Genomic DNA, 55,984 nt, shown 5'->3' with positions numbered 1-55,984 from the left:
CCTGGATTGCTATTCCGCTGGCGTGCCTGCTGTTGGTCCATCGCTGGTTCCAAACGCCCGAGCGTCGTCTCGACGCCTTGCTGCCGCTGTTGGTCGTGTTCCTGTTTGCGTTGTTGCTGATCCCTTACTCGATGGGGCGCGTCGATCCAGGCGGTATGTCTCGTCCGGGGCTGGCGGCAAGCTTTGGCTGGGCGATCCTGCTGCCTATCGCGTGTTGGGGCATGCTCAGTGCGCGCAATAAAGTGGTGATGGTTGTTCTGGCCGCGAGCATGAGCGCATCCTTGGGGTTCACGCAGGTGTCGATCAATAACCTGGTCAAATTCACCACGGCCGTTATCAGCACGCAAGGGTTGGGAATCAGTGATGGCGTGGCGGCAGGCCTGCCGAATATCGGCCGGTCCTTTGTACAGCCTCCTCACTGGGACAGGCTGACCCGACTGTCGCGAGTATTGGCAGACAATGTTCCGGCCGGCGAAACCTATCTGGACCTGACCTCCCGCAACGCCCAGTACTTCTACCTGGGCTATCGACCACTGCTGCCGGTCACGGCGGCGTACAACATGGTGTCGCCAGCCCAGCAATTGCGTGCTATCGAGACCCTCAAACAAGACCTGCCGACCATCGCCTTGCTGGAAGGAATGAACATCATCCACGACGGCGGCGGGCTGGCGTTGCGTAACCCATACCTGTACCGGTTCATTGTCGATCATTACGAGCCGTTCTATGTGGATGGCTTCATTCTCGGGCGCAAAAAGGGCAGCGCCTCAGCGCCAGTCACCAGCATCGAGATCCCTTTGATGGACTTCACCGATGCGAACTGGAGCCACGGCATCAATCGCGCTGTCGCAGCGCTCTATGTGTCCGATCCGGGTATGTTGGCGGCGTTGAAGGTGGGTGATCATATTCAGGTCAACCAGAGCGAAATTCGCCGGATTCGCGAGATACGTGTCGCGGGTCAAAGCGTATGGCTGGAGGGCTCGGCGTTGCAGGTTTCGGATGCCGACCCGATAAGCCACCCACGCCTGATCGAGCCTCGCCCCGAAGCGATCGCCGAATACCAGGCAGCCTTGCTGCAGCGCGCTTTTGCATCACCGGACCTGAAGAAAATTCCGGTTGCCTGGGGCCGTTCCCAAGTCTCCCTGAGCAACAAGATGGTCCTGATCAACAATCTGGATAACGTAAAGCCAAGCCTCAATCAGTTGGTGGCACAAGAAAACAGCTACCGAGTGGATGGCGGTGATCCGTCGATGAGTTTCGATTTGTCTGCGTTGAATCTGTCTGGCCACGACGCTGGCCTGCTCAAGTTCGAGTTCCGCTGCTCAGGCCGCGCCGCCGAGCCGCGTATGCAGGTGTTCTGGTGGGGTGATGGGCAGCAGGGGCCGCTCGAAGCCTCCAGTGTTCGTTTCAATGCAGAGGACGGGACGTTGATCGTGCCATTGGATGCGTCACCGCGCTGGTTGACGTTGCAGCACGTGAAGGGCATCCGGATTGATCTGGACAATGCTGGCGCCTGCAGCAGTTTCAAGGTCGATAACCTGGGGCTGTATCAGCGACAGCACTGATGTAAGTTGCGCTAAATCCACAAGACCCGATGTCCGTGGCGGACATCGGGTCTTGTCGTTTCAGTACTGTGGGGTACTGCTCAGGTCCACCAATACCGCACCAAATGAAAGAAAATCGGCGCCGCAAAACACACCGAATCCAACCGATCCAGCATCCCGCCGTGTCCTTCGATCATATGCCCCCAGTCCTTCACCCCTCGGTCGCGCTTGATCGCCGACATCACAATCCCGCCGGCAAAGCCCAGCAGGTTGATCAGCAGGGCAATCAGGAATGACTGCCAAGGGTTGAACGGGGTGGTCCACCACAGTGCGGCGCCGATCAGGGAGGACAGCAGGATCCCGCCGACAAAGCCTTCCACGGTCTTCGACGGTGACAGGTTGGGCGCGATTTTGTGTTTGCCGAACAGTTTGCCGCACACGTACTGCAACACGTCCGAGAGCTGCACCACGATCACCAGGTAGGCGATCAGCAGCAGGTTGCGGCCCTCGTAGCCGACGATGTCGAGGGTCAGCAGGGCGGGTACGAAGGAGACGCAGAACACCGCGATCATCAGCCCCCACTGTACTTTCGATGCGCGCTCCAGGAAGTGCGTGCTGTCGCCGCCCAGCGAGGCAAGGATGGGCAGCAGGAGGAACACGTAGACCGGAATAAAGATCGAGAACAGGCCGTACCAGTCAAAGTAGATCAGCAGGTATTGCAGGGGCAGCGCCAGGTAGAACGCGGCGACCAGTGCGGGGTAGTCGCTGCGGCGGGTGGGCGTAAGGGTGAGGAATTCGCGCAGGGCGTAGAACGACACGGCGTAGAACAGCAGGATTACCGCGCCGGTGCCGAGCCAGAAGGCGACGCCGATCACCACCACCATCACCCACCAGGCATTGATGCGGGCGTTGAGGTTGTCGATCACCGCATTGGGTGTGCCACGGGTGCGCAGCTTGAGGATCAGGCCGATCAGCGAGGCGAGCACCAGGATCATGCCGATGCCGCCGAACAACATCAGGGTTTGGCTATCCATGTCAGGAATGCTCCGGGGCGAGGGCGAGCAGGGCGTCGCGGCTGCGGGCAAGAAACAGGGCCTTGTCTTCACCGTCTGCAAGCTGCAGCGGTGCGCCAAAGCTGGTGGTGCACAACAGCGGCAGTGGCAGCACACGGCCCTTGGGCATCACGCGGTTGAGGTTGGCGATCCACACGGGGATCAGTTGCGCCTGTGGGTAACTTTTTGCCAGGTGATACAGGCCGCTCTTGAAGGGCAGCAGGCCATCCTCCAGGTTGCGCGTGCCTTCGGGGAAAATGATCAGCGAATCGCCGTGTTCCAGGGCTTCGAGCATCGGTTGCAACGGGTTATCCACAGGGTCTTTGCGTTCGCGGTCGATCAGCACGCCGTTGAATACCCGGTTGATGATGTAGCGGCGCAGTGCGCTCTTGTTCCAGTAGTCGGTGCCGGCCACCGGGCGCGTGGCCTTGCGCAGGTTCTGCGGCAACGACGCCCACAGCAGCACGAAGTCGCCGTGGCTGCTGTGGTTGGCAAAGTAGATGCGCTGCACGGGTTCTGGGGCGCAGCCCAGCCACAGGCTGCGGGCGCCGGTCACTGTGCGGGCCATGGAGGTAATCAGGGTCGCGACCAGGGGTTCGAACATAAGGATTCCTTATCCGGCGAAGGGCAGCCACGGGCTGGCCAGGATGACGGCCAATGTCAGTAACACTTGCGCACCCAGCAGGTAGGCCTGTTTGCGCAGCAATTTGAGGGCGCCACGCCGGCGTTCGGTCCAGGGCCGGCTTGCGCGGTCGGCGGGTTGCAGGCCCAGGGTTTGCAGAGTCTGGTCCAGCTCGCTGGTGCGTTCTATGTCCTTGGCCATCAGCGCAAACAGGTCGGCGTCGAAGGCCACCCGTAGCGCCCAGTACTTTTGCAGCAGCCCGAGGACAATCATCCACAGGCTGAGCAACAGGCAGATCGGCGTGATACTGACCATCAACAATTGCGCCAGGCCAAACAGTACCCCGAGCAGGGTCAGGCCTGTGGATAACTGATCCAGCGAACGGCCGCGGCGCAGCAGGCTGGCGACTACCTGGAGTTGCATATCAGCGGGCATAGGGCAGTGCTCCCAAGGCTTGGCGGTGATCGGCATGCAGGACCACATCCGATCGTGCTGTACGAATAATAGCCAGTGCCTCGTCCACCGTGGCCGCCCGTCCGCTGTGCAGCAGCCAGGCCGCCACGGCGCTGGCGCTGCGGGAATAGCCGAGGGCACAGCACACCAGCAACGGGCCGTGCTCGCGCAAGCGCTCGATGGCTTGGGCCGCCTCCAGGCACTGTGCCGGTGTGGGTGCGGTCAGGTCGAGGACGGGCAGGGCATGGTAAGCGCGGCCCTGTGGATAAACAGGCAGTTCGGCACACAGATCGACCACCGCATTGAAAGAACTCAGCTGCGCTGGCGTCGGAATTCGCCCCAACCATACGTTATCCACAACCCGGTCAGGCTGCGGATGCTTGCGCGTCCACAGCCGCGAATTGAGCCACGCCGCCGCGAGATAAGGCGCATACAGCCAGCGTGCTGCCGGGCTGAGGCGGCCATCGGCGCGTTTCTGAAAGCCTGCGGCGCCCAGCAGCCAGTAGTTGAGCGCCACCAGCAACACCGCGACGGCAGGCCACAGCAGCCATAGCCAGGCACTGCCCCCGGTAAAGGCCACTATCGTCAGCACCAGGGCGCCCATGGCGTAGCGCAACCCCAGGCGCCAACGTTTCGGGTCTTTGGCCGGCCGCGCATGCAACAGCGGGCTGGGTTGATCCACCGGCCATAGCCACACACACAGCCAGCCGGCCAGGGCGCCTGTGGGTAAGTCGATAAAGTGGTGTTGGTAAGTGGTCAGCACCGAAATGCCAATCAGCGCGAACCAGCCATGCACCAGCCAGCGCCACAGGCCTTGGCTATGCCGCTGGTACATCACCCACAGGATCACCAGCAAAGCGATATGCAGCGAGGGTGCCTGGTTGAACGGTTTGTCGAACCCGGCCAGTACCGCAAACAGCCAGCCGAACACGCCGTCCATTTCCGGGCGCTCAAAGGTGAAGCGCAGCGGCCATAGCAGGAAGCAGCTCACGGCAATCACCTGCGCACTGAGCAGACGCAGGGCATGTTGTTTGAGCTCATGGCGGCTGTTAGGCAGCAGCAGGGAGAAGCCGTAGAGCAGGTCGATCGACCAGTAGGGCACGATGGTCCAGGCCCAGAACGGCATATGGGTTTCCCAGCCGAATACCAGGGTGCCCACGTCGCTGCGCTGGCTGGTGACCCAGGTGGCAAAGCCGTAGGTGCTGAAAAACAGCGGCGCCAACAGCAGCAGCCAGAGCAGGGCTGGTTTGAAGAGACCTGGTTCGCGCATGGTCAGATCTTCTGCGCCAGCGACACGCTGAAGATGCCCCACTCATCCACACGCTGGGTGATCTTGCGAAAGCCCGCGGCTTCCACCAGTTGATCCATTTCCGCCTGGCTGCGACGGCGCATCACCCAGGCCTGGCCCTGGCGATGGCTGGTCAGGGCGCGGGCGATCAGTTCCAGTTGCGGGTGCCACGGTTGGCCGGTGTACACCAGGTATCCGCCGGGCTCCACGGCTTCGGCCAGCCCTGCCAGGGAACCACCGACCATGGCGTTATCGGCAAACAGTTCGTACAGCCCGGACACCACTGCCAGTGTCGGCGTGGGCGCCAGTGCGGCGAGGTCGGCCCGGTCAAAGGCATCGCCTTTGACGAACTGCGCAATCTCCCCCAGGCCTTTCTCGCGGATCAGCGCGCCACCGTCGCGCACGTTGATATCGCTGTAGTCGCGCAACAGGATTGACTCAGGCAGCGGCGAAACGCCCTGCAAGGCTTCCAGAATGTACCGACCATGCCCTGCGGCAATGTCGACGATGCGCACTTCGCGCCCGTCGTCGCGCAGCTTGGCCATGGCCAGGCGCAACAACTCTTCAACATGCAGTTTGCGCTGGCGAATCCCGCGCCAGCCGATGGAGTTCAGGTAGTTGGTATCAATCATCCGCCCCAGCGCGCCCTTGCCGGTGGGGGTATTGCGGTACACGTAGTCCAGGGTACTGCCCGAGTCGAAGCCGGTGTCGAAGCCCAGCTTCACGCCCTCGGACAGCTTGCGGCCCAGGCCCATGCTGGCGCGGGTCATGCGCCAGTACAGGTCGCGCAGGGAGTTGTGCGGCAGCGGCGCGGCGAGGGATTCGGATTCGGCGCAGGTCGCGCCGATTTTGTCGGCGTCCAGCAGGCTGGCACGGTCCAGCGGATGGGCGAAGTTTTGCAGGATAAAACGCCTGGCGCTGGCCAGTGCCACGGCGCGGTCACGTTCGCCGAGGGTGTCGTGGAAAAAGCCGGGCAGGATGTGCAGTTCCTTTTTCAGGCTGCCAAGCCGCTCGAAGAACTGTTGCTGGGGTTTGCGGTGCACCACAAAGTCCGAGCCGGAGATCAGCAGTTGGGTCGGCACCTGGATCGCCTGGGCATCGGCGACCACGCGGTCGGCCGCTTCGTACAGGCCCAACAGCACATTTACCGAGATCGCCTTGGTGATCAGTGGGTCAGTGTCATAGGACGCGACGCGCTCGGGGTCATGGCTGAGGAACTTGGCCTTGACGTAGCTGTTGACGAAAAAATTGCCGCGAAAGCGCCGCATCAGCGCCAGGCCCGGGCGAGCGAAGGGCACGTAGAGCTTGACCTTGAACGCCGGGGAGGCGAGCACCAGGGCCCTGATATTCGGGGCGTAGTCGTGGACCCAGGTGGCGGCAATCACTGCGCCTACGCTCTGGGCGATCACTGCGAGGTTTTCTGGCGCGATGCCATAGGTGGCGCCGATATGGTCGCAGAAGGTCTGCACGTCCCGCGCGCTGGTGGCGAAGCTCGGGCTGTCGCCACGCTCGCCGGGGGACTGGCCATGGCCACGGGCGTCCCAGGCGAAGAAATCGAACTGTGGCAGGTCCAACTCGTCCACCAGGTGCGCAATGCGCCCGGAATGCTCGTGGCCACGATGGAACAGCAGGATCGCCTGGCGTGGCTCAGGCCCGGTGGCACTGGTCGCGGGCCAATGCCGATAGAAAAGCTCTACGCCGTCATGGGTACTGAAGGTGTGCTGTTGCTGTTCGCGCATCGCAAGATCCTTATGCCGTCGGAGAGATGTCGGATTGTTCTTTGAGGCCCTGGCGCACACGGTTGACTAGGGTGTAGGCGAGCAATGCCGCCACCAGCCACATCACCCCGTCGACCCAGCCGGTGCCGAGCCAGCCCAGGGCCACGCCGGTGGCGAGTACGCCAAGGACAAACGCCCGATCACTCTTGCCCATGGGCCCATCGTAGCGGCGCGAGGCACCGACCATCGGCCCGAGTACGCCGGCGTATTCGCTGAACACCGCCAGCAGCGTCACCAGCAACACCGGCGCCAGGCTGACCCCGGGGAGCAGGGCAAATGGCAGGATCAGCGCGCTGTCGGCGATCACGTCGCACAGTTCATTGAGGTAGGCGCCCAGGCGTGATTGCTGGCCGAATTCCCGGGCGAGCATGCCGTCGATGGCATTGAGGGCCATGCGCAGGATCATCCACAGCGGGATCAGTACGAACACCCAGGCGTGCTGGGCGAACCCCGCGATCAGCAGGCCGACGAGCAACGACACGATCCCGGCCAGCACGGTGATCTGGTTGGCGGTGGTGCCGTTGTCATACAGGCGCTGTACCAGAGGCCGCAGCAGGTTTTGAAAACGCGGTTTGAGCTGATAGATCGAAATCATGAGGGTGACGCTTCCTTGTCCGTGATCCCACGAAAAATCTGCTGTGAGTGTGACGATAAATCGCGGTGCGCACTAGTGATGGCTCCTACAAGGATTCAGGAAACCAGGAAAATTTTCACGGCGCTGTAACGCCCCTGCGGCACCTCACTCTAGTGCTGTGTCGGGACTGGACAAACCGTTCAGCCGACCCCCTACAGACCCATGAGGAATACCACAATGAACTTCAAGAACGCTGTTTCCGGTGCTGCCCTGGCCATTGCTGCCGCCACGATGTTTGCCGGTGTCGCGACCCAGGCGCAGGCCGCCGATGAGGCGAACGTGCATTGCTACGGCGTGACCTCCTGCAAAGGCATGAACGACTGCAAGACCGCTGAAAACGCCTGTAAAGGCCAGGCTGTCTGCAAGGGCCATGGCTTCAAGGCAATGACCAAGGCCGCTTGCGATGCGGCTGGCGGCAAAGTCGGCGAGTAACCGCGAATACGTGATCCCGCAGCGGTGTGCACGTCGCTGCGGACACTTTCCAGGAGTTCGTCATGTCGGTATCGGTTCCTTGCCTGGGCTACGGCCTGGGGCTACGCAGTCATTACTATCAACACATCATCGAGCAGTCGCCGGAGGTGGACTGGTTCGAAATCGTCTCCGAGAATTATCTGGTCCAGGGCGGCAAGGCCCTGTACTACCTGGACGCCATCGCCGAGCGTTATCCGCTGGTGATGCATGGGGTGTCCCTGTCCATTGGCGGCCCCCATCCCCTCGATAGGGACTACCTCAAGCAACTCAAGCAATTGGCCGACCGGGTCAAGCCGGCATGGGTCTCCGATCACCTGTGCTGGAGCCGGGGCAACGCCCATCAACTGCATGACTTGTTGCCGCTGCCCTACACCGAAGAAAGTCTCTACCACGTCGCCACCCGTGTGCGGCAGGTACAGGCGGTGCTGGAGCGGCCGCTGGTATTGGAAAATGTCTCCAGCTATGTGCGATCCAAGGCCGATGAATTCACCGAGTGGGAATTTCTCAGCGCCTTGAGCCACCTCAGCGGTTGCGAGCTGCTGTTGGACGTCAACAACGTGTATGTCAGCTCGCGCAACCATGGCTTCGACGCCTGGACCTTTATCCGCAACCTGCCGCCGCAGAGCATCCGCCAACTGCATTTGGCCGGGCATATGGATTACGGCGACTACGTGGTTGATACCCATGACCATCCGGTGTGTGATCCGGTGTGGCAGCTGTTTCAACAGACACTGGAACACCTGGGACCAGTGGCGACGTTGCTGGAGCGCGATGACCATTTCCCGCCGTTTGCCGAGCTGCTCGACGAGTTGGGCAAGGCCCGTGAGTTGGGGGCGGATGCCTTGGCCCGGAGGTCGCTATGCGCCTGACCGACTGGCAACTGGCGTTTGAACGGCATTTATTGGCAGACGCCGACGACACTGGCTTTGCCGGCACCTTGATCGGTGGCCCGACACTGGATGTCGACACCGGCCTGGCGATCTACCACAACGCCTATCGGGCCCGTTTGCTGGAAGTGATGCAGGGGGATTTTCCGGCGGTGTGGCATTGGCTGGGGGACGACGAGTTTGCCGGGCTGGTGGTGGCCTATGTGCAGTGCTATCCATCCACGCATTTCAGCCTGCGCTGGCTGGGGCAACGGTTTGCAGACTTTATCGACGAGCATCTGGTCGCCGAACAAGCCGCCCCCCTGGTGGAGCTGGCGCGCCTGGAATGGGCCTTTACCCTGGCGTTTGATGCGCCTGCGGGCCAACCCCTGACTCTTGAAGACATGGCCCTGCTGGCGCCCGAGGCCTGGCCGTTATTGCAGGTTGAGTGGACGCCGGCGGTGCAGCAAGTGCTGTGTCGCTTCAACAGCCTGCAGATCTGGCGTGCGGTCAAGGCGCAGGCTGGGTTTCCCGGTAGCCAGGCGTTGCCGCTGGCCGAGGTGTGCCTGATCTGGCGTAACCAACAGGTGTGCCGTTACCGGAGCTTGGAGCCTGCCGAGGCGTACGCCCTGGCCGGGATGGCCGACAGCGGGTGGAGTTTTTCAGAACTGTGCGCGGAATTGGCAGTCACTTATCAAGAGGGCGCGCCGCTGCAAGCTGTCACGTGGTTGAAACAGTGGGTTGAGGACGGTTTGCTGCAACGTCGGGCACCATAAAAGGGCGTTATCGAACCGATAGCCTGCTACTTTTTGTGGATGGTCTACCCTCATTTCGGACGTCTGAAACAAGGGGGGACTATTCATGCTCGCGCAACTTCCACCGGCCTTACAGAATCTTCAGCTACCGCTGCGTCTGCGACTCTGGGATGGCCATGAATTCAACCTGGGCCCGGAGCCCAGCGTTACCATCGTGGTCAAGGATCCGGTGATGGTGACGCAACTGACCCACCCCACGCTCGATTCCCTGGGCGCTGCTTTCGTTGAAGGCAAACTGGAGCTGGAAGGCTCGATCAGCGATGTAATCCGGGTGTGTGACGAATTGAGCCACGCACTGCTCGAGGAGGACGAGCACGCCGGCCCGGTGCGTTCGATTCACGACAAGGCTACGGATGCGGCCGCGATTTCCTACCACTATGACCTGTCGAACGAGTTCTACCAGCTCTGGCTGGACCGCGACATGGCCTATTCCTGCGGTTACTTCGAGACCGGCAGCGAATCCCTCGACCAAGCCCAACAAGACAAATTCCGCCACCTGTGCCGCAAGCTACGCCTGCAGCCTGGGGAGTACCTGCTGGATGTCGGTTGTGGCTGGGGCGGGTTGGCGCGTTATGCGGCCCGCGAGTTCGGGGTCAAGGTGTTCGGCATCACCCTGAGCAAGGAGCAATTGGCACTGGCCAAGGAGCGGGTAATCGCTGAGGGCCTGGAAGACCTGGTTGAGTTGAAATTGCTCGACTACCGCGACCTGCCCCAGGACGGGCGGTTCGACAAAGTCGTCAGCGTCGGCATGTTCGAGCACGTTGGCCACGCCAACCTGGCGCAGTACTGCCAGACCCTGTTCGGCGCCGTGCGTGAAGGGGGGCTGGTGCTCAACCACGGCATCACCGCCAAACATACTGATGGCCGCCCGGTGGGGCGCGGTGCCGGCGAGTTTATCGAGCGTTACGTGTTCCCCAATGGTGAGCTGCCGCACCTGGTGATGATCAGCGCCGAAATCAGCGAAGTCGGCCTGGAAGTGGTCGACGTGGAAAGCCTGCGCCTGCATTACGCACGCACCCTCGACCACTGGAGCGAACGCCTGGAAGACAACCTGGAGGCGGCGGCAAAAATGGTCCCGGCCCAGGTACTGCGCATCTGGCGCCTGTACCTGGCGGGTTGCGCCTATGCGTTTGCGCGTGGGTGGATCAACCTGCACCAGATCCTGGCGGTCAAGCCCCATGCCGATGGCAGCCATGAGTTGCCGTGGACGCGGGAAGATCTCTACCGCTGAGCCAACCGATGGCTGAGTGTGGGAGCTGGCAAGCCAGCTCCCACCTTCTGTCCGGCGCAATTTATAAGATAGGGGAAATCAGCCGCGCCACGCGCATGCCCAGTTGCTGCAGGCGGCGGGTCTGCTGGCTTTCTTCCTGGCTGGTTTCGTGGGCCTGGGCGAAGTCATCCAACAGCATGTGTTCCACCTCGCTGGCGAAGGCTTCGTCGACTGTCAGCAACATCACTTCGAAGTTGAGGCGGAACGAACGGTTATCCAGGTTCGCACTGCCGATGGCGCTGATTTCCCGATCTACCAGCACCACTTTCTGATGCAAAAAACCCGGTTTGTAGCGGAACACCCGGACCCCGGCGCGAACCGCTTCAATCGCGTACAGGCTGGAGGCGGCGTACACAATGCGATGGTCGGGGCGTGACGGCAGTAGTAAGCGCACGTCCACGCCACGCAACACCGCCAGGCGCAGCGCGGCGAATACCGCTTCATCGGGGATGAAATACGGGCTGGTGATCCACACCCGCTCAGTCGCCGCATGAATGGCTTCGACGAAAAACAGCGAACAGGTTTCATACGGGTCCGCCGGACCGCTGGCCAGTAATTGGCAGAGCACGCCGTCATCGGCATAGGTATCGGGCAGGATCAGCGGCGGCAGTTCGCGCGCGGCCCAGAACCAGTCTTCGGCAAACGATTCTTGCAGGCACGCCACCACGGGGCCGCTGACTTGCACATGGGTGTCGCGCCAGGGGGCGAGCGGCGACTTCTTGCCCATGTATTCGTCGCCGACGTTATGCCCGCCGACAAAACCGGTCAGGCCATCGACCACGACAATCTTGCGGTGGTTACGGAAATTCACCTGAAAGCGATTGAGCCAGCCGCTGCGGGTGGCAAACGCCTTGATCTGCACCCCGGCATCGCGCAGCGATTGCACATAGCGGTGGGGCAGGGAGTGGCTGCCGATGCGGTCATACAGCACGTAGATGGCTACACCTTCGGCGGCTTTGGCCTTGAGCAGTGCATGCAGTTGGCGCCCCAGTTCATCGTCATGAATGATGAAGAACTGCACCAACACGGCAGTCTTGGCGGCGCGGATGGCGTCGAAGATGGCGCTGAAGGTGGCGTCGCCATTGACCAGCAAACGCACCTGGTTGTTCGCCAGGCACGGCATGCGTCCCAGCTTGGGCATGGCGCGCAGGGAGGCGTAGGCCTGGGAGTTACGCGCAGCCAGGGCTTCTTCGACCCAAGGGCGCCAGTTCAACTCAGTGATTGCCTTGTGCATTTCCTGGTTGGCCTGGCGCCGCGCCTGGATATAGGCGTCGAAGCTGCTGCGGCCAAAGATCAGGTAGGGGATCAGCGTCAGGTACGGCATGAACATCAGCGACAGTGCCCAGGCGATTGAGCCTTGGGCGGTACGCACGGTGAGCACCGCGTGCAGGGCAGCCAGCGAGCCGAGAAAATGCAGGGTTGCGATGAAGTAGCCAAGCAAGTGCGGGCCGAAGAAATCCATGGGCAACGGTACTCCTGACAATCCAATGCGTAACAGACCATGTTCGGCGGCGATTGTCGCTATTTTATTGAGCATGCAACGCCGACCACTTTACGACGTCTAACGCCGACAATTACCCAGGAGTTACCCGATGAATGCTCGTCTGCTTGGTTTGGCCATGGTTGTTGGTTTGACGCTGCCGGTGGCAGCGCAGGCGCAGATGTTGGCGCCGGGCTTGTGGGAATTGACCACCAGCAATATGAAAGTCGATAACCAGAATCTGCCGGACTTGTCGTTGATCCTCGGTCAACTGAAGCAACAGATGACCCCGGAACAACGCGCAATGCTGGAAAAACAAGGCATCACCATGGCTGGCAAGGGCGTGCAGGTCTGCCTGACCCCGGCCCAGGTGGCCTCTGATTCCATCCCGCTGACCGACCCGCAGTCGGGTTGCAAGCAAGAGGTCACAGACAAGACCGGCAACCAGTGGAAATTCCGCTTCAGTTGCCCGAAAGCCCAGGGCACTGGCGTGGCCACGTTCCAGAGCCAGAAGGCGTTCACCACCACGGTCAACGGTACTTTCAATGCCACCGGCGTGCAGCAGAACGGCAGCCTCGACACCCATGCGCAGTGGCTGGGCAACGACTGTGGCACGGTCAAACCCCGGGCCTGAACGGCTCCTGGGTTTTAGCGCAGAAAATGCAGGGGCAGCCCCTGGCAACTGTCGATCACCTGCCCCTGGTGCCAGGCCACATGGCCTGACACCAGAGTAGTGCTGACGCTATGGCGAAAGCTGCGCTCGGCAAAGGGTGTCCAGCCGCAGCGGGCGAGGATCGGTTGGCTGCTCACCGGTTTGCCTTCGGGCTCGGGTTTGATCAGCACCAGGTCGGCCCAGTAGCCCTCGCGCAGGTACCCCCGGTCGGGAATGGCGAACAGGTCGGCAACGCGATGACTGGTTTTCGCCACCAATGTGGTCAGGGGCAACAGGCCGTCCGCCACCAACTCCATCAATGCCGGTAGCGCATGTTGCACCAGGGGTAACCCCGCTGGTGCCTCGCGGTACGGCCGCTGTTTTTGCTCCCATGTATGAGGCGCGTGGTCGGTGCCGATCACATCCAGGCGATTGCTCAGCAGTGCCAGGCGTAGGGCATTGCGGTCGGCCCGGGTTTTGATCGCCGGGTTGCATTTGATCTGGTGGCCGAGGCGGGCGTAGTCGCGGTCGTCGAACAGTAAGTGGTGCACGCACACTTCTGCCGTGATGCGTTTTTCTGCCAGCGGTTTATCTTCAAATAACGACAGTTCCCGGGCGCTGGTCAGGTGCAGCACATGCAAGCGCGTGCCGTGGCGGCGCGCCAGCTCCACGGCCAGGGACGAGGAGCGATAGCAGGCTTCGGCATCGCGGATCAGCGGGTGGGCGACGGCGGGGATCGCCTCGCCAAACCGGTTTCGCAAGCGTTGTTCATTGGCCTGGATGCTCGGCGTGTGCTCGCAATGGGCGAGGAGAATGGTCGGCACCTCAGCAAATAAACGCTCCAGGACGCGTGGATCATCCACCAGCATATTGCCGGTGGAGGCGCCCATAAACACTTTGACTCCGGCGACCTGCCGCGGATCAAGGGCAGCCACGGTGTCGAGGTTGTCGTTGCTGACACCAAAGTGAAACCCGTAATTGGCTACCGAGTGCAGTGCGGCGCGGCGTTTTTTGTCGGCCAGAGCTTCCAGGGTCAAGGTCGCGGGCTGGGTGTTGGGCATATCCATGAAACTGGTAATGCCCCCGGCCACTGCGGCGCGGGACTCGCTGTAAAAACTGCCTTTGTCCGGCGCGCCAGGTTCGCGGAAATGCACCTGGTCGTCGATCATGCCCGGCAGCAGCCATTGGCCTTGGGCATCAATCTCAATCTCGGCCGTTTGCCCCTGGATGCAGCTGGCGATTTTTTCGATACGGCCATTGGCGACCAGCACGTCGGCATCGAATTCCTGGCCCTCATTCACCAGGCGGGCGTTGCGGATCAGCAAGCGGCTCATGTTTAGAACTCGTTTTGCAGGGCTTTGTAGCCGCGCACCAGGTCGACATTGGTACGCGCCACGTCTTCGGAAAACTCCGATGCGCTGATGCTCACGGGCGGGAACTGCGACAGATCGGTGTTGGGGCCGATGCGCGTGGTGGACGGCACATAGAACGCGGCGGGCAAGTCGCGGCCATCGACCACCGAGTTATGCCGCACCACGCAGCCATCACCGACCACACAGTTGAACAGCACACTGTTGAAGCCGATAAACACCCGGTCGCCGACAGTGCAGGGGCCGTGGACAATCGAGCGATGGGCGATCGAGCTGAACTCGCCGATAGTCACCGCCGCACCGGATTTGGAGTGGATCACCACGCCGTCCTGGATATTGGAATTGGCGCCGATGGTGATCGGGTCCATGTCGCCGGTGGCATCGACTTCGTCGGCGCGGATCACCGCATAGGGGCCGACAAATACATTCTCGCCGATGATCACCTTGCCGCAGATGATCGCGGTTTTATCGACGTAGGCCGACTCGGCAATGACCGGCAGATCGCCGGAAGGGTTCTTGCGGATCATGCTGTAGGTTCCTTGAGAGGCGCGGTGATGATGTGCACTTGATCGTTTTCGATAGCGTTGTAAAAACAGGTGGGTCGGCCGGTATGACAGGCAGGGCCTTGTTGGTCGACGATCAGCAACACGGCATCGCCGTCGCAATCCAGGCGTGCTTCGATCAACTGCTGCTGGTGGCCAGAGCTTTCGCCTTTGCGCCACAACTGCTGGCGCGAGCGTGACCAGTAGCAGACCTGGCCGCTGGCGAGGGTCTCGTCGAGGGCCTGGCGGTTCATCCAGGCCAGCATCAACACTGCACCGCTGCCGTGTTGCTGGGCGATGGCGGCGATCAGGCCGTCACTGTTCCACGGCAGGGCATCCAATACGGGGGCCAGGGGAAAACGGCTACCCACGGCTGCCGCTTCCAGGTCGAGCATCGTCAGTTTCATGGGGTGCCCGAGGCGCCTCTCGTCCAATGGCTTTCGGCCACGGCGTCATGGGCGTGCAGGCTTTCGGCGTGGATGACTTTGAGTTGGATGGCTTGCACCGCATCCGAGCGTTTCAGTGCCAGGTTCAAGCGGCGCGCGGCGTCTTCGCAAAACATCAGGTTCTGGCCGTTGGCCAGGGCGAACGCCTGTTCATCGGCGCGCTTTACAGCGGTTTGTACGGCGGTGCCGAGGGCTGCTTCGGCCTGGTCGATCAAGGCTGTCAGGGGCAAGGCTTGGACGTCGGGTTGCAGATGGACCTGCAACAGCGCACTGCTGCGTTGGCTATGGGGCGTGGCGACGATGCCATTGGCGCTGCCAAGCCAGGCCAGTACATCTTCGTGTTGCAACGACTTGTTGCCGAAGTGATCGACAAATTGCTGTTGAATCAACTGCCTGGCGAGGGCCGCAGAGCATGGGCAGGTGGAAGAGTAGGTCACGTCAATTTTTAGTTCCACGTGGAACATCTGTTTTTCCAGACGCGCTTCGATGGTCACCGGGTAAGTCTTCCAGCCCGATAGCGGGCTGACCAACGCCGGGCGTTTGAGCAGCAAATCGGTGTGAATCCGCAGGTAGGCGCTGCTCGATAACCCTTCATGGCTATCGAGAAATCGCTGCAACACCTGACGCAGCTGCGCCGGTTGCAGGTCTTGTTGCTCGAGCATTTCCAACGCCAGGTACAGGCGCGACATATGAATTCCCCGCGCCTCGCCGTCATCCAGGCTCACGCCGGCATCGGCCTTGGCACTCAAACGTTGGCCGTCGATCAGGATGGGAAGAGCAATGCCGCACATACCCACCCAGTCGAGGGGCAAGGCTTGGCGAGAAGCCTGCGCGGCGATATCGGGCAGAGTCAGCGCATTCATGAGCAGGTCCATCGTTGGAGATAATCCGACATGTTATAGTATAACAATTAGATCGACGATGATTTTTCTACGACCGCTCTAGCACCCGCTGATACGGCTGCAGGTGAACTTGGCGCTGGAGCCTCCGGAACTGGAGAACCGGTTGATCGTGGTCCAGCCCACACGCCGTGTGTAGCCGACCCACGCCTCACCGTCTGAGGCCAGCCCGGTAAAGAACGTCAATTGGCCGTAGCGGCTATTGGTCTGCGCCCAGTAACGCTTGCCGATCACCTCGAATCCGCGCAAATACGTGGTGTTGCCTGCGGTCGCGACACTGTAGGCATTGCCCTGGGCATCGACACAGGCCAGCAGGGTGGCGCTGCGGGTGCACGTGGCCAGGGGGCTGGCTACTTGGGCGCCGGCCTGGGTCGCTACCAGCAGCAACACACCGCATAACAGGGATTTCATCGCGTTTCTCGGGGCCTGGAGGCGTTCAAGGATTGCGCCCTTCGTCGTGACGGGCAAGAGGGGATTAGCTTATTTGCATTGTTATACTATAACATCAAAATACAGCCTGACCCGTGAACCGACCTGATGACTGAACAAGACCTGCTCGCTCAACCACCTGCTGATTATATGAACGAGGCCCAGCAGGCCTTTTTCCGCGAGCTGTTGTTGGCTCAGCGCTATGACCTGCAAGCGCGCATCGAAGCCGAGTTCATCGTGCTGCGCGAGCAGGAGCCCCATAGCGATCCCGCCGATGTCGGCAGCGCCGAAGAACAGCGCCAATGGCAACTGCGTCTGCTGGAGCGGGAAAAGAAGCTGCTGGACAAGATCGACGAGGCCCTTGAGCACCTCGCCCGTGGTGAGTACGGCTGGTGCCGTGAGACAGGCGAGCCGATTGGCCTCAAGCGCCTGTTGCTGCGGCCCACGGCCACCCTGTGTATTGAAGCCAAAGAACGTGAAGAGCTGCGCGAACGCCATCAACGGGCGATTTGACCGGCCAACCTGATGAGGAACACCCGATGACCGACCGTCTACCCGTAACCGTGCTGTCCGGCTTTCTCGGCGCCGGTAAAAGCACGCTGCTCAATTACGTCCTGCGCAACCGCGAAAACCTGCGAGTGGCGGTGATCGTCAACGATATGAGCGAAATCAACATTGATGGCGCTGCGGTACAGCGCGACGTCAGCCTCAATCGCGCCGAAGAAAAACTGGTGGAAATGAGCAACGGCTGCATCTGCTGCACTTTGCGCGAAGACTTGCTCGTTGAGGTCGGAAAGCTCGCCAGGGAGGGTCGGTTCGACTACCTGCTGATCGAATCCACTGGCATTTCCGAACCGCTGCCCGTGGCAGAAACCTTCACCTTTCGCGATGAAAACGGTCAGAGCCTGGCCGACATTGCGCGTCTGGACACCATGGTCACCGTGGTCGACGGCATGAACTTCCTGCTCGACTACCAAGCCGCCGAAAGCCTGGCGTCACGGGGCGAAACCCTGGGTGAAGATGATGAACGTTCCATCACCGACCTGTTGATCGAGCAGATCGAGTTTGCCGACGTCATCCTTATCAGCAAGATCGACCTGATCAGCAGCCACGAACGTGAAGAACTGGTGGCCATCCTTGAACGCCTGAATGCCCAGGCGCGCATCATTCCCATGGTCATGGGCGAAGTGCCGCTGGCCGAGATCCTCAATACCGGGCGTTTTGACTTCGAGCGCGCGGCCCAGGCGCCGGGCTGGCTGCAGGAACTGCGCGGCGAACATGTGCCGGAGACTGAAGAATATGGCATCGCCTCCACGGCCTATCGGGCGCGCCGGCCATTCCATCCTCAGCGTTTTTTCGACTTTATCGACCGCCCGTGGGTCAACGGCAGGCTGCTGCGCTCCAAGGGATTTTTCTGGCTGGCCAGCAAACATCGCGACGCCGGCAGTTGGTCCCAGGCCGGTGGCTTGATGCGCCATGGTTTTGCCGGTCGCTGGTGGCGCTTTGTGCCCAAGAGCCAATGGCCCGAGGACCAGCAAAGCGTCGCGGCGATCATGGAGAACTGGCAACCGAGCACCGGCGATTGCCGCCAGGAACTGGTGTTTATCGGGCAGAACATCGACTTCGTGCGCCTGCGCGCGGAGTTGGATGCGTGCCTGCTGACCGACGATGAAATGGCCCAGGGCGTCGAAGGTTGGCGCCTGCTGGTCGATCCTTTTGGCCCTTGGTATGAGGAGGCAGCCGCCTGATGTTGGCCCCTGTGATTCAACTGCGCCCGGTGATTCGCCAGACCCGTGGTGAAACCCCGTTGGCGCTCGCCGATATCCTCGATAACGGGGTGAACCTGGCGCTGTGGCAGCGCCAGTTGCCGCTGCATATCGCCGAGTTTGGTGCGTTGCTGGTCTCGCTGAACGAGCCGCTGGCAGAATCGCTGGTGGTTGAGTTGGACAGTGAAGATGCTGAGCCCAACTTGCAGGGCTTGGCCGCAGGTTGTCGTGACCTTGAAGGCTACGACGGGTTTATCGCCGATGTGGCATGGCTGGTCAGCGCCTTTGCCTGCCTGCTGGGCGCCAAGCGTATTGGCGTGCGGTTAAGGCTGTTGGACAAGGCCATGTGCCCGCGTTTTCACGTCGATCATGTGCCCGTGCGCTTGATCACCACCTATGCCGGTATCGGCAGCCAATGGTTGCGCGAAGGGGTGATGGACCGACGTCAGTTGAGTCAGGCGGACGCGGAGCCCACCGAGCGCATCGAACAGATCCACTGCGGTGAAGTCGCCCTGCTCAAAGGCGAAAAGTGGCGTGGCAATGAAGGCTACGGCTTGATTCATCGTTCGCCGGCGCTGGCCGCCAATGAACGACGGCTGATTCTGACGCTGGATTGGCTGGCATAACCGGGTAGGATCAATCGTCTCTACACGGCCTGAATAATGTCCACGATGCTGCAGAATATTCCCACGCATGTGATTGCCGGCCCCTTGGGGGCTGGCAAGACCAGCTTGATCAAGCACCTGTTCACCCAGCGCCCGGCCAATGAGCGTTGGGCGGTGTTGATCAATGAGTTCGGGCAGATTGGCCTGGATGCTGCGCTGCTGACCCTGGATGACGACGGTATTGCCATCGGCGAAGTGGCCGGTGGCTGTTTGTGCTGTGTGAATGGTGCGCCATTCCAGATAGGGCTAGGTCGCCTGCTGCGTAAGGCCAAGCCGGACCGCCTGTTTATCGAACCCTCAGGGTTGGGGCACCCGGCGCAATTGCTGGCGCAGTTGCGCCAGGCGCCCTGGCAAACCGTGCTGGCCGTCCAGCCTTGTGTGCTGGTCCTGGATGCCCAGGCACTGGCGGCAGGCAGACCGTTGCCCGACGCGCAACGCGAGGCATTGGCCAGTGCCGGGTTGCTGGTGCTGAACAAGGAAGAAGGGCTGGATGCCGCGCAACGCAGCGTTATCGAAAACACATTACCAGCCTGCGAGGTTTACTGGACTCGACAGGCGCAACTGCCATTGGTCCGCCTGCCAGGGTTCGGCGCACAGGCTGGAGCGCCTGTGGATAACTTTGAAATGCCCAAGGGGTTGACGCAAATCCCGGCAATCTGGAGCGATCCGTGCGTGCCGATTTGCCTGCACCAGGCGCAGGCAGGCGGCTGGAGCATCGGTTGGCGCTGGCACCCGAGCCAGCAGTTCGATCCCGCGTTGCTGCGGCAATGGTTGCAGGGCCTGGACTGGCGCCGTGCCAAATTGGTTATCCACAGCGCCGATGGTTGGGTTTCGGCCAACGCTGTGGATAACACCATGCTCACTTGGCAGCCCAGCGAATGGCGCCGGGACTCACGCATCGAGCTGATCTTCAGCGAAAAGCAGGACGTGGCAGAACTGCAAAAGGCCCTGGCCGCTTGCCGTCAGTGACGGCTCTTGCCGTGCTCCTGACGCCACTGGCTCAGTTCAATCACTTCGGCGCTGGGCGGCGGGGTCTTTATTTCAAACGGGTAGGGCGCCAGTTCGATCTGCGCACTGTGGGCCCCAAACTGGGTGATGGTGCCAGGGTGGCGGGCCTCACCGGTCACGGTGAACTCAAAGTTGTAGACCCGCGCCAAACGCCGGCGGCCGCTGGCGTCCTTGACGAAGCCGATGCGTTTCAAGGCCACGGCGCCGTCGAGCAATTCGATGTCGAGCTTGGCGCAATGCTGTTTGACCCTCTCCAGCGCACGCTCGCGCAAGCCGTGGTTGTGCCACACCCAGGCGGCAGCCGCCGCCACTAGCATCAGCACAAAGATATTTCCCAGGGTCAGCATGCGATTTGCTCCAACAAAGTAAGGCCAGCTTAACTGTGTCTCCGGTCTGTCGTACAGGATGCTTTTAGTCGCATACTGCGCGGCCAGAATTCAACGGTTTTACGGAAGTTTCCTGCATGAAACGCACACCTCATCTGCTTGCGATCCAGTCCCATGTGGTCTTCGGCCATGCCGGCAACAGCGCCGCCGTATTTCCCATGCAGCGAGTGGGGGTGAATGTCTGGCCGCTCAACACCGTGCAGTTCTCCAACCATACCCAGTATGGCCACTGGGCGGGAGAAGTGTTGGCGCCGCAGCAAATTCCGGCGCTGGTGGAGGGGATTGCGGCGATTGGCGAACTGGGCAACTGCGATGCGGTGCTGTCCGGCTACCTGGGCAGCGCCGCCCAGGGGCGGGCGATCCTGAGCGGTGTGGCGCGGATCAAGGCGATCAACCCCAGGGCCCTGTACCTGTGCGACCCAGTGATGGGCCATCCGGAAAAAGGCTGCATCGTACCCCAGGAAGTCAGTGATTTTTTGCTGGACGAAGCGGTGGCCATGGCCGACTTCCTGTGCCCCAACCAACTGGAGCTGGACAGCTTTTGCGGGCGTAAACCGCAGTCGCTGTTCGATTGCCTGGGCATGGCGCGCGCCCTGCTGGCGCGTGGGCCCAAAGCGGTGCTGGTCAAGCACCTGGACTACCCGGGCAAGCTGGCGGATGGTTTCGAAATGCTGCTGGTGACGGCCGAAGGCAGCTGGCACCTGCGCCGGCCGCTGCTGGCATTTGCGCGCCAGCCGGTGGGGGTGGGCGACCTGACATCGGGCCTGTTCCTGGCGCGGGTGCTGCTGGGCGACAGCCTGCTGGCCGCGTTCGAGTTCACGGCGTCGGCTGTGCATGAAGTGCTGCTGGAAACCCAGGCATGCGCCAGTTACGAGTTGGAATTGGTACGGGCCCAGGACCGCATCGCCCATCCGCGCGTGCGCTTTGAAGCCACGCCGATCAGTCTGTAACACCCAAAATCCCCCTGTAGGAACTGGCAAGCCAGCCCCTACAGGGGGATTGTGTTTTACAGCGCGTCGGCTTTGATTTCCTGGTAGCGCTTCTCCAGCTCCTGGCGAATCTGCCGGCGCTGTTTGCCCTGGATAAACCGGCGCTTGTCTTCACTGTTCTGTGGCTGCAACGCTGGCACGGCGGCCGGTTTGCGGGCGTCGTCGACGGCAACCATGGTGAAGAAGCAACTGTTGGTATGGCGCACCGAGCGCTCGCGGATGTTCTCGGTGACCACCTTGATCCCCACTTCCATCGACGTGTTGCCGGTGTAGTTGACCGAAGCCAAAAATGTCACCAGTTCGCCCACATGAATCGGCTCACGAAAAATCACCTGGTCCACCGACAGTGTGACGACATAGCGGCCGGCATAACGGCTGGCGCAGGCGTAGGCCACTTCGTCGAGGTACTTGAGCAGGGTACCGCCGTGGACATTGCCTGAGAAATTGGCCATGTCAGGGGTCATCAATACCGTCATCGACAGCTGGGCGTTTCCGGGTTCCATAGCACACTCACGGTTGTAGGCATTGGTTGGGGGGGGGCACCTCTGCGGATGCTCGAATCATTACAGCGCCATCCCTAACGGGACGCCGGGACGGGGCTTGCCGTCACGCCCAGGGCGATCTGTTTCCATATATTGCACCGGCTTTCTGCCGCAAGTCGCGGTGTTACCCTTGAAAAGCCCATTTCAAGGGCATTTCTTACGAATAAGGCAGACTTTTCCTTCCGCATATTGCGCGCCGTTGTGGCGGCTGCCTGGAATTCGGGACAGTGCCAGTACCCTCAAGGAGCCCCTCGCCATGCACGCCATCAGTTTTATCCAGGACTTGGCCGTGATCATGCTCGTGGCAGGGGTGGTGACCATCCTGTTCCATCGCTTCAAGCAGCCGGTCGTCCTGGGGTACATCGTCGCCGGCTTTATCATCGGCCCGCACACCCCGCCTTTCGGCCTGATCCACGACGAAGACACCATCAAGACCCTGGCCGAGCTGGGGGTGATTTTCCTGATGTTCTGCCTGGGCCTGGAGTTCAGCCTACGCAAGCTGTTCAAGGTCGGCGCCACGGCGTTTATCGCGGCCTTCCTGGAAATCATCCTGATGATCTGGATTGGCTATGAAATTGGCCAATGGTTCGACTGGAACACCATGGATTCACTGTTCCTCGGTGCGATCCTGGCGATTTCCTCGACCACCATCATCGTCAAGGCGCTCAACGACCTGAAGATGAAAAACCAGCGCTTTGCCCAACTGATCTTTGGCGTGCTGATCGTCGAGGACATCCTGGGCATCGGCATCATCGCCTTGTTATCAAGCATCGCCGTCAGCGGCACGGTCAGCTCCGGCGAGGTATTTTCCACGGTCGGCAAGCTCTCACTGTTCATGATCGTGGCCCTGGTGATTGGCATTTTGCTGGTGCCACGCCTGCTGGCCTACGTGGCCAAGTTTGAAAGCAACGAGATGCTGCTGATCACCGTCCTGGGCCTGTGTTTTGGCTTCTGCCTGCTGGTGGTCAAGCTGGAGTACAGCATGGTGCTGGGCGCCTTCCTGATCGGTGCGATCATGGCCGAGTCCCGGCAGTTGCTGAAAATAGAACGCCTGATCGAACCGGTTCGCGACATGTTCAGTGCCATCTTCTTCGTTGCCATAGGCTTGATGATCGACCCGCAGATCCTGCTGCAATACGCGTGGCCAATTGCGGTGATTACTGTGGCCGTGGTGCTGGGCAAGATGCTGTCCTGTGGCCTTGGCGCGTTTATCGCCGGTAATGACGGCCGCACCTCGTTGCGGGTGGGCATGGGCCTGTCACAGATCGGCGAATTTTCTTTCATTATTGCGGCGCTGGGGATGACCTTGCAGGTCACCAGCGACTTTCTCTACCCGGTGGCGGTGGCCGTTTCCGCCATCACTACGTTGCTCACGCCATACCTTATTCGTGGCGCCGACCCATTGTCCTTGAAGATCGCGGCTGTGATGCCACAGCGTCTGAGCCGGGTGTTTGGCATGTATGGCGAATGGCTGCGCAGCATTTCGCCCCAGGGCGAAGGCGCGATGCTGGCGTCGATGATCCGCAAGATCATCTTGCAGGTAGGGGTAAACCTGGCGCTGGTGGTGGCGATCTTCTTTACCGGCAGCTTTTTCGCCGCGCGCATTGGAGGGTATCTGGAAGGCTGGATCAGTGATCCGAGCTGGCAGAAGGCATTGATCTGGGGTGGTGCGTTGCTACTGTCGCTGCCGTTTCTGATTGCCGCGTATCGCAAGCTCAAGGCGCTGTCGATGCTGCTGGCGGAAATGAGCGTGAAGCCGGAAATGGCTGGGCGCCATACCCAACGTGTACGGCGGGTGATTGCCGAACTGATCCCGATTCTCTCGCTGCTGGTGATCTTCCTGCTATTGGCGGCCTTGTCGGCCAGTATTTTGCCGACCAACAAGTTGCTGGTATTGATTGCGGTGGTGACGGCCGCAGTGGCTGCCGTGCTCTGGCGCTGGTTCATCCGCATCCATACGCGCATGCAAGTGGCCTTGCTGGAAACCCTGGATAATCACAAGGACACGCCGGAGCATTGAGCGTATGTGGCGAGGGGGCTTTGCACACCGCCCCCTTGTCACTGGTTTTGGCTCAGCTTTCCAGCCACACGTCCCGCGCCCAGTGCCACACCGATTCCCATGACTCTTCGGTTACCAGTTCTTCTTCGCCGGACCACAAGACCACCGTGCCGTCTTCTTCGACGCAGTAGTAGTCGTCGCCATCCTGGCAAATCGGGATCAGTTCGCGAGGCACGCCGATATCCCAGGCATTGGCGGCGACTTCCGGCAGGTAAGTGTGGGACTGGGGGTCGGTGATGGTCACCGGTTCCAGGCTGCCATACACCACATCGCTGACGGTCAGCAGGAATTCCTTGAACACAAACGGGATGTTGATAAACAGCTGTTCTTCGACTTCCACCAACTGGTCTTCGTCGGGCAGTTCCAGAGGAACCGGTACCGGTTCGTTGGCTTCACGCAATTGTTCGATAACTTCTTCCACGGCCGGGATCCTCATGCTAAATGGCGCGGTTTATAGGGGCGTTTTATACAGTAGCTCGCTATAAGTGCAACCGCGAAATAGAAAACCCGGGGTTATTGGTTAAAACTGCTTTTCCAGCTTTAGGCTGATGCTGTTTTTATCGTAGGAATAAAGCCAGTCGACATTGCTGACGACCTTGTTGTACTTGACCGTCAGACTGGGCACCACATCCATCACCGCCAGGCGTGGGGCGCGCAGGATAAAGGTGTAGCCCTGTTCATCGTCGTTGCGTCGCTCATCGACAATGGCGCTGTAGGCATCGTATTGGCGCTGGCGGTATGAGGCGAACAGCACAGCGCTGACGCCCACCTCGAAATCCTTGGCGACGCCCAGTCGCACACCTTTTTGCAGGTAAGCCTGGGTGCTGTCCCGGGCGTTGCGCTGGCTCAGGTCCACGCCGCCGAACAACGTCCAGCGCTGGGGCAGGGCCTGCCACAGAGTGGCGTAGAAAGAACTGATGCCGCCGTCGAGGTTGCTATTGATTTCGTGTTTGTAGGCCATGTCCTTGTATTCGCCTTCCAGCTTGAACATCCGCGTGGCTGACAGCGTGTGAATCCATTCGCCGCGCAGCCCCCAGGCGCTGTACATGGCGTTGTCGGCGATGGTGTTGAATTCATAGGATGGCCCGAGGGCGTACTGGTTTTTCGCATCGTGATAGCTGTAGCCGGCGTTGTTGATAATTGTGCTTTCGTTGTACTTGCTCTCCTTTTCATACGCCTGGCCGTACAACAGCGAGCGCATGAACACCCCGTGATGGCCGCTAAGGGCGATGCGCTTGTTGAGCGTTGCCTCGTAATCGGTGCCGTGGGCAGACACAGCCTTGGGCAGCGAGCGTTGGACCAGAATGGTTTCTTCGGCAGTGACATAGCGATACGTCACTGTGCTTTCGGGGGACTGGTTGAGATTTTTGCCCCAGGTCGGGCCGATGGCGAAGGAGCCTTGCCAGTCTTCACGGTGATCCAGGGCCTGCTTGAAACTGTCGACGGTCTTGCCCAGGCCCATGGCCTGCGCGTCGGAGGGGCTGAGGCCACTACTGATCTGCTGGAATACGGCGTTGGACTCGCCATCCTTGCGGTTTTCGAACAGCACCCGCGCCAGCTCCAGGCGGCCCGGCAGGAAGTCGGACTGTATCGCCAGCAATTCGTGGTAATAATCTTCGGCTTGCTCCAGGTCGCCATCGGCGCGGGCCAGGCCACCCTTGGCATAGGCGGTGAGCATCGGGTCGTGGCCGGGCAGGGCGGTGTAGCGCTTGAGGTAGTCCCTGGCTTGGGACCAGTTATGGCGCGAGATCGACACATACACTGCACGGCCCAACTCATCCAGGGTGTTGCCCACGGTGTAGTCCTGACCGTCGATGTTCAAGAGTGGCGCGGCGACGTCGCTGGGCATTTCATCCTTGAGCAACTCGCGCTCTTGCTCATTGGCGCGGTACTCGATGGTCTGGTTTAGGCGCAGGCTGGTGTCCTGGTCGGCAGCAAATACCGTAGGGGTTATGGACAGCAGTAGGAAAAAGGGCAAAACGTGGAGCGTGAGGGATCGCTTGCAGTAGGGCTGGGGCATTACCGGGCTCTCGGGATCGCTTCAAAACGCCCAAAGCAAGTGCCTGGGGGCAGGCACTTGCTTAGGTGGTGCTACAACAGGTTCAACCGGCGATTACTTGGCGACACCACCGAAGGCGGTGTCGTAGTTGCGATCGGAGAACTTGGCGATACCGGCCAGCGACGCGGTGGAGCCTGCGCCGAAGAAGCTGCCTTGGGTGGTGCCGGTTGACAGGCTTGCGTTACTCACGGCGTCACGCGCTCGTGCAGTACCGGCGAAGCTGGCATCGGCAGTGTTGATGTTGGCCGACAACTGGACTTTCAGGGCGCTGTTGCTCAACGAGCCGGTCAGGGTTGGTGCCGCTGTACCGAAGGAAGCGGTCAGGTCGCCGGACAGTACGTTAGCGCCGGAGTAATTGTTAATGCCCTGTACCGCATAGGTCACGTTGGCAGTTGGCAGTACGCGGCCAGTGGTGTCGCCGGAGTAGTACACAACACGGGTTGGGTCATTGTTGGCGCCGGTTTGCGACCACTCGCCGTAGTACACCTGTTGGTTGGCGACTTGTTTGAAGTCAAAGTTGCCCAGTGTGGAGTGGGAAGCCGGCATCATCGCGGTAGTAATGGTGGATACACCATTTGCGTCGTTGGCAGCCATGCCTTTCAAGCCGCTGAAGGCAACTTTTGTACCGTTGTAAAACGCTTTTACGCCAATGGCAGGCTGACCCGCCGAGCCAGGGTGGTTCGTAGAGCCGGTGCCACTGGAACCGTCAACAACGATGGTGCCATCGTAACTTTGACCAGAAGAAGTGGCTGCTTGAGCAACGCCAGCCAGACCCAGAAGTGCCACTGCCAATACTGTGTGTTTGAAAGATTTCATTTCATCATCCATTGAGTGATTTAAATTAAGTCAACACGTCAAGCATTTGCCGATTGCTTCTTTAGCCTCCCATGTCACACCTCGCAAGTTGGAACGTAGTGATAAAATGATTTCAATAGAAACTTATGTTCATTTAACAATCCCGCCGAAAGCGGTGTCGTAATCACGATTCGTAAATTTGGCGATACCGGCCAGCGATGCATTGGTGCCGGCACCGAAGAAGCTCCCCTTGGTGATGTATACGTTGGACATTTAATTCAGGCGTTACTGTCTCTGGTTTGCTGAGCCTTGAAATTTAAAAAGTGGTAGTAAATGCAAGTTTTAATGTGCGGCCGGGTGCGGGCATGGCCGAACGCGTCATCGGGTCGATATAGTAGAGGTTGCTCAAGTTAGTGCCCGTCAGCTCGATGGAGGCATCATCGGTCAACTTGTAGTTTACATAAGCATCATAAGTGACGATTTTGTCCCATGACATGGGCGTGTTGATGTAGTAACTGACCATGGCGCTGTTTGGGTAATTGCTGTTGAACTTGCTCTCGTGCTGACGGTAATAAATCGCGCGGCCACCGATCTCTAGTTTACGGTCGAGGAAACGTGCACCCAATCCAAGGTTGGCTGACCACTCGGGCTGAGACATGCTCACCAAGTAACCGCCCACAAAGCCATCATCCACGCAGTCAGGGGTACTGCCATCGGTGCTGATGGATAGGGCTGAATCTTCATCACAGACTTTATTTTTCAGGACATGGGCGAGGCTGAAATCGGTGAAAAAGCGCCCGCTATCGTAGCGACCTTGAAACTCCACGCCGGAGGTCATCTGTTTTTCCAGATTACTGAAGCGCAGTTGGGGGCTGCGTTCAATCACGTTCTTCGTGGTGTTGTTGTAATAGGTCAATTTGACGTCGGCGCTCTCACTACCACCCCACCCGGCAAGGTTATGAATGTAAGCGACTTCGTAGTTATAGGCGTGCTCCGGCTCAAGTCCCCAAGGGTTTGTAGACGACGAGAATCCTATGGTGCTTTCAAACATGCTTGGGTAGCGGATGGCTTCACTGTAGCGAAGATAAACTCGACCATTTTCCGAGGTGTAAAAGGTCACTGATAAATTTGGCACCCAGCCGCTGTCTTTCTGATGTTTGGCACTGATATCTTTTTGCTCGGTAATATAATTGTCGTCTGCCGTGCACTGAATAATATTTTCCCCAGCGTTCACACCATTAATACACGGATTGTTATCGCGTGAATAACGACCTTTTCCATCATGTGCCCAGTTAACAAGGTGTTTGGTATCTTGAATACGCTTCGTATCTCGTTTGATCCGTTCTACATCCTCTAAACGCTCTTCATCCGTCATACCGAAGCCATCCCAAAACTGGCTCTCGTACGCTATTTTTTCATCAATCAATACTTTCAATTCGTGGTCTGTCAGCGTTTTTTGAGTGACGTAAGACACTCGCCGACCGGTTGGTACGTCTTGCGTTATTGTCCCTGTCTTGTCTTGGTCGCCTTTGAGATAGTCATCAAATGCCCAATACGATGAATAACGCATCCCGGCGTTGAATCGGGCAAATGTGACGGGTCTCCAATCGAAGTTGAAGTTGTACTCTTTTTCCACCCGGCGTCCGGCGCGGGGATACATGCGCAATGTGTCGCCGATGATGGGGTCTTGATAGTTATCGTTCGAGCCCAGCTTTTCATGTTGGTAGCTGCCGCCGAGGGTCAGGTCGAGGCTGTCGAGCAGCTTGAGTTTGTTGCTTGCAGTCAAACCGACGCGGTCATGCTGGGCATTGGCTACGGCCGTGTTCCGGTACACTCGATCATCTTCGGTGGTCTGATTGGGTACACCGCCGCTGCTGTAAGTATCGCTGCGGGTATTGGTTGCCCAGAGGTTGGAATAGAAGTCCACCCATGGGTTGCCCTCAGGCTTGAGATTGTATTCCAGGTTGTAGGCTTTGCTTTGTACATGACTCAAGGGCCACTGCGGTACGCCGTAAGTGGCTGCGTCATAGAGGTCCTGGGGCCTGAAGAACGAGATGCGCGATGGCATGATTTCGCCATATAGCGCATCCGTATCGCGGTAGCCGAACTCCAGGGATTGGCCTTCATCGATCTTGAGTTTGGCCTTGCCCAGCCAGGACGCCATCTTGCTGGAAGTGTTGGGTACCTCATCGCCCGGCTTGTAGATATTTGCCAGGTTGGGGATGTAGTCAAATTGGCCGTTGATCTGTTTACCGGTGGAGTAAAAGTCGGTCTTGTTCTTGCCTGCGTAGTGGTTGCCCTTTTCCCGGAAGGCGTAGGCCGCCAACAGTTCGAATTTCTCCTGACGTGTGCCCAAGGCTAAACGATAGGCAGAATCATCGCTGGACAGGAGTTTGTTGTTACTGCTCGTGCGCGGATGTTTGTACAGCGAAGGATCGTAGTAAGAGTGGAGGGGAATGTGCTGATAGTCGGGACTGCGCGTCTGCCCGGTCAGCAGCGTCGGCAGCTTGGGCGACACCGAATTGTTGCTGCCTTCGATCTTGAGTTCGCCACCGAACGCCTGGTCTTCCTTGAGTATGTCGTCGACGTTCAGGGTGCTGGCTACCACTGCCCCCCCGACGCCGCTGTAGACGTTACGCTCCAGGTTCGGGCCCTTGAGCACCTTGATGCTGCCGATCAAGTTGGGGTCGATGTAATTACGGTTGTTGGCGCCCATGTAGCCGCGATAAGCGGTGATTGCCTGCTCGGTGCCGTCGATGGTCACCGGCACGCGGCCGGGGCCCTGGATGCCGCGGATGTTTGGGTCCAGTGCGCCGCTGTTGCGCGAGTCGCCGCTGTACACGTTGAGCATGCCCTTGAACATATCGGCGGGGGCCGCGCCTTTGTAGCGTTCGATCTGCTCCTTGCCGGCATACACCGAGGAGATGTCCTGGTCGTAGATATCGTTGTAGCCCTTCTCGTCCCGGGACTGCTTGCCTTCCATGCCCATGATGTACGTCGGATGCAGGTCGCCGGCCTGGATGCCCGCCGAGTTCGGCATCGATTGCACTTGGATGATCGGGCGTTCGGCAGAGCCGGTGAGGCTGTAGCTGACCCCTTGGTTGGCCAGCAGCGTTTGCAGTGCGGCATCCAGGGAGAGGCGACCCTTGACTGGGTTACCGTAGCTTTTGGTGAGGTCGTTACTGCCCAAGTAGAGCTCGACACCGGCTTGACGCGCCAACAGCACCAAGGCTTCGTCCAGCGCCAGGGTGGGTACGTTGAACGTGTATAGGTCAGTGGCCGGGGCGTGGTTTGCACTGGCGGCTGGTGCCGCCAGCACCGCGCTGATGGTCGCGGCATCGGCGACCAGCGCAATGACGGCCAACTGGATCCCCAGGCTCAGCCGGGTACGTTTTGTTCCCTGGCGTTTTTTGTTGTTCTCTTGCGTCTGCAAAACCGGCCTCACTAAAGTAAATAAGATTTATTCACATGTAGTAGAAACGGCCCAGCTGCAAAAACGCGATAGATCGTTATGATCTATGTATGTAGTTTTTTATCCGATTTAGAAACTTACGCTGCCTGAGGTTACTCAGTAGATCAGCGTCAGCCCTGGCAGGTCGACCATGCGCCCGTGGACTTGCGCCACCAGGTGTTCAAGCGCGTCGTCCAGGTTATCCAGGCGCATCACCGCGCTGACCCGGGCGTTGCGCAGCGCCTCGCCCTTGACCAGCACCAGCCCGGGTCGGTAACGGTTGATGCGGGCGGCGACATCGGCAAGGGACTCGCGCTGGAATACCAGCCGGCCTTCCTGCCAACTGGCCAGTTCCTCGGGGTTGGTGTTCAGCGGCACCAGGCCCGTTTTGGGGCTGAAGCGCAGGCTGTTACCCTGCTCCAGCAGCGCGGAGCCGGCGGCCTCATCGCGCCCGTGCGGGGTCAGGTTGACCTCGACCCGGTGTTGCAGCACACCCACCCAGCCTTCGCGATCCTTGCCCACACCGACCAGATAACGCGTGCCTCGCGCGGTGATATCGGCCCCGGGCGCTTGTACGGTGAAGGGCCGCCGCTCCTGTTCATTCATTGGCGCAGGGGTGAAGACCGCCTCGCCCTGGCTCAGGCGCACCCGCCGGGTCTGATCGTCGTAGACCAGGCTCAGGATACTGTGGCTACCCAATTCCACCTGGCTGCCATCGGCCAGGGTGATCTGGCGCACTTCGCCAAAACCGGTGTGATAGTCGCTGTTCAGGGCTTGTAGCCAGAAGGGTGGGGCCAGCAGCATCCAGCAGCCCAACACCAGTGCAGCCACGGCGCTGCCGCCGACCACCGGCATGCGCAACCAGGCAGACCGCGGCGGGCGCTGGGGTTTTACATAACCGGGGCGTTGCTTGAGCTGGGCGGTAGCCTGCCATGCACGATTGGCGCGCTCGGCGGCGGCGGCGTGCAACGGGTCGGCGGCCAGCCAGCGCTGAAAAGCCTCGAGTTCACGTGCCGAAAGCTGTCCTTGGCGATGGCGCATCACCCAGTCGGCAGCTTTGCGCTCTACCGGGTCGATAGTCTGTGGGGAGGCGTTCACGGTTCGGTCTATTTACCTTTTGGCTCTTTGTCGTACACAAGGCTCAGCCCTCTTGGCCCGGCTCAAGCGCCCGGCCAATCCTGGCCAGGGCCATGGCCATGTGTTTTTGTACAGAGCTTGTGGATATCCGTAAATAGCGCGCGGTCTCTTTGTGCGTCATGCCCTCCACCCGGCACAGCATGAACACATCGCGGGTACGCGGTGGCATGCGCTCCAGCAGGCTTTCCAGGTGCTCCAGTTCCAACGCGCCGAGGGCCTGTTCTTCAGGGCAACTGGTTTCGTCGACCAGGGTGGCGAAGAAGGCGCTGGGGTCGTTGTCGTAACGCTTTTCACCATAGCGGCGGTGATGGTCGATCATCAGGTTGTGCGCTACCCGAAACAGATAGGACGGCGCGCACAGCACGCGCTCCAGGCTCTCCAACTGGGCGATGCGCAGGAAAGTGTCCTGCACCAGGTCCGAGGCCAGGCTTGGGGAGCACTTTTTGCGCAACAGATAGCGATGCAACGCGGGTGCATGTTGAGTGAACAGTTTTTCCAGCACGGCGGCACTTTCCTATGCTCGGGCAGAACCGGGGAGGGTGAGTATAATGAGAGTCGTTCTCATTAATCCAGCAAAACCCCATGCCGACTTTTCCACAGGCAAAAAAACACCCCGGCTGTGCAGGCTTCTTAAAGCACTGCACAAGACCGGGGTGTTCGTTACAGCAGGCTGTAGGCCTTTGCGGATCAGCCGTTCTGGCGGATACCGGCTACCAGCCAAGGCTGGTTTTCGCCCTGTGGACGTTCCATGTTCCAGCTTTCGCTGAACACTTCGCCCTGATCGAAGCGCGAGGTCTTCGACACACCGCTGAAGGTCAGGGTGGCGATGGTCTTGTCGGCGCGGTCATCCACACCTTCCAGTTGTACGCGCAGGTCGTCGATATAGGTCGACTGGAAAGCGTCGCCCAACTCGGCACGTTCGCGCTTGAGGAACTCCAGCAGTTGCGGGGTCACGAACTCGGCGATCTTGTCCATTTCGTTGGCGTCCCAGTGTTGCTGCAGGGACTGGAAGTGGTTGCGGGCCGCTTCGACGAAACGCTCTTCGTTGAACCAGGCTGGCGCATTGATCACCGGACGAGCGGCAGCAGCCGGTGCCGCCGAGCCGCCGAAGATCGAACCCATGGCAGGCTTTTGCTCGAACACTTCACGCTGCATCGGCGCGCCGGCTGGAGCCAGGTGCTCCTGCTGCTTGCGGCGACGGGCGGCGATAAAGCGGAAGATCACAAAGGCGATGACGGCCATGATCAGGATGTCGAAGATCTGCATGCCCTGGAAGCCGCCGCCCATGAACATGGAAGCGAGCAGGCCACCGGCAGCGATACCGGCCAGAGGGCCCAACCAGCGCGAAGCACCGCCGGCCTTGGCAGCAGCGCCTGCGGCACCGGCTGCACCTGCAGTGGCAGCCGCTCCGCCCATGCCGCCAGCGGCTGGGGCCATTTGGCTGGTCTGGTGGCTCGGCGCTGCGCCGGAGCTTTTACCGCCACCGAAGCGTTTGGCGTTGGCGTCGAGGCTCATCGTCAGGCCGATGCACAACGCCATGGCGATGCTAAGAAAACGTTTCATAAAGGGAATTCCCATTTGTGGATTGCACGCGCGCCATGTTGCACAGGTGTAGAGGCAGTGGCTAGCGGCATAATGTTTCGGGCTTTTGCGTAAGACCTATTCGGAATGGTCTGTAGGACTAATTACAGATATTGGCCCGTACGTGTGAAAAACAAGGGCAAGGCGACCCATTACACCGAGGCAGAGCGTCCGGTCGTTCCCACGCAGAGCGTGGGAACGCTCAGTCAGACCGCTTCGAGCTTGGCGTAACCCATCATCAACCACTTGCTGCCTTCGGCGAAGTTCACCTGCACTCGGGCCTGGGCCCCGGCGCCTTCGAAGTTGAGGATCACCCCTTCGCCAAAGATCGCATGCCTGACCTGCTGGCCAAGGCTGAACGGGGTCTCGGGAATTTCCGAACCGGCAAACATGCTGCTGGAGTTCTGCTGCTGGCCGCCGCCAAACGGCCGGCTTACGCTATTGGACAAGCGCACTTCCTGAATCAGCCCTTTCGGCACTTCCCGTACGAAACGCGAGACCTTGTTGTAGGTTTCGCTGCCATACAGGCGCCGTGTCTCGGCGTAGGTCATCACCAGGTTCTGCATCGCCCGGGTGATACCCACGTAGGCCAGGCGGCGTTCTTCCTCAAGGCGGCCGGGCTCTTCCAGGCTCATCTTGTGCGGGAACAGGCCTTCTTCCATGCCCACCAGGAACACGTAGGGGAATTCCAGGCCCTTGGCACTGTGCAGGGTCATCAACTGCACGCTGTCTTCGTGCTCGTCGGCCTGGGTATCGCCCGCTTCCAGGGAGGCATGGCCGAGGAACGCCGCCAATGGCGACAGGTCGGCATCTTCCTCACTGTTCTCGAACGCGCGGGCGGCGCTGACCAGTTCCTCAAGGTTTTCTACCCGGGCCTGGCCTTTCTCGCCTTTTTCCGCTTCGTGATAAGCGATCAGGCCGGACTGTTCGATCACGGTCTGGGTCATCAGGTGCAGCGGCATTTCCAGGCACTTGGCGGCGAGGCTGTCGATCAACTCGACAAACCCACCCAAAGCCCCGGCAGCGCGGCCGGTCAGGCCTTTATTGGCGATCAGCAGGCGCATGGCCTCCCACATCGACACATCGCTGTGACGCGCATGCTCGCGGATCGCCTCGACGGTTTTCTCGCCGATGCCCCGTGCCGGTACGTTGATCACCCGCTCCAGCGCTGCATCGTTGCCGCGGCCTTCCAGCAAACGCAGGTAGGCCATGGCGTTCTTGATTTCCGCACGCTCGAAGAAGCGTTGGCCGCCATAGATGCGATACGGGATGCGCTCGCGCAGCAAGGCTTCTTCCAACACCCGCGATTGGGCGTTGGAACGGTACAAAATAGCGATATCGCTGCGGGCCAGCCCGGTTTTCAGGGCGCTTTCAATGGTTTCGACCACATAGCGCGCTTCGTCGTGCTCGTTGAAGGCCGCGTAGAGGTTGATCGCCTCGCCTTCGCCGCCATCGGTCCACAACTCCTTGCCCAGGCGCCCGGTGTTATTGGCGATCAAGGCGTTGGCGGCCTTGAGGATCCCGGCGGTGGAGCGATAGTTCTGCTCCAGGCGAATAGTCTCGGCGTCGGGGAAGTCGTCGGAGTACTGGTAGATGTTCTCGATTTTCGCGCCGCGCCAGCCGTAGATCGACTGGTCGTCGTCGCCCACCACCATCAGGCTGTCGCCGCCCTTGGCCAGCAGGCGCAACCAGGCGTACTGCACGGCGTTGGTGTCCTGGAACTCGTCCACCAGGATGTGCCGGAAGCGCTTCTGGTAGTGCGCGAGCAAACCGGGGTTGTCGCGCCACAGGTCGAGGGCGCGCAGCAGCAGTTCGGAGAAGTCGATGACGCCGGCACGCTGGCAGGCCACTTCATAGGATTCATAAATGCTGCGCATGGTGGCCAGGAACAGGTCGCCACTGGCCTGGATATGTTGCGGGCGCAGGCCTTCGTCTTTCTGGCCGTTGATAAACCACTGGGCCTGGCGGACCGGCCAGCGTTGTTCATCCAGGCCCAACTCGCGGATTACCCGCTTGACCAGGCGTTGCTGGTCATCGCTGTCGAGAATCTGGAAGGTCTGGGCCAGGCCCGCCTCCTGCCAGTGGGCCCGCAACAGGCGGTGCGCCAGGCCGTGGAAGGTGCCGACCCACATCCCGGCCGGGCTGATGCCCATCAACTGCTCGATGCGGTGGCGCATCTCGGCAGCGGCCTTGTTGGTGAAGGTCACCGACAGGATCGAATGCGGGGACGCGTTCTCGACCTGGATCAACCAGGCGATACGGTGCACCAGCACGCGGGTTTTACCGGAGCCAGCACCGGCCAGGACCAACTGACGGCCAACGGGGGCTGCTACGGCCTGGCGTTGGGCATCGTTGAGGGAGTTCAGCAAAAGGGAGAGATCATCGCGCATCGGCGCATTCTAGGGTGCCGGGGGAAGGGGGGCAAATCCCATTGCCGGGTGGTCGCTACAAAAAAACCGCCGGCGCTGTTCAATCGGTAAATACTCCAGCCACGGTGATGACTGGTAAGTCATCGTCTGTAGCCCGCGCCCTGTCTTGTTCAGCCCCTCTGGGTCCATGGTTTGCGGGGGTTTATTCGCGGATATTTATGATCCAGAGCAGTTTGGTCTGCCCGTCTGCTTGTGTATGCTCCGTCGACGTTTCGGGCTCACCATTATAAGAACACTGCCTATGACTCTCAGCACTGACTTGCCCGGCCCTTCTGTCGCGCCGGAGCAGGTTATCCGCAAGCACTACGCCATGGAGATGGCGGTCGAGCGCACGCGTCTGTTGTACCAGGGGTCGTTGCTGCCCACGTTATTGATGCTGATTAACGGTCTGGTCTGCGCCTGGTTGCTCTGGAGCCCGCAGCGTTATGTGCTGGTCGGCAGTTGGCTGGTGTGGTTGCTGGCCCTGGTGGCGATGCGCGTGATCCAGGTGGCGGCCTTCGACAGCGCCTTGCCCAGCCGACAGGCTCAGCCGGTCTGGCGGCGGATGTTCATGCTCGGTTCGGCGGCCAGTGGCCTGACCCTGGCGAGTGCGGCCATTGCCCTGGTGCCCTTGGATAGCTTCGTGCAGCAGGCCTGGGTCTTTGGCCTGATTGGCGCGGCCACTTTATCGGCCAGCGTGGCCTACGCCGTGAGTTTGCCGGCGTTTTTGTCGTTTGCCTTGCCCTGCCTGGTGCCCACCATCCTCTATCTATTCTGCAGCGGCGAACCGCAACTGCAGGGGTGGAGTTACCTGGGCCTGATCCTGCTGGCATCCCTGAGCCTGGTGGCATGGCAGGTCAACCGCCTGATCCAGCGCGGTCTGCTGCGGCGCTTCCAGAACCAGGCCCTGATCGAGCACTTGCAACAGGCGCGTCAGCGTAGCGAGCAGTTGAATCAGGACCTGGTGCGCGAGGTCGAGCAGCGCCGCCAGATCGAGCAGGAACTGCGCGAGGCCCAGGTCGGCCTGCAACAGCGCGTCGAACAGCGCGGCCAGCAATTGGACGCCGCCAGCCTGGCCCTGAGCAAAAGCGAGGCGCGCCTGGCCATGGCGTTGCAGGCCAGTGAGCTGGGCTTGTGGGACTGGAACCTGCAAACCGATGAAGTCCACCACACCCAACTCAAGGAGTTGTTCGGCCTGGAGCCGGAATACGTCACGGCGATGCTGCGCGACCTCAAGCCACGCCTGCACCCGGACGACTTGCCGCTGCTCAAGTACGCGCTGGTGGAGCACTTGAAAGGGCGCAGCGAGGACTATCAGGTGGAGTACCGCGTACGCCATGGCGACGGGCGCTGGGTGTGGATCGAGGACCGTGGGCGCGCCGTAGAGCGCACGGCCAGCGGGCGCGTGACGCGCATGCTCGGTACCCGGCGCGATATCAGCGCCGGCAAGGCGGTGGAAGAGCAGTTACGGCTGGCGTCCACGGTGTTCGAGGCGGCCAGCGAAGGCATCGTGATCCTGGACCCGGAGTACGTGTTGATTGCGATCAACCAAGCCTTCAGCCGTGTCACCGGCTTTGATATCGACGACATGCTGGGGCGCAATGTCGTGGAGTTGCCGTGCAGCCGCGACGCTCGCCGGCACTTCCCGGTGATTCGCCAGGCCCTGTTGAACCACGGCAGTTGGCAGGGTGAACTGGTAGAGGCGCGCAAGAACGGCGAGCTGTACCCGCAATGGCTGCAATTGAGCGTGGTGCGCGATGTTCGGGGAAATGTCAGTCATATCGTGGGCTTCTTCGCCGATTTGTCCGCCCGCCGCGAGTCCGAGGAGCGCATGCGCTACCTCACCCATTACGACGAACTGACGGGCCTGGCCAACCGCTCGCTGTTCCGCGAGCGCCTTCGTGAGGCCCATCAACGGGTGCGCCAGGGCGGCCGCAGCCTGGCGTTGCTGCATATCAACCTGGACCGCTTCAAGCTGCTCAATGACAGCCTGGGCCACGAAATTGCCGACCAATTGCTGCAAAAAATGGCCAGGCGCCTGATCAATGCCTTGCCGGAAGCCGACACCATTGCGCGACTGTCTGGCGACGAATTCGCGGTGTTGTTCGACGCCTATGGCAGCCTGTCGAGCCTGGCGCGGGTGGCCACCCGACTCTTGGCCAAACTGCGGGTGCCGGTGGCGGTGGAGGGGCATGAGTTGGTGGTCAGCGCTTCAATCGGTGTCAGCCTGTTACCGGATAACGCGCGGGAAATTTCCGCATTGGTCAGCCAGTCAAACATGGCTATGCAACACGCCAAGCATTTGGGCGGCAATAACTTCCAGTTCTATACCGACAGCTTGCAGGCCAGCACCCTTGAGCGTTTGCAGCTGGAAAACCAGTTGCGCAAAGCCATTGATGAGCGCCAGTTGAAGGTGTTCTACCAACCCAAGCTGTGCCTGGCCACCGGCAAGATGAACGCCGCCGAGGCGCTGGTGCGCTGGGACCATCCGCAGTGGGGCAGCGTGCCGCCGGGTGATTTTATCGGGCTGGCGGAAGAGACCGGGTTGATCGTGCCATTGGGCGAGTTTGTGTTGCGCCAGGCCTGCTGGCAGGCCTGTGAATGGCAGCGTCAGGGCCTGGCGCCGATCCGCGTGTCGGTCAACCTGTCGGTGCACCAGTTGCGCCAGGGCAAGTTGGTCAGCCTGGTACGCCAGGTGCTGGACGAAACCGGGTTGGCCCCGCAGTACCTGGAGTTGGAGCTGACTGAAAGTCAGTTGCTCGACAGTGTCGAGCACATCATCGCCACCTTCCAGCAACTGCGCGATCTGGGGGTGAAGCTGGCCATCGACGACTTTGGCACCGGCTATTCGTCCCTCAGTTATCTCAAGCGCATCCCGGTGGATTACGTGAAGATCGACCAGACCTTTATCCGCGGCCTGGGCCAGGGGCGTGAAGACTTGGCGATTACCCGGGCCATCATTGCCATGGCCCATGGGTTGTCGCTCAAGGTGGTGGCCGAGGGTGTGGAAGATCAGCAGCAGCTGGATTTCCTGCGCGCTGAAAACTGCGATGAGGTGCAGGGCTATTTGATCAGCCGGCCGATTGAGGCCGAAGGACTGGCGGATTTGTTACGGAAAAATGCAGATTTTCCTGACGGCTAGCCAGGCGCCATCGGGTGCTACATCGCACTTGCCCGCTGATTCAGGGGGCAGTAGGGCGATTTAGTGATGCATCGAGCGGGCAAATCAGCAATTCTTGTAGTATAACTACAAGCTTGCTACATCCCTGGCGTCTGCCAATAACAAGAGTCCTGCCCTTTGAACCTGTTGCAACATATCGCCCAGTCGCGCCACCTGTTACGCAAATCGGAACTCAAGGTTGCCGATCACGTGCTGCTTGACCCTGCGGCCGTGATGCACAGTTCCATGGCTGACCTTGCCCACAGTGTGGGGATCAGCGAGCCGACCATCGTGCGCTTCTGCCGCGCCATCGGTTGCTCGGGGTTCCAGGACTTGAAGCTGAAACTGGCCCAGAGCCTGGCGGCCGGTGCCAGCTTCGGGCAGTTCGCGATTCATGAAGACGACTCCGTCGCCGACTACAGCCTGAAAATTTTCGACACCACCCTGCACACCCTGATGGAAGTGCGGGAGAAGCTCGACCCGATCGAGCTGCAAAAAGCCGTGACCGCCATGTCCCAGGCCCAGCGCGTGGAGTTCTATGGCTTTGGCGCGTCGGGTGCGGTGGCGGCGGATGCCCAGCACAAGTTCTTCCGTCTGCTGCTGACGGCGGCGGCCTACAGTGACCCGCATATGCAGGCGATGTCGGCGGTGACGTTGAAACCCACCGATGTGGCGATCTGTATTTCCCAGTCGGGCCGCTCCAAGGACTTGCTGATCACCGCCAACCTGGTGCGTGAAAGCGGCGCCTCACTGATCACCTTGTGCCCGAGCCAGACGCCATTGGCGGAGCTGTCCACGGTCAACCTGGCGATTGATGTGCACGAAGACACCGAGATCTACACCCCGCTGACCTCGCGGATTGCCCACCTGGTGGTGATCGACGTGCTGGCGATGGGCGTGGCCATGGCGCGTGGCCCGAGCCTGGTCAACCACCTCAAGAGCGTCAAGCGCAGCTTGCGCAGCCTGCGGCTGTCGCCCAAGTCCGTCAAAGCCCTCGACGACTGACCCAAGGTGGCACTCGGTCAACTGTGAGAGCAGGCAAGCCAGCTCCCACAGATTTGCTCGGTGTTGCACCGGCAAGATTCATCGTCCTGTAACCCGCGTGCCGCCAAACCGTCATCCCCCGCGCCCATCCTGAACTCCCCGTACTCGCATTGGGAGACTCGAAATGGCCCGGCACTACGAAGACAGCACCAGCACCGTCAAAACCCGTCGTCAGCAGGAAGACCAGCGCCGCATGGCGTTCCGTCGTGCAATTGAAGACCGTTGTGACCAGCGTCAACTGCTGCAGAGCATCAGCGACTATCCGGAGCTGCACTGGCAGGCGCCCGCGGCTGCCCAGCGAAGCGTTCAGCCAGCACGCTGATCTGCACCCGCTCGTTGCGGATAAAGCCCAGGAACGCATGGGCCACCGGTGACAGGCGCTTGGCCTTGGCCTGCACCAGGCACCAGCTGCGGTACAGCGGCAGCTCTTCCACCGGCAACTCCTTGAGCCCGCCGGTGGCCAGCTCCAGGTTCAGGGCGTGGCGCGTCAGCAGGGCCACGCCCAACCCCGCCACGACGCACTCGCGCTGTGCCTCGGCCGAGGCCACTTCCACCGTCTGGGTGAAGTGCACGCGCTTTTCCTTGAAGTACTCCTCGCAGGCCAGGCGCGTCCCGGAGCCCGGCTCGCGCAACAGCAAGGTGTAGGGTTCCAGATCCTGCAGGCGCAATGGGCCTTGCAGGTTCAGTGGGTGGTCCGGCGGGGCCACCGCGACAATCGGGTTGTTGAGAAAGGGCAAAAATTCCAGGCCCATGTCCTGCGGCACCATGGACATGATCACCAGGTCGTCACGGTTGTCCGACAGCCTGCGGATCACCTGGGCGCGGTTGACCACCGTGAGGTGCAACTGCACCTCGGGATGCTGGCGCTTGAAGGCGGCGAACAAGTGCGGCACGAAGTATTTGGCACTGGACTCCACCGCCAGCTTCAATTGCCCCTGCAGCGAGCCCTGCATGTCCGAGAGCTGCATATCAAGGTTTTCCAGGCGCCCGAAGATGTCCCGGCTGGCCCGCTGCAGGGCTTCGGCGGCTTCGGTCATGTAGAGCTTTTTGCCCACGTAGTCGAACAACGGCTGGCCGACCAGCTCTTCGAGCTGGCGAATCTGTAGGCTGACGGCGGGTTGCGTAAGGGACATTTCCTCGGCAGCGCGGCTGTAGGAGCGCAAATCGCAGACTTCATTGAAGATTTGCAATTGACGTAATGTCATACGCATCAGTGACTTACGCATAATTCAAAGCGGCTCGCAGGGGGCGGTGGGGTCAACTATAAGTCTTTACTTATACACAACCCAATAATTATTGATTTTTGTTAATCCCTAAGTGCGCATAGTGTGTGTCTGGCGACTGACCTGAAACATTTAGTCACGCGCCGACCTGGTCTAGCAGGTCGAAGAACGCAGCAATCGGCTCAAGGGAATTTCCAAGTGATAACAAAGATCCTGATCGCCAACCGTGGTGAGATTGCCGTCCGCATTGTGCGGGCCTGTGCCGAAATGGGTATTCGTTCGGTGGCGGTCTATTCCGACGCTGACCGGCACGCCTTGCACGTCAAGCGCGCCGATGAGGCCCACAGCATTGGTGCCGAGCCCCTGGCCGGTTACCTGAACCCGCGCAAGCTGGTGAACCTGGCTGTGGAAACCGGCTGCGACGCGTTGCACCCTGGCTACGGCTTCCTCTCGGAAAACGCCGAACTGGCGGACATTTGCGCCGAACGTGGAATCAAATTCATTGGTCCATCGGCCGAAGTCATTCGCCGCATGGGCGACAAGACCGAAGCGCGCCGCAGCATGATCAAGGCCGGCGTGCCGGTGACGCCGGGCACCGAAGGCAACGTCGCCGACATCGCCGAGGCGCTGACCGAAGGTGACCGCATTGGTTACCCGGTGATGCTCAAGGCCACCTCCGGTGGTGGCGGTCGCGGCATTCGTCGCTGCAACAGCCGTGAAGAACTCGAACAAGCCTTCCCCCGCGTCATCTCCGAGGCCACCAAGGCCTTTGGTTCGGCGGAAGTGTTCCTGGAAAAATGCATCGTCAATCCCAAGCACATCGAGGCGCAGATCCTCGGCGACAGCTTTGGCAACGTGGTGCATCTGTTCGAACGTGATTGCTCGATCCAGCGCCGTAACCAGAAGCTCATCGAAATCGCCCCCAGCCCCCAACTGACCCCCGAACAGCGTGCCTACATCGGCGACCTGTCGGTGCGTGCGGCCAAGGCCGTGGGCTATGAGAACGCCGGCACCGTGGAGTTCCTGCTCGCCGAGGGCGAGGTGTACTTCATGGAGATGAACACCCGGGTGCAGGTGGAACACACCATCACCGAAGAAATTACCGGCATTGATATCGTTCGCGAGCAGATCCGCATCGCGTCCGGCCTGCCGCTGTCGGTAAAACAGGAAGATATCCAGCACCGTGGCTTTGCGTTGCAGTTCCGTATCAACGCCGAAGACCCGAAGAACAACTTCCTCCCAAGCTTCGGCAAGATCACCCGTTACTACGCCCCCGGCGGCCCCGGCGTGCGTACCGACACGGCAATCTACACCGGCTACACCATCCCACCGTTCTACGACTCCATGTGCCTGAAACTGGTGGTATGGGCGCTGACCTGGGAAGAAGCCATGGACCGCGGCCTGCGAGCCCTGGACGACATGCGCCTGCAAGGCGTGAAGACCACCGCCGCCTACTATCAGGAAATCCTGCGCAACCCGGAATTCCGCAGCGGCCAGTTCAACACCAGTTTTGTGGAAAGCCATCCTGAGCTGACCAACTACTCGATCAAGCGCAAACCCGAAGAGCTGGCCCTGGCCATCGCCGCCGCCATCGCCGCCCACGCAGGCCTGTGAGGAATATAACAATGAGCAAGAAGATCTTCGTTACCGACACCATCCTGCGCGACGCCCACCAATCGTTGCTGGCCACCCGCATGCGCACCGACGACATGCTGCCGATCTGCGACAAGCTCGACAAAGTCGGCTACTGGTCCCTGGAAGTCTGGGGCGGCGCGACCTTCGACGCTTGCGTACGCTTCTTGAAAGAAGACCCGTGGGAGCGCCTGCGCAAACTGCGCGCCGCGTTGCCCAACACGCGCCTTCAAATGCTGCTGCGTGGGCAGAACCTGCTGGGCTACCGCCATTACAGCGACGACGTGGTCAAAGCCTTCGTGGCAAAGGCAGCGGTAAATGGCATCGACGTGTTCCGTATCTTCGACGCCATGAACGACGTGCGTAACCTGCGCGTGGCCATCGAAGCGGTAAAAGCGGCCGGCAAACACGCCCAGGGCACCATCGCCTACACCACCAGCCCTGTGCACACCATCGAGGCGTTCGTGGCCCAGGCCAAGCAGTTGGAGTCCATGGGGTGCGACTCCATTGCGATCAAGGACATGGCCGGCCTGCTGACCCCGTATGCCACCGGCGAACTGGTCAAGGCGCTGAAGGCCGAGCAGAGCCTGCCGATCTTTATCCACTCCCATGACACCGCCGGTTTGGCCGCGATGTGCCAACTCAAGGCTATCGAAAACGGTGCCGACCATATCGACACCGCCATCTCCAGCTTCGCCTGGGGCACCAGCCACCCGGGTACCGAGTCGATGGTCGCCGCCCTCAAAGGCAGCGAGTTCGACACCGGCCTCGACCTGGAGCTGTTGCAGGAGATCGGTCTGTACTTCTATGCCGTGCGCAAGAAGTACCACCAGTTCGAAAGTGAATTCACCGCCGTCGACACCCGCGTGCAAGTCAACCAGGTGCCGGGCGGGATGATTTCCAACCTGGCCAACCAGCTCAAAGAGCAGGGCGCCCTCAACCGCATGAGCGAAGTGCTGGCAGAGATCCCACGGGTGCGTGAAGACCTCGGCTTCCCGCCGCTGGTCACGCCAACCTCGCAAATCGTCGGCACCCAGGCGTTCTTCAACGTGCTGGCCGGCGAGCGCTACAAGACCATCACCAACGAGGTGAAGCTGTACCTGCAAGGCGGCTACGGCAAGGCACCGGGCACGGTGAACGAGAAGTTGCGTCGCCAGGCCATCGGCAGCGAAGACGTGATCGACGTGCGCCCAGCCGACCTGCTCAAGCCGGAAATGACCAAGCTGCGTGGCGAAATCGGCGCGTTGGCCAAGTCCGAAGAAGACGTGCTGACCTACGCGATGTTCCCGGACATCGGCCGCAAGTTCCTTGAAGAGCGCGACGCCGGCACCCTGGCCCCAGAAGTATTGCTGCCGATCCCGGAAGCCGGCGGCGTGGCCCGTGCCGGCGGTGAAGGTGTGCCGACCGAGTTCGTGATCGACGTGCACGGCGAAAGCTACCGCGTGGATATCACCGGTGTTGGCGTCAAGGCCGAAGGCAAGCGTCACTTCTACCTGTCCATCGACGGCATGCCGGAAGAAGTGGTGTTCGAACCGCTCAACGAATTCGTCGGCGGCGGCACCAGCAAGCGCAAGCAGGCCAGCGAGCCGGGCCATGTGAGCACGGCGATGCCGGGCAATATCGTGGATGTGCTGGTCAAGGAAGGCGACGTGGTCAAGGCCGGCCAGGCTGTGCTGATCACCGAAGCGATGAAGATGGAGACGGAAGTGCAGGCGGCCATCGCCGGCAAAGTCACCGCCGTTCACGTAGCCAAGGGCGACCGGGTCAACCCGGGTGAAATCCTGATCGAAATCGAAGGCTGATCCCCAGCCTTCGAGACTACCGCTTAATCCTCGGGGGGGCATGTGCCCCCTTTTTTTTCGTCTGCAAACCGTGCGAAATCAGAACGTCAGGGTCCATTGGCCCATCACGGCCTGGTTGCTGCTGCGCGCGCCAAAATCGCCGGTGTAGGTCAGGCCCACGCTCTGGGTGGTCGATACGCCCAGCCCCAGCCCGGCTTGCAGGGCCATGCTATTGCGGTCCAGGGCAGTGCCCTCGATGGTGAAATCGCTGTTGAACACCGACCTGTCCACCCAGGCCGAGGACTGGCGCACGCGGTTTCCGACATCGCCATACAGGTGTTTCCAGCGGGCGCTGAAATGGGGTTTGAGGGGCATCTGGTTGTCCAGGGTATAGAGGCTGGTCATGCGCAGGCCGAAGGTGCTGCTCAGGTTCTGCTGGGTCTGCTCGCCGACATTCAGGGCGCTGAGGCCGCCTTTTTCCTTGAAGCGCTCGCGCTGGTAGCGCTGATAACCGATGCCCGCGAACGGTTCGACGGTAAAACTGCCGTGGTCCGCGCGATAGCCCATTTCGCTGAAAACCGTCTGGCTTTGCGCGGTGTACTTGCCCTTGAGTTGTTCGCGATGGTCGATGAAATCAAAATCCACGCTGCGCTTGTTCAACCCGGCGTGATTGCTGTGGATCGCCCCCAGGCGCAAGGCCAGCGGCCCATCCTGGCGCACCGCGTAAGCCCCCAGGTGCCAGCTGTCGAGCGCGGCCTTGAAGCGTTTGGCGCTCAGGTCACTGGTCGTCTTGGCCCCCATCACACCCATGCGCCAAGCGGGGTCCACGGCCCAATCGGCGCCCAGCACCACGCCCTGGTTACGCTGTTGCAAATCGCCACCGCCGTGCTGGCCGTCCAGGCTGCCGGCGTTGCCCAGGCCCTGTAGCCAGACACGACCGTTGGCATCGCCGCTCACGTCGCTCATGGCCGCCAGCAAACTGCTCTGCAGTGGCTTCAGGCTGTTCTGGGTGGCGCTGCCCAGGTTGGCGTTCTGGCTGGCAGCCAGTTGCTCCAGCACCGCGCCGATTCTTCCAGGGGCCAGGTTGCCCATATAGCGGGCGTCATCTGCAATCAGATACTTTTCTCGCGCGCTCAGGTCGCCCTACTCCAGCAACGCATCCACCGCACGGTCCAGCACCTGGGCCACAGCCCGGCCATTGCCGGTGGTGGCGTAGTCAATGAAATAAAGAGGACTGGCCGGTTCAGGTTCGCTGGGCGGCGACCCCATATCCCCGCGTGCAGCGGCCAGTTGAATGCTCAACGCACACAGCGCGAAAGTGATGACAAGGGCGAGTCGTTTGGATGTGCAGGGCATAGGTCCGAACCTCTGAGATGTGAGGCGGGAAATTTAGCGAGGCGCTGGAGGGATAACTGTCAGGGTAAGCGTTTGCGGTTTGCGGGAGAGATCTTCAGTGCCAGGTGAATAAAGGCGTAAGGGTTGTGGCCTGGAGGAATGTGTATTTTTTGGATACACGCGCCTTGTTCATCGAGAGTGTGGAGCGGGGCCAGGCCGAAGGTACCCTGCAGGTCGGCGAAGCCGTGCGCCGGCTGCGCGTGGAGGTCACCGGCTTGCACCAGACCCCGTTCGCCAGGATGTGCAGGATTTCCCTGCGCACCCTGGTGCATATCGAGCACGGCGAGGGCAATCAGACGCTCAAGTCGTTGAACGCGGTGTTCCGGCCGTTCGGCTTGCAGATGGGCGTGGTCAAGGTTCGGCGTCCGTTGAGCTGAACGTCAGCCCCGGCATTCAGTCAGGGTTTTCGCCTGTCCATCGGCCGTCTGGTTAGCCTCGCCAAGCCAGGCCTCAAACCCGGCGCCGACCTTCGGCCATTCTCCATCGAGGATCGAGTACCACGCCGTGTCGCGGTTCTGCCCCTTGACCACCATATGCTGGCGGAACACCCCTTCAAAACTGAACCCCAGGCGCTCGGCTGCGTATTTGGAGCGGGCGTTACCGTTGTTGCACTTCCATTCCAGGCGCCGGTAGCCCAGTTCAAACGCGTGCCGGGCCAGCAGATACACGGCCTCGGTGCTTTTCGGTGAGCGCTGCATTGGGGCGCCGAAGGTGACGTGGCCGATTTCGATGCGGCCCTGGGCCGGGACGATCGACATCAGGCTGAGGATGCCCTGCACGTCGCCGCTGGCGCGGTCGATCACGCTGAAAAAGTACGGATCGCTATTGGCCGCATGGTTGTTCAGCCACGCATCAAAAACGGCGCGCTCGGTAAACGGGCCGTAGGGCAAATAGTCCCACAGCTTGGGGTCGGCACCGGGGCCCTGGAGGGCTTGCCACAGGCTATCGGTGTGGCGGGCCGGGTCGAGTTTTTCCAGGCGGATAAAGCGCCCTTCGATCAGTTGGGCGGTGGGCGCCGGGGCGCCTTTCCAGTCTGCGAGTGAGGTCGACATGCTGTGCTCCTTAAAGGCCTTTGCGAAACTGGATAAAGCCGGGACGTTCGGCGATGCGTTCGTATAACGCAATCGCAGTGGCATTGGTCTCATGGGTCAACCAGTGGACCTTGCAGCACCCCTCGGCCTTGGCGGTGGTGTAGACGAATTCGATCAATTTGCGACCAACTCCGGCACCGCGCTGGGCGGCGTCCACGAACAGGTCTTGCAAGTAACAGGAGCTTTCGATGCTCCAGTTGGAGCGGTGATAGATGAAGTTGACCATACCCACCGCCTTGCCGTCCTGCCAGGCCAGGGCCGAATGGGTCGGCTCGTTGCGGTCGAGCAGGCGTTGCCAGGTGCTGGTGCTGACGGCGTCCGGCAACTGCGTGTCGTAGAAGCGCAGGTAGGCCTGCCACAGTGGCAACCAGGCAGCGTGGTCGGCGGCTTGCACCCGGCGGATGTCGATCTGGCTCATGAAGGCTCCTTGGGAATGAATCGGGCGAGGGTTTGGTCACGCACGTCAAAGCTTGCGGCCAGCCCTTCGCGTACGCCGGCGATATCCGCCGCACTGCGGTTCTGGCTGAGCTTGCGCTTGCCTTGCAGGCGCTGGATCGGCAGGGCGAACCCGACGATGGCTTTGAGCATGCCGTCGATGTAGTCCACCGGAGCATCGCTGACTTTCCACGGTTGGGCGCGCCCGTTTTCGTGGCGGTCGGTCAGGGCGCTGACCAGTGTGAGCAGGCGCTCGGCATCGGTGAACACCTCGGCCTGGCCATAGGCGTGGACCGCCAGGTAATTCCAGGTGGGCACCACTTTGCCGTGTTCGGCTTTGGCCGGATAAAACCCTGGGCTGACATAGGCCTCGGCACCGGCAAAAATCACCAGGGCCTCGCTGCCGTTCTGCAGGTCTTGCCACTGGCGATTGGCCTTGGCCAGATGGCCGTAGAGGGTGCCATTGGGTCCTTCATCAGGGTTGAGCAGCAGCGGCAAATGGCTGGCCTGCAGGCCGTGCTCGCCAAAGGTCACCAACTGCGCCAGGCGCGTGTGCCGGATCAGTTGCTGCAGTTCGGGCAAATCGTCGAGGGCAAAGGCGCGAGGCGTGTACATAAATATTTTCCTTGGCGAATGCCTGCATCCTAGGCAGGCTAATGGTCTGTTGTAAGAGCCATCTAAGGCCAATTTCATAGGTCCAATATGTCGCCCATGTCATTCAACCCTGCGGGTATTGAACTGGATCGCCGTCAGGGCCTGACACGCCAGCTGTACGAGGCCCTGCGCCAGCGGGTGCTGGATGGGCGGCTGGCCAGTGGGACCCGGCTGCCAGCCAGCCGGGATCTGGCGGCGGCGTTGTCGATTTCCCGCAACAGTGTGGTGCGGGCCTACGATCAGTTGTATGCCGAAGGCTTTATCGAAGGCCGCGTGGGCGATGGGACCTATGTGGCGCAATTGCCCACCACCGACCCGGGCACAAAAAAATTATCCACAAAAGTGTCCACAGGGTTATCAACAGGCTTATCCCCAGCCTTATCCACAAAACCCGCAAATATAACTGGGAATTTATCCAGTGAAGTTATCCACAGTCCCGCTCTGGGTCGTCTGGAAAACAACCATTTACCGCTGCCACCCAGTGGCCCTCTACGGGCTTTTCGTGTCGGTGTACCGGCCTTCGATCTGTTCCCGTTTGACGTCTGGGCCAAGCTGAATGCGGCTTTTTGGCGCAAGCCTGACCTGCAACAACTGTGTTACGGCAACCCGGCCGGGGATGAGCGATTGCGTGGGCTGATCGCGGCTTACTTGCGCAGCTCGCGAGGCATGCAATGCACCGCTGAGCAAATTGTGATCACCAGCGGCGCGCAACAGGCAATCAGCCTTTGTGCACAGCTACTGGTGGGCCCTGGGGATAGCGTGGCAATTGAAAATCCCGGCTACCGGGCGGCAGGGCATGCGTTTGCCAATGCCGGGGCAAAACTCCAGGGCGTGGAGGTGGACGCAGAGGGCATCGACTGCACGGCATTGAACGCGCTCAACGACTGCCGCCTGGCCTATGTCACGCCTTCCCACCAGTACCCGACGGGGGTGGTCATGAGCCTGGCCCGGCGCCTGGAGTTGCTGGCCTGGGCCGAGCGCACGGGCGGCTGGATCATCGAGGATGACTACGACGGTGAGTACCGTTACAGCGGCGCGCCCCTGGCACCGCTGGCGGCCCTGGATCGCAGTGATCGGGTGCTCTATGTGGGGACTTTCGGCAAAGTCGCGTTCCCGGCGTTGCGCCTGGGTTATCTGGTGTTGCCGCCGGGCTTGGTGAGCGCCTTCACCCAGCGGCGCGCCGTGGACGTGCGGCATTCGGAGGTCAGCACCCAGGCGGTGATGGCCGAGTTCATGGCAGCGGGGCACTTCCAGCGGCACATCCGGCGCATGCGCCGCGCCGCCTTGAGTCGTCGCAATGTCTTGCTGGCCGGTTGGCCCGACGACGTGCCTGGCGTGGGTAGCCTGCCCGGTGTCGCGGCAGGCTTGCACCTCACGGTACGGGTGCAAAGCCTGGCCCGTGAGGCGCAGTTAGTCGCCCAGGCCCTGGCAGCGGATGTAGAAATCAACGCCCTGAGCAGCTATTGGCTGCCCGACACCCACTCGGCACCGGCCCAGCGCGCCGGCCTGGTGCTGGGGTTTGCCGCCGTGCCCGAAGCGGCTATCGCCCAGGCCCTGGCGCGGCTGCGCAAGGCCTGGCGGGTGGGATGATCTGGGCGCGCGATCGCTTTCGGTGAGGTGGCGCCGGGGCCGGAGAGGGTGCTCCCCGGCCATGATTGCTCAGGTCCCGGACTTGATCTTGGTCCAGGCGCGGGTCCTGGCGCGCTCGGCGTCACGGGCCAGCGGCTTGAGGGTGTAGAGCGTGGCCATCGCCGCCTCGGTCGGGTACAGGTTAGGGTTGTTGCGGATCGCCGGGTCCACCAGCCCGGTCGCGTCCTTGTTCGGGTTGGGATAGCCGACAAAGTCGCTGATGGGCGCAATGACCTGGGGTTGCAGCAGGTAATTGATAAAGGTGTAGGCGTCCTGCGGGTTTTTCGCGCCCTTGGGAATGGCCAGCATATCGAACCAGATCGGCGCGCCCTCTTTGGGCAGGCGCATGTCGACAATCACCCCGTTCTTGGCTTCCCTGGCGCGGTTGGCCGCCTGGGAGAAACTGCCGGAGTAGCCGACGGCCACGCAAATGTCACCGTTGGCGATATCGGCCATGTACTTGGAAGAGTGGAAGTAGGTGATGGAGGGGCGGATCTTCATCAGCAACGCTTCGGCTTTTACATAGTCCTTGGGGTTGCTGCTGTTGGGGTCCAGGCCCAGGTGCTGCAAGGCCAGGGGCAGGATTTCCGATGGCGAATCCAGCAGCGCGACCCCGCACTGCTTGAGCTTGCTGATGTTCTCGGGCTTGAAGATCAAGTCCCAGCTGTCCACCGGCGCGTCGGCCCCCAGCACGGCCTTGACCTTGTCCGGGTTAAAGCCAATCAGGATGGTGCCGTACATATAGGGCACGGCGAATTTATTGCCCGGGTCGTTGGCTTCAATCAACTGCATCAGCTTGGGATCGAGGTGGTTCCAGTTCGGCAACTGGCTGCGGTCCAGGGGTTGGAACACCCCGGCCTCGACCTGCTTGGCCAGGAACACGTTGGACGGCACTACCACGTCGTAGCCGGAGTTGCCGGTCAGCAGCTTGGCCTCCAGGGCCTCGTTGGTGTCGAAGATGTCGTAGATCAGTTTGATCGCCGGGTTCTGGGCCTTGAAGTCGTCCAGGGCCTTGGGGGTGATGTAGTCGAACCAGTTATAGACCCGCAGGGTTTTTTCTTCGGCGTGGGCGGCGGTGCTCAGCACGGCGGCACAGAGCACAAGCGACTTGAGCATGTTCATTGGGCAGCCCCCTCAAAACCTTCGAGAACGTTGACGGCATTGATGCCGATTTCTTCCACCGCATAGCCGCCTTCCATCACAAACAGCGTCGGCTTGCCCAGGCGAGCGATACGCGCACCCATGGCCAGGTAGTCCGGGCTGTCGAGCTTGAACTGCGAGATGGGGTCGTCCTTGAATGTGTCGACGCCCAGGGACACGACGATGATGTCCGCGCCATAGCCTTCGATTGCCTGGCAGGCCTGCTCCAGTGCGGCGCTCCAGGTGTCCCAGGCGGAACCGGCCGGCAGTGGGTAGTTGAAGTTGAAGCCTTCACCGGCACCGTCGCCCAGCTCATCGGCGTAGCCGAGGAAAAACGGAAACTCTGCCTCCGGATGCCCGTGGATCGAAGTGAACAGCACGTCACTGCGCTCATAGAAAATCGACTGGGTGCCGTTGCCGTGGTGGTAATCGACATCGAGGATCGCGACCTTTTTGTGGCCCTGATCGAGAAAGGCCTGGGCGGCGATGGCGGCGTTGTTGAGGTAGCAATAACCGCCCATCAAGTCACTGGCGGCATGATGCCCCGGCGGGCGGCACAGGGCGAAGGCACTGTGGGCACCGTTTTGGATCGCGTGTTGTGCGGTCAGCGCGACCTGCGCTGCGCTGTAGGCGGCTTGCCAGGTGCCGGCGGTGATCGGCGCACCGCCATCGAAGCTGTAATAGCCCAGTTGACCATGCAGGCTGGTGGGTAATACGCGGCGCAGGGTGCGGGCGGGCCAGGTGTAGGGCAGCAGGTCACCGTCCTGGCCGAAGGCCGTCCAGCGTTGCCAGGCCCCTTTGAAAAACTCCAGGTAGTCGCGGCTGTGAATACGTTGCAGCGGCGCCAGGCCAAAGTCCTGCGGCGCTTGCACCGGGCCCAGTTCACGGTCCTTGACCCGTTGCAGCACATGGTCGGCGCGCGAAGGCATTTCGAAGCAGGGCATCAACTGGCCGTCCATCAATTCGCAACGGCCATGGTGCAGGTGGTGATCGTCCGAGTAGATCGTCAGCATTTTTATTGTTCTCCGCAGGCAGGTTGGGATGCCTTGCAGTGTTGCGGTGTACGCAGGTTTGGAGAACGGCAGGAGCGGCCAAAAGGGGATAAATATGGCCAAATTATCTGTCCGAAATTCGCCCCTACATGGGGCGTCATGCTCGAAATTGACTCGGTGCTACACCGCTCCAGCGAACAAAGGCATGCCGGAAGCTCGCGGTCTCACTGAAACCCAACTGCTCGGCGATGCGGTAGATCGGCCACTGGTCTTGCGCCAACAGTTGCTTGGCGCGCTCAAAGCGCAGTTCGTCCAGCAGTTCCTGGTAGCTGCAGCCCAGGTCATGCAGGTGCCGGCGCAGGGTGCGGGGTGAACAGTTCATCTGCTGGGCCAGGCCATCCAGCCCGGGGGCGGCGTGCAGTTGCGCCGCGAGCAACTGGCGCACCCGCCCCAGCCAGGCCTCGCGCCCGGTGAATTCGGTGTTCTGTTTGCGGCAGCGCTCGGCCATTGCCCGGTGGGTCACCGTGTCGGCCAGGGGCAACGGTTGGGCGAGCCAGCGTTGGTCAAAGGCGAACGCATTGGCAGTGGCCTGGAATTGCAGCGGGCAGTCGAAACACTCGGCGTAGCGCGCCTGATAATCCGGCGCGGCATGCTCAAAGCGCGCACCCAGCAGCGGCAGCGGGTGGCCGAGCAAGTCGTCACAGATTACCTTCAGCGATCCCAGGCACAGCTCCACATTGAAGGCGGTCAGTGCCGGGCTCTCGCGGTAATCGCTGGCGGTGAACCAGATACGCTCACCGTCTTGCTCCAGGCTCAGCTCGAACAGTGTTCCCAACAGCGCCGGATAACGCAGGGCCAGGCGTAAAGCGTCACCGAAAGTGGCACTGGTGAGCAGCGCATAGCCGAGCATGCCGTAGGCCGATACGTGCATCCGTCGCCCCACGATCAGCCCGATATCACGCTGCAAGGCCACGGCATTGGCGCACACCTGCATTTCCTGGTGCGTGGCGATGCGTGTGTCGGCGCGGCTCAAGTCCGCCGCACAGATGCCACTGCCGGCCAGCAGCGCTTCGGCGGGCAAGCCTTCGGCCTTGAAGGTGCTGAGCACCAGGGAAACGGCATTGAGGGTGGTGAGGTGGGAGTGCAGCATGGGAACTTCCAGCCAGGGGATGGCTGGAAGTGGAGCAAGTTATATGCCGCTCAGCTCAGTTCGCCGCACAGGTCCAGTTCGACCAGGCGCCGTACTGCGTCGTTGGACAGCCCGGCGCCGAGCAGGGCTTGCAGCTTGCCGAACACAGCTTCGCGGGTCATGCCGCCACCGGACAACACGCCGACCCCACGCAAGCGGCTGCCCGCTTCATACACGTCCAGTTCCACGCCACCTTCATGGCATTGGGTGATTGCGACCACCACCACGTCCCGATCCAGCGCGCGCTGCAGGCTGGCAAGGAACGCCGGGTTATCGCTGGGCCCGGTGCCGCTGCCAAAGCATTCGAGCACCAGCGCCTGGATGCCGCTGGCGACCAGGGCGTCCAGTTGCCCGGCATCAATGCCCGGCACCAGCGGCAACACACCGACATTGGCCAGGGCCTTGGGCTGGCGGTAGTCCAGGGCGGCGGGCAGGGCCTGGGCCTTGGCCACGCCACCGTTGCGATGCAGTGCAGCAAAGGGATGACGGCCAAAACTGCGGATTTTCGCGCAGCGGGTCGGCGCCATCAGTGCGCCGTGGAAGTACAGGTGCACGCCGGGCGCGAGGCCTTCGCCCAACGCTGCCAGGGCGCCGCTGACGTTTTCCCAGGCATCGCTGTCAGGCACGCCGGCCGGCAGCATTGAACCGGTGAACACCACGGGCGCCGGTAGGCCCAGCAGTTGGAAACTCATGGCTGCCGCGCTGTAGGCCAGGGTGTCGGTGCCATGCAAAATCAGCACGCCATCGCAGCCCTCGTCCACAGCCTCGACCACGGCGCTGCGCAGGCGCTGCCAGTAGGCGGGCGTCATATTGGCGCTGTCGATCAGCGGCGACATTTCCCGAAAGCGCCAGGCTGGCGCTGGCAGGTGGGCAAGCTGTTCGCGCATGCGCGCTTCAAAGCCCGAAGCGGGCGCCAGGCCGTTGGCGCTGGCCTGCATACCGATGGTGCCGCCGGTGTAGAGCACCATGATGGTGTTAGCTTTGGACATCGAAGAATCTCCTGAACGAAAAACGCCGCCGGGCCCAGAGCATGCCCAAGGCCGGGCGGCGTGTCATCTATCTAGGCTCAGCGTTGCACTTGGGCGTTCAGTTCAGCAGTCGCTTGAGCCGTTGGCTCCGGCTGCACCGGGTTGGCCGGCCAGGCCTTGCGGTCCAGGTCCAGGTCAGGGAACTGGCTGGAATCGAACACCGGGGTCTTGATGCCCGCCGCGCGCTGGCTGTCGTAGTCGTTGAGGATGCGCATGGCGATCTTGAACAGGAACGCCAGGGCGAACAGGTTGACGAACGCCAGCATGGTCATGGTGATGTCGGCGAAGGCGAACACGGTGCTCAGGTTCTCGATCGAACCCCAGAAGATCAGCACCAGCACCAGCGCGCGATAACCGATCAGCACCTTGCGGTTGTTGCCCACCAAAAAGCGCAGGTTGCTCTCGCCCAGGTAGTAGTTGTACATGATCGAGGTGAACACGAACAACGCCAGGGCCACCGAGATAAACATCCGGCCCCAGTCACCGACCACCGCCGCCAGGGAGTTCTGGGTCAGGGCAATGCCGTCGCCTTCAAAGCCTGGGGTGTAGAAGCCCGAGAGCAGGATCAGCAGGGCGGTGCAGGTACAGATGATGAAGGTGTCGAGGAACACGCTGAACGCTTGCACCACACCTTGGGCGACCGGGTGTTCCACCGAGGCCACGGCTGCCACGTTGGGCGCGCTGCCCAGGCCCGCTTCGTTGGCAAACACGCCGCGCTTCACACCCATGATGATCGCGCTGCCCACCAGGCCGCCGAAGGCCTGGTCCAGGCCAAAGGCGCTCCTGACGATGGTCGCGAGCATGGCCGGCACCTGGTCGAATTGCAGCACGATCACGTAGACCGTCACGGCGATATAGATCAGGGTCTTGACCGGCACCAGCAGGTCGGCAATCGAGGCAATGCGCTTGATCCCGCCGATAAACACCAGGCCCAGCAACACCGCCAGCGCCAGGCCGGTGTAGGTGGTGTCGAAGCCAAAGGCGTTGTTCAGCGAGTGGGTCACGGCATGGGCTTGCAGGCCATTGAAGGCGAACCCGAAGGTCACCAGCAGCAGAAACGCCATGACCATCCCCAGCCAGCGTTTTTGCAGGCCGTGCTGGATGTAATAGGCCGGGCCGCCACGGTAGGTGCCTTCGGCGTCGGTACGTTTGTAGAGCTGGCCCAGGGAGCACTCGATAAAGCTCGAAGACATGCCCACCAGCGCGGTGACCCACATCCAGAACACTGCGCCCGGGCCGCCCAGGGTCACGGCAATGCCGACCCCGGCGATGTTACCGGCACCCACTCGTCCGGCCAGGCTGAGCATCAGCGCCTGGAACGAGCTGAGTTGGCCGGCACTGCTTTTCAGGCTGTCGCGAAACACCGCGAACATATGAAAGAAGTGACGAAACTGAACGAAACGCGAGCGGATCGTGAAGTAACCACCGAGCCCGACAATGAGCACGATCAGTACTTTTCCTGAGAGGAAGTCGTTGATGACTTCTAGCATGGAGTATTCCTCGCTGTTTTCTGTAAAGGCAAAAGCCGGACGGCTCGACTCCACACCATTTCGCAGACAGCACGATAGGTGGGGCGAGGGCTCGTCCCGGTTCCATGTCGCGGGTTGTTATTAGTTCGGCGTTCGCATGCGGCTGACGATCGTGCATGCGAAGAGGGGCGGCACTATACCTAGGTGTGCGCCAGCCGTCTGCAAGCAGCGCAATTGAGCGAGGAATGGTCGAGTGTCACACTGACCTAATGTGGGAGCTGTTGAGCTTTGGTGAGGCTGCGATGGGCATGAGTCTTTACACAACTCTTTTCTCTGGTGCTTCTTGGGTTTGTGTACATATCCGTTGCTGCGGTCACGGCCACTTAGGGTTCCGCCCTTACGGCGGGTCACTTTTGGAAAAGAGCCCCAAAAGTAACCAAAAGGGCTCTTGCCCCACCACTCGGCACCTCGCCTAGGCTCGGTGTGCCCGTCATCCGACATTGATTTGGGGGGCCGCCGCGATGGGCCATCCATGGCCCAGCGCGGCTAACCCGGCGTCCTGCCGGGTTACCCCCCAAATCAATATCGGATGACGGCCAGCGTGGTTTAACGGGGCGCCTCAGATCAAAAGCAAAGCGAGGCGGCCTGACAGCCGACCTGATCTTCGA

The 55,984-nt window shown here is 61.0% G+C and carries 53 protein-coding genes (1 of these 53 cut by a window edge); 19 read left to right on the top strand and 34 right to left on the bottom strand.

What is annotated here, in order from left to right; all coding sequences use genetic code 11:
• A protein-coding gene (locus HBO24_RS17950; protein WP_170060063.1) for a hypothetical protein crosses the window boundary here: on the top strand, window positions 1–1,562 show its 3' end. It extends 1,612 nt beyond the left edge of the window; 1,562 of the gene's 3,174 nt are visible here — the last part of the coding sequence; the start codon falls outside the window, past its left edge; its stop codon occupies window positions 1,560–1,562.
• Between the two features lie 80 nt (window positions 1,563–1,642).
• On the opposite strand, the gene HBO24_RS17945 is transcribed toward HBO24_RS17950, so the two are convergent.
• Genes HBO24_RS17945 through HBO24_RS17920 form a run of 6 tightly spaced genes read right to left on the bottom strand, consistent with a single transcriptional unit; the run spans window position 1,643 to window position 7,329 of the window.
• On the bottom strand, window positions 1,643–2,575 hold the full coding sequence (locus HBO24_RS17945; protein ID WP_115129328.1) for a phosphatidate cytidylyltransferase: 933 nt from the start codon (window positions 2,573–2,575) through the stop codon (window positions 1,643–1,645).
• 1 nt (window position 2,576) lies between these two features.
• A complete protein-coding gene (locus HBO24_RS17940) occupies window positions 2,577–3,197 on the bottom strand; it encodes a lysophospholipid acyltransferase family protein (protein WP_057440592.1) in 621 nt (206 codons plus the stop codon).
• A gap of 9 nt (window positions 3,198–3,206) precedes the next feature.
• A complete protein-coding gene (locus HBO24_RS17935) occupies window positions 3,207–3,650 on the bottom strand; it encodes a hypothetical protein (RefSeq protein WP_057440591.1) in 444 nt (147 codons plus the stop codon).
• Entirely contained in the window at window positions 3,640–4,938 is a 1,299-nt protein-coding gene (locus HBO24_RS17930; protein WP_057440590.1) for a phosphatase PAP2/dual specificity phosphatase family protein, read from the bottom strand. Before HBO24_RS17930 ends, HBO24_RS17935 begins: the two co-directional genes overlap by 11 nt.
• A gap of 2 nt (window positions 4,939–4,940) precedes the next feature.
• Window positions 4,941–6,695 (bottom strand): bifunctional alpha/beta hydrolase/class I SAM-dependent methyltransferase, encoded by a 1,755-nt coding sequence (locus HBO24_RS17925; protein ID WP_057440589.1) that lies wholly within the window; start codon window positions 6,693–6,695, stop codon window positions 4,941–4,943.
• Window positions 6,696–6,705: 10 nt separating this feature from the next.
• Window positions 6,706–7,329 (bottom strand): CDP-alcohol phosphatidyltransferase family protein, encoded by a 624-nt coding sequence (locus tag HBO24_RS17920; protein ID WP_057440588.1) that lies wholly within the window; start codon window positions 7,327–7,329, stop codon window positions 6,706–6,708.
• A gap of 216 nt (window positions 7,330–7,545) precedes the next feature.
• Between HBO24_RS17920 and HBO24_RS17915 the strand changes: the two genes are divergently transcribed.
• The 4 genes from HBO24_RS17915 to cfaB all read left to right on the top strand — a co-directional run bounded on the left by HBO24_RS17915 (window position 7,546) and on the right by cfaB (window position 10,751).
• Complete coding sequence (locus tag HBO24_RS17915; protein ID WP_057440587.1) at window positions 7,546–7,800, top strand: hypothetical protein; 255 nt, start codon at window positions 7,546–7,548, stop codon at window positions 7,798–7,800.
• Window positions 7,801–7,862: 62 nt separating this feature from the next.
• A complete protein-coding gene (locus tag HBO24_RS17910) occupies window positions 7,863–8,708 on the top strand; it encodes a DUF692 domain-containing protein (RefSeq protein ID WP_057440586.1) in 846 nt (281 codons plus the stop codon).
• A complete protein-coding gene (locus tag HBO24_RS17905; protein ID WP_057440585.1) occupies window positions 8,699–9,481 on the top strand; it encodes a DNA-binding domain-containing protein in 783 nt (260 codons plus the stop codon). Before HBO24_RS17910 ends, HBO24_RS17905 begins: the two co-directional genes overlap by 10 nt.
• Before the next feature lie 85 nt (window positions 9,482–9,566).
• On the top strand, window positions 9,567–10,751 hold the full coding sequence (gene cfaB, locus HBO24_RS17900; RefSeq protein ID WP_170060062.1) for a C17 cyclopropane fatty acid synthase CfaB: 1,185 nt from the start codon (window positions 9,567–9,569) through the stop codon (window positions 10,749–10,751).
• Window positions 10,752–10,812: 61 nt separating this feature from the next.
• On the opposite strand, the gene cls is transcribed toward cfaB, so the two are convergent.
• Complete coding sequence (gene cls, locus HBO24_RS17895; RefSeq protein WP_170060061.1) at window positions 10,813–12,252, bottom strand: cardiolipin synthase; 1,440 nt, start codon at window positions 12,250–12,252, stop codon at window positions 10,813–10,815.
• A gap of 130 nt (window positions 12,253–12,382) precedes the next feature.
• Here cls and HBO24_RS17890 point away from each other — a divergent pair, with 130 nt between their 5' ends.
• Window positions 12,383–12,904 (top strand): DUF3617 domain-containing protein, encoded by a 522-nt coding sequence (locus tag HBO24_RS17890; RefSeq protein WP_057961218.1) that lies wholly within the window; start codon window positions 12,383–12,385, stop codon window positions 12,902–12,904.
• 14 nt (window positions 12,905–12,918) lie between these two features.
• Here the strand turns inward: HBO24_RS17890 and HBO24_RS17885 are convergent, their stop codons facing one another.
• The 5 genes from HBO24_RS17885 to HBO24_RS17865 all read right to left on the bottom strand — a co-directional run bounded on the left by HBO24_RS17885 (window position 12,919) and on the right by HBO24_RS17865 (window position 16,590).
• Window positions 12,919–14,256, bottom strand: coding sequence for a dihydroorotase (locus HBO24_RS17885; protein ID WP_170060060.1), 1,338 nt, complete (start codon window positions 14,254–14,256; stop codon window positions 12,919–12,921).
• A gap of 2 nt (window positions 14,257–14,258) precedes the next feature.
• On the bottom strand, window positions 14,259–14,819 hold the full coding sequence (locus HBO24_RS17880) for a DapH/DapD/GlmU-related protein (protein WP_057440583.1): 561 nt from the start codon (window positions 14,817–14,819) through the stop codon (window positions 14,259–14,261).
• Window positions 14,816–15,241 (bottom strand): phosphoribosyl-AMP cyclohydrolase, encoded by a 426-nt coding sequence (hisI, locus tag HBO24_RS17875; protein ID WP_057961216.1) that lies wholly within the window; start codon window positions 15,239–15,241, stop codon window positions 14,816–14,818. The genes HBO24_RS17880 and hisI overlap by 4 nt, the downstream gene beginning before the upstream one ends.
• The gene (gene folE2 / locus HBO24_RS17870; RefSeq protein ID WP_170060059.1) at window positions 15,238–16,143 is read right to left on the bottom strand and encodes a GTP cyclohydrolase FolE2; all 906 of its coding nucleotides are present in this window, start codon (window positions 16,141–16,143) and stop codon (window positions 15,238–15,240) included. Before folE2 ends, hisI begins: the two co-directional genes overlap by 4 nt.
• A 78-nt stretch (window positions 16,144–16,221) precedes the next feature.
• The gene (locus HBO24_RS17865) at window positions 16,222–16,590 is read right to left on the bottom strand and encodes a hypothetical protein (RefSeq protein WP_057440580.1); all 369 of its coding nucleotides are present in this window, start codon (window positions 16,588–16,590) and stop codon (window positions 16,222–16,224) included.
• 126 nt (window positions 16,591–16,716) lie between these two features.
• Between HBO24_RS17865 and dksA the strand changes: the two genes are divergently transcribed.
• From dksA to HBO24_RS17845, 4 genes are read left to right on the top strand one after another with little or no spacing between them, the layout of a single operon-like run.
• Window positions 16,717–17,121 carry an RNA polymerase-binding protein DksA gene (gene dksA, locus HBO24_RS17860; protein ID WP_057961215.1) on the top strand — a complete coding sequence of 135 codons (405 nt, stop codon included), beginning with the start codon at window positions 16,717–16,719 and terminating at the stop codon, window positions 17,119–17,121.
• 26 nt (window positions 17,122–17,147) lie between these two features.
• Window positions 17,148–18,356, top strand: a complete 1,209-nt coding sequence (zigA, locus tag HBO24_RS17855; RefSeq protein WP_057440578.1) for a zinc metallochaperone GTPase ZigA — start codon at window positions 17,148–17,150, stop codon at window positions 18,354–18,356.
• The gene (locus HBO24_RS17850) at window positions 18,356–19,000 is read left to right on the top strand and encodes a DUF1826 domain-containing protein (RefSeq protein WP_057440577.1); all 645 of its coding nucleotides are present in this window, start codon (window positions 18,356–18,358) and stop codon (window positions 18,998–19,000) included. Before zigA ends, HBO24_RS17850 begins: the two co-directional genes overlap by 1 nt.
• A 45-nt stretch (window positions 19,001–19,045) precedes the next feature.
• Complete coding sequence (locus tag HBO24_RS17845; RefSeq protein WP_057440576.1) at window positions 19,046–20,008, top strand: CobW family GTP-binding protein; 963 nt, start codon at window positions 19,046–19,048, stop codon at window positions 20,006–20,008.
• Here HBO24_RS17845 and HBO24_RS17840 read toward each other — a convergent pair.
• Complete coding sequence (locus HBO24_RS17840; protein WP_057440575.1) at window positions 20,002–20,394, bottom strand: DUF3301 domain-containing protein; 393 nt, start codon at window positions 20,392–20,394, stop codon at window positions 20,002–20,004. The two genes, HBO24_RS17845 and HBO24_RS17840, sit on opposite strands and share 7 nt — an antisense overlap.
• 116 nt (window positions 20,395–20,510) lie before the next feature.
• Between HBO24_RS17840 and pdxY the strand changes: the two genes are divergently transcribed.
• Entirely contained in the window at window positions 20,511–21,383 is an 873-nt protein-coding gene (gene pdxY / locus HBO24_RS17835; RefSeq protein WP_057440574.1) for a pyridoxal kinase PdxY, read from the top strand.
• A 56-nt stretch (window positions 21,384–21,439) separates the two neighbouring features.
• Here pdxY and HBO24_RS17830 read toward each other — a convergent pair whose 3' ends face one another.
• Window positions 21,440–21,925 carry an acyl-CoA thioesterase gene (locus tag HBO24_RS17830; protein ID WP_057961210.1) on the bottom strand — a complete coding sequence of 162 codons (486 nt, stop codon included), beginning with the start codon at window positions 21,923–21,925 and terminating at the stop codon, window positions 21,440–21,442.
• A 295-nt stretch (window positions 21,926–22,220) separates the two neighbouring features.
• Between HBO24_RS17830 and HBO24_RS17825 the strand changes: the two genes are divergently transcribed.
• A complete protein-coding gene (locus HBO24_RS17825) occupies window positions 22,221–23,984 on the top strand; it encodes a cation:proton antiporter (protein WP_057961209.1) in 1,764 nt (587 codons plus the stop codon).
• A gap of 52 nt (window positions 23,985–24,036) precedes the next feature.
• Here HBO24_RS17825 and HBO24_RS17820 read toward each other — a convergent pair whose 3' ends face one another.
• The 9 genes from HBO24_RS17820 to uvrD form a co-directional block, all read right to left on the bottom strand.
• Complete coding sequence (locus HBO24_RS17820) at window positions 24,037–24,444, bottom strand: SMI1/KNR4 family protein (RefSeq protein ID WP_029290059.1); 408 nt, start codon at window positions 24,442–24,444, stop codon at window positions 24,037–24,039.
• Between the two features lie 99 nt (window positions 24,445–24,543).
• Complete coding sequence (locus tag HBO24_RS17815; protein ID WP_057440572.1) at window positions 24,544–26,043, bottom strand: surface lipoprotein assembly modifier; 1,500 nt, start codon at window positions 26,041–26,043, stop codon at window positions 24,544–24,546.
• 93 nt (window positions 26,044–26,136) lie between these two features.
• Window positions 26,137–26,898 (bottom strand): Slam-dependent surface lipoprotein, encoded by a 762-nt coding sequence (locus HBO24_RS17810; RefSeq protein ID WP_233093208.1) that lies wholly within the window; start codon window positions 26,896–26,898, stop codon window positions 26,137–26,139.
• A gap of 129 nt (window positions 26,899–27,027) precedes the next feature.
• The gene (locus HBO24_RS29625; RefSeq protein ID WP_262152946.1) at window positions 27,028–27,150 is read right to left on the bottom strand and encodes a hypothetical protein; all 123 of its coding nucleotides are present in this window, start codon (window positions 27,148–27,150) and stop codon (window positions 27,028–27,030) included.
• A 43-nt stretch (window positions 27,151–27,193) separates the two neighbouring features.
• Window positions 27,194–30,310 (bottom strand): TonB-dependent receptor, encoded by a 3,117-nt coding sequence (locus HBO24_RS17805; protein ID WP_170060058.1) that lies wholly within the window; start codon window positions 30,308–30,310, stop codon window positions 27,194–27,196.
• 135 nt (window positions 30,311–30,445) lie between these two features.
• Complete coding sequence (locus HBO24_RS17800) at window positions 30,446–31,426, bottom strand: FecR domain-containing protein (RefSeq protein ID WP_240435954.1); 981 nt, start codon at window positions 31,424–31,426, stop codon at window positions 30,446–30,448.
• 43 nt (window positions 31,427–31,469) lie between these two features.
• Window positions 31,470–31,967 carry an RNA polymerase sigma factor gene (locus HBO24_RS17795; RefSeq protein WP_057440570.1) on the bottom strand — a complete coding sequence of 166 codons (498 nt, stop codon included), beginning with the start codon at window positions 31,965–31,967 and terminating at the stop codon, window positions 31,470–31,472.
• Window positions 31,968–32,152: 185 nt separating this feature from the next.
• A complete protein-coding gene (locus HBO24_RS17790) occupies window positions 32,153–33,028 on the bottom strand; it encodes a Tim44 domain-containing protein (protein WP_029290048.1) in 876 nt (291 codons plus the stop codon).
• Between the two features lie 224 nt (window positions 33,029–33,252).
• On the bottom strand, window positions 33,253–35,436 hold the full coding sequence (gene uvrD, locus HBO24_RS17785) for a DNA helicase II (RefSeq protein WP_170060057.1): 2,184 nt from the start codon (window positions 35,434–35,436) through the stop codon (window positions 33,253–33,255).
• A gap of 280 nt (window positions 35,437–35,716) precedes the next feature.
• Between uvrD and HBO24_RS17780 the strand changes: the two genes are divergently transcribed.
• From HBO24_RS17780 to HBO24_RS29615, 3 genes are all read left to right on the top strand, one after another.
• A complete protein-coding gene (locus HBO24_RS17780; protein ID WP_057961207.1) occupies window positions 35,717–38,596 on the top strand; it encodes a GGDEF domain-containing phosphodiesterase in 2,880 nt (959 codons plus the stop codon).
• A gap of 156 nt (window positions 38,597–38,752) precedes the next feature.
• The gene (gene hexR / locus HBO24_RS17775) at window positions 38,753–39,619 is read left to right on the top strand and encodes a transcriptional regulator HexR (RefSeq protein ID WP_029290040.1); all 867 of its coding nucleotides are present in this window, start codon (window positions 38,753–38,755) and stop codon (window positions 39,617–39,619) included.
• A 163-nt stretch (window positions 39,620–39,782) separates the two neighbouring features.
• Window positions 39,783–39,980 carry a hypothetical protein gene (locus HBO24_RS29615; protein ID WP_057444237.1) on the top strand — a complete coding sequence of 66 codons (198 nt, stop codon included), beginning with the start codon at window positions 39,783–39,785 and terminating at the stop codon, window positions 39,978–39,980.
• On the opposite strand, the gene HBO24_RS17770 is transcribed toward HBO24_RS29615, so the two are convergent.
• Entirely contained in the window at window positions 39,910–40,884 is a 975-nt protein-coding gene (locus tag HBO24_RS17770) for a LysR family transcriptional regulator (RefSeq protein WP_057440568.1), read from the bottom strand. The two genes, HBO24_RS29615 and HBO24_RS17770, sit on opposite strands and share 71 nt — an antisense overlap.
• 195 nt (window positions 40,885–41,079) lie before the next feature.
• Between HBO24_RS17770 and HBO24_RS17765 the strand changes: the two genes are divergently transcribed.
• Together HBO24_RS17765 and oadA are read left to right on the top strand one after the other, a co-directional pair.
• Window positions 41,080–42,495, top strand: coding sequence for an acetyl-CoA carboxylase biotin carboxylase subunit (locus tag HBO24_RS17765; protein ID WP_029290035.1), 1,416 nt, complete (start codon window positions 41,080–41,082; stop codon window positions 42,493–42,495).
• Between the two features lie 11 nt (window positions 42,496–42,506).
• Window positions 42,507–44,315, top strand: a complete 1,809-nt coding sequence (gene oadA, locus HBO24_RS17760; RefSeq protein ID WP_115129316.1) for a sodium-extruding oxaloacetate decarboxylase subunit alpha — start codon at window positions 42,507–42,509, stop codon at window positions 44,313–44,315.
• A 78-nt stretch (window positions 44,316–44,393) separates the two neighbouring features.
• On the opposite strand, the gene HBO24_RS17755 is transcribed toward oadA, so the two are convergent.
• The gene (locus HBO24_RS17755; RefSeq protein WP_315973198.1) at window positions 44,394–45,386 is read right to left on the bottom strand and encodes an autotransporter outer membrane beta-barrel domain-containing protein; all 993 of its coding nucleotides are present in this window, start codon (window positions 45,384–45,386) and stop codon (window positions 44,394–44,396) included.
• Window positions 45,387–45,437: 51 nt separating this feature from the next.
• Window positions 45,438–45,650: a hypothetical protein gene (locus HBO24_RS29840; RefSeq protein WP_315973199.1), complete on the bottom strand. Its 213-nt coding sequence runs from the start codon at window positions 45,648–45,650 to the stop codon at window positions 45,438–45,440.
• 149 nt (window positions 45,651–45,799) lie between these two features.
• On the opposite strand from HBO24_RS29840, the gene HBO24_RS17750 reads away from it, so the two are divergent.
• Window positions 45,800–46,066 carry a DNA-binding protein gene (locus tag HBO24_RS17750; protein WP_057440636.1) on the top strand — a complete coding sequence of 89 codons (267 nt, stop codon included), beginning with the start codon at window positions 45,800–45,802 and terminating at the stop codon, window positions 46,064–46,066.
• A gap of 3 nt (window positions 46,067–46,069) precedes the next feature.
• On the opposite strand, the gene HBO24_RS17745 is transcribed toward HBO24_RS17750, so the two are convergent.
• The 3 genes from HBO24_RS17745 to HBO24_RS17735 are packed head-to-tail and all read right to left on the bottom strand — an operon-like array spanning window position 46,070 to window position 47,830.
• Complete coding sequence (locus HBO24_RS17745; protein ID WP_057440566.1) at window positions 46,070–46,741, bottom strand: GNAT family protein; 672 nt, start codon at window positions 46,739–46,741, stop codon at window positions 46,070–46,072.
• 10 nt (window positions 46,742–46,751) lie between these two features.
• On the bottom strand, window positions 46,752–47,198 hold the full coding sequence (locus tag HBO24_RS17740; protein ID WP_057440565.1) for a GNAT family N-acetyltransferase: 447 nt from the start codon (window positions 47,196–47,198) through the stop codon (window positions 46,752–46,754).
• Entirely contained in the window at window positions 47,195–47,830 is a 636-nt protein-coding gene (locus HBO24_RS17735) for an FMN-binding negative transcriptional regulator (protein ID WP_057440564.1), read from the bottom strand. Before HBO24_RS17735 ends, HBO24_RS17740 begins: the two co-directional genes overlap by 4 nt.
• 87 nt (window positions 47,831–47,917) lie before the next feature.
• Here HBO24_RS17735 and HBO24_RS17730 point away from each other — a divergent pair, with 87 nt between their 5' ends.
• Window positions 47,918–49,459, top strand: a complete 1,542-nt coding sequence (locus HBO24_RS17730) for a PLP-dependent aminotransferase family protein (protein ID WP_170060056.1) — start codon at window positions 47,918–47,920, stop codon at window positions 49,457–49,459.
• A 69-nt stretch (window positions 49,460–49,528) separates the two neighbouring features.
• On the opposite strand, the gene HBO24_RS17725 is transcribed toward HBO24_RS17730, so the two are convergent.
• The 5 genes from HBO24_RS17725 to HBO24_RS17705 form a co-directional block, all read right to left on the bottom strand.
• A complete protein-coding gene (locus HBO24_RS17725; RefSeq protein ID WP_057440563.1) occupies window positions 49,529–50,620 on the bottom strand; it encodes a polyamine ABC transporter substrate-binding protein in 1,092 nt (363 codons plus the stop codon).
• The gene (locus HBO24_RS17720; protein ID WP_057440562.1) at window positions 50,617–51,651 is read right to left on the bottom strand and encodes a histone deacetylase family protein; all 1,035 of its coding nucleotides are present in this window, start codon (window positions 51,649–51,651) and stop codon (window positions 50,617–50,619) included. The genes HBO24_RS17725 and HBO24_RS17720 overlap by 4 nt, the downstream gene beginning before the upstream one ends.
• 136 nt (window positions 51,652–51,787) lie before the next feature.
• Window positions 51,788–52,780 (bottom strand): AraC family transcriptional regulator, encoded by a 993-nt coding sequence (locus tag HBO24_RS17715; RefSeq protein ID WP_057440561.1) that lies wholly within the window; start codon window positions 52,778–52,780, stop codon window positions 51,788–51,790.
• Between the two features lie 50 nt (window positions 52,781–52,830).
• Complete coding sequence (locus tag HBO24_RS17710) at window positions 52,831–53,808, bottom strand: asparaginase (RefSeq protein WP_170060055.1); 978 nt, start codon at window positions 53,806–53,808, stop codon at window positions 52,831–52,833.
• A 77-nt stretch (window positions 53,809–53,885) separates the two neighbouring features.
• Window positions 53,886–55,337: an alanine/glycine:cation symporter family protein gene (locus HBO24_RS17705; RefSeq protein WP_170060054.1), complete on the bottom strand. Its 1,452-nt coding sequence runs from the start codon at window positions 55,335–55,337 to the stop codon at window positions 53,886–53,888.
• Between the last annotated feature and the right edge of the window lie 647 nt (window positions 55,338–55,984).

Origin of the sequence: Pseudomonas sp. WS 5410, from assembly GCF_012985645.1 — a bacterium.
GTDB classification, from domain to species: Bacteria; Pseudomonadota; Gammaproteobacteria; order Pseudomonadales; family Pseudomonadaceae; genus Aquipseudomonas; species Aquipseudomonas shahriarae.
The sequence above is the reverse complement of the archived record's forward strand: the minus strand, read 5'-3'. Positions and strand labels throughout refer to the sequence as shown.

What these genes read in the sequence shown, in the direction of transcription:
- HBO24_RS29615 (WP_057444237.1), top strand. Translation starts at nt 39,783, where the DNA reads ATGGCCCGGCACTACGAAGACAGCACCAGCACCGTCAAAACCCGTCGT.
- zigA (WP_057440578.1), top strand. Translation starts at nt 17,148, where the DNA reads ATGACCGACCGTCTACCCGTAACCGTGCTGTCCGGCTTTCTCGGCGCC.
- HBO24_RS17930 (WP_057440590.1), bottom strand. Translation starts at nt 4,938, where the DNA reads ATGCGCGAACCAGGTCTCTTCAAACCAGCCCTGCTCTGGCTGCTGCTG.
- HBO24_RS17905 (WP_057440585.1), top strand. Translation starts at nt 8,699, where the DNA reads ATGCGCCTGACCGACTGGCAACTGGCGTTTGAACGGCATTTATTGGCA.
- HBO24_RS17745 (WP_057440566.1), bottom strand. Translation starts at nt 46,741, where the DNA reads ATGTCGACCTCACTCGCAGACTGGAAAGGCGCCCCGGCGCCCACCGCC.
- cfaB (WP_170060062.1), top strand. Translation starts at nt 9,567, where the DNA reads ATGCTCGCGCAACTTCCACCGGCCTTACAGAATCTTCAGCTACCGCTG.
- HBO24_RS17735 (WP_057440564.1), bottom strand. Translation starts at nt 47,830, where the DNA reads ATGTACACGCCTCGCGCCTTTGCCCTCGACGATTTGCCCGAACTGCAG.
- HBO24_RS17850 (WP_057440577.1), top strand. Translation starts at nt 18,356, where the DNA reads ATGTTGGCCCCTGTGATTCAACTGCGCCCGGTGATTCGCCAGACCCGT.
- HBO24_RS17885 (WP_170060060.1), bottom strand. Translation starts at nt 14,256, where the DNA reads ATGAGCCGCTTGCTGATCCGCAACGCCCGCCTGGTGAATGAGGGCCAG.
- HBO24_RS17810 (WP_233093208.1), bottom strand. Translation starts at nt 26,898, where the DNA reads ATGAAATCTTTCAAACACACAGTATTGGCAGTGGCACTTCTGGGTCTG.
- HBO24_RS17790 (WP_029290048.1), bottom strand. Translation starts at nt 33,028, where the DNA reads ATGAAACGTTTTCTTAGCATCGCCATGGCGTTGTGCATCGGCCTGACG.
- HBO24_RS17865 (WP_057440580.1), bottom strand. Translation starts at nt 16,590, where the DNA reads ATGAAATCCCTGTTATGCGGTGTGTTGCTGCTGGTAGCGACCCAGGCC.
- uvrD (WP_170060057.1), bottom strand. Translation starts at nt 35,436, where the DNA reads ATGCGCGATGATCTCTCCCTTTTGCTGAACTCCCTCAACGATGCCCAA.
- HBO24_RS17840 (WP_057440575.1), bottom strand. Translation starts at nt 20,394, where the DNA reads ATGCTGACCCTGGGAAATATCTTTGTGCTGATGCTAGTGGCGGCGGCT.
- HBO24_RS17890 (WP_057961218.1), top strand. Translation starts at nt 12,383, where the DNA reads ATGAATGCTCGTCTGCTTGGTTTGGCCATGGTTGTTGGTTTGACGCTG.
- pdxY (WP_057440574.1), top strand. Translation starts at nt 20,511, where the DNA reads ATGAAACGCACACCTCATCTGCTTGCGATCCAGTCCCATGTGGTCTTC.
- HBO24_RS17925 (WP_057440589.1), bottom strand. Translation starts at nt 6,695, where the DNA reads ATGCGCGAACAGCAACAGCACACCTTCAGTACCCATGACGGCGTAGAG.
- cls (WP_170060061.1), bottom strand. Translation starts at nt 12,252, where the DNA reads ATGGATTTCTTCGGCCCGCACTTGCTTGGCTACTTCATCGCAACCCTG.
- HBO24_RS17940 (WP_057440592.1), bottom strand. Translation starts at nt 3,197, where the DNA reads ATGTTCGAACCCCTGGTCGCGACCCTGATTACCTCCATGGCCCGCACA.
- HBO24_RS17720 (WP_057440562.1), bottom strand. Translation starts at nt 51,651, where the DNA reads ATGCTGACGATCTACTCGGACGATCACCACCTGCACCATGGCCGTTGC.
- HBO24_RS17910 (WP_057440586.1), top strand. Translation starts at nt 7,863, where the DNA reads ATGTCGGTATCGGTTCCTTGCCTGGGCTACGGCCTGGGGCTACGCAGT.
- HBO24_RS17715 (WP_057440561.1), bottom strand. Translation starts at nt 52,780, where the DNA reads ATGCTGCACTCCCACCTCACCACCCTCAATGCCGTTTCCCTGGTGCTC.
- HBO24_RS17705 (WP_170060054.1), bottom strand. Translation starts at nt 55,337, where the DNA reads ATGCTAGAAGTCATCAACGACTTCCTCTCAGGAAAAGTACTGATCGTG.
- folE2 (WP_170060059.1), bottom strand. Translation starts at nt 16,143, where the DNA reads ATGAATGCGCTGACTCTGCCCGATATCGCCGCGCAGGCTTCTCGCCAA.
- oadA (WP_115129316.1), top strand. Translation starts at nt 42,507, where the DNA reads ATGAGCAAGAAGATCTTCGTTACCGACACCATCCTGCGCGACGCCCAC.
- HBO24_RS17725 (WP_057440563.1), bottom strand. Translation starts at nt 50,620, where the DNA reads ATGAACATGCTCAAGTCGCTTGTGCTCTGTGCCGCCGTGCTGAGCACC.
- HBO24_RS17825 (WP_057961209.1), top strand. Translation starts at nt 22,221, where the DNA reads ATGCACGCCATCAGTTTTATCCAGGACTTGGCCGTGATCATGCTCGTG.
- dksA (WP_057961215.1), top strand. Translation starts at nt 16,717, where the DNA reads ATGACTGAACAAGACCTGCTCGCTCAACCACCTGCTGATTATATGAAC.
- HBO24_RS29840 (WP_315973199.1), bottom strand. Translation starts at nt 45,650, where the DNA reads ATGCCCTGCACATCCAAACGACTCGCCCTTGTCATCACTTTCGCGCTG.
- HBO24_RS17920 (WP_057440588.1), bottom strand. Translation starts at nt 7,329, where the DNA reads ATGATTTCGATCTATCAGCTCAAACCGCGTTTTCAAAACCTGCTGCGG.
- HBO24_RS17815 (WP_057440572.1), bottom strand. Translation starts at nt 26,043, where the DNA reads ATGCCCCAGCCCTACTGCAAGCGATCCCTCACGCTCCACGTTTTGCCC.
- HBO24_RS29625 (WP_262152946.1), bottom strand. Translation starts at nt 27,150, where the DNA reads ATGTCCAACGTATACATCACCAAGGGGAGCTTCTTCGGTGCCGGCACC.
- HBO24_RS17710 (WP_170060055.1), bottom strand. Translation starts at nt 53,808, where the DNA reads ATGTCCAAAGCTAACACCATCATGGTGCTCTACACCGGCGGCACCATC.
- HBO24_RS17915 (WP_057440587.1), top strand. Translation starts at nt 7,546, where the DNA reads ATGAACTTCAAGAACGCTGTTTCCGGTGCTGCCCTGGCCATTGCTGCC.
- hisI (WP_057961216.1), bottom strand. Translation starts at nt 15,241, where the DNA reads ATGAAACTGACGATGCTCGACCTGGAAGCGGCAGCCGTGGGTAGCCGT.
- HBO24_RS17755 (WP_315973198.1), bottom strand. Translation starts at nt 45,386, where the DNA reads ATGGGCAACCTGGCCCCTGGAAGAATCGGCGCGGTGCTGGAGCAACTG.
- HBO24_RS17780 (WP_057961207.1), top strand. Translation starts at nt 35,717, where the DNA reads ATGACTCTCAGCACTGACTTGCCCGGCCCTTCTGTCGCGCCGGAGCAG.
- HBO24_RS17935 (WP_057440591.1), bottom strand. Translation starts at nt 3,650, where the DNA reads ATGCCCGCTGATATGCAACTCCAGGTAGTCGCCAGCCTGCTGCGCCGC.
- HBO24_RS17730 (WP_170060056.1), top strand. Translation starts at nt 47,918, where the DNA reads ATGTCGCCCATGTCATTCAACCCTGCGGGTATTGAACTGGATCGCCGT.
- HBO24_RS17740 (WP_057440565.1), bottom strand. Translation starts at nt 47,198, where the DNA reads ATGAGCCAGATCGACATCCGCCGGGTGCAAGCCGCCGACCACGCTGCC.
- HBO24_RS17830 (WP_057961210.1), bottom strand. Translation starts at nt 21,925, where the DNA reads ATGGAACCCGGAAACGCCCAGCTGTCGATGACGGTATTGATGACCCCT.
- HBO24_RS17945 (WP_115129328.1), bottom strand. Translation starts at nt 2,575, where the DNA reads ATGGATAGCCAAACCCTGATGTTGTTCGGCGGCATCGGCATGATCCTG.
- HBO24_RS17770 (WP_057440568.1), bottom strand. Translation starts at nt 40,884, where the DNA reads ATGCGTAAGTCACTGATGCGTATGACATTACGTCAATTGCAAATCTTC.
- HBO24_RS17880 (WP_057440583.1), bottom strand. Translation starts at nt 14,819, where the DNA reads ATGATCCGCAAGAACCCTTCCGGCGATCTGCCGGTCATTGCCGAGTCG.
- HBO24_RS17845 (WP_057440576.1), top strand. Translation starts at nt 19,046, where the DNA reads ATGCTGCAGAATATTCCCACGCATGTGATTGCCGGCCCCTTGGGGGCT.